Here is a 44,823-nt window from a genome sequence, read left to right on the forward strand (position 1 = left end):
CGAAGATGCCCATGGTGCGGTCGCCCTGCACGTTCGAATGGCCGCGCACCGGGCACACTCCGGCGCCCGGTCGGCCGATGTTCCCGCGCAGCAGCAGGAAGTTGACCACCTCGCGGATGGTCGGCACGGAATGCTTGTGTTGGGTGAGGCCCATCGCCCAGCAGACGATCGTGCGCTTCGAGGCGAGCACCATGTCCAGGGCCCGCTCGATCTCGGAGCGGTCGAGCCCGGTCGCGGTGAGCGTCTCGTCCCAGTCGGCCGCCTTCGCCGCCGCGGCGAATTCCTCGTACCCGTGGGTGTGGTCCCGTACGAAGTCCTCGTCGACCGCCCCGTCCGTCTCCAGGACCAGCTTGTTGAGGAGCCGGAAGAGGGCCTGGTCGCCGCCGATCCGGATCTGGAGGAAGAGGTCGGTGAGCGCCGCTCCCCTCAGCATCCCCTGCGGGGTCTGCGGGTTCTTGAAGCGCTCCAGGCCCGCCTCCGGCAGCGGGTTCACCGAGATGATCCGGGCGCCCGAGGCCTTCGCCTTCTCCAGCGCCGAGAGCATCCGCGGATGGTTCGTCCCCGGGTTCTGCCCGGCCACGATGATCAGGTCCGCCCGGTGCAGGTCCTCCAGGGAGACGCTGCCCTTGCCGACGCCGATCGTCTCCGTCAGCGCCGAACCCGAGGACTCGTGGCACATGTTGGAGCAGTCCGGCAGGTTGTTCGTGCCGAACTCGCGGGCGAAGAGCTGGAGCAGGAACGCCGCTTCGTTGCTGGTCCGCCCCGAGGTGTAGAAGAGGGCCTCGTCGGGCGAGTCCAGGGCCCGCAGCTCCTCCGCCAGGATCGCGAAGGCCCGCTCCCACGTCACCGGCTCGTAGCGCTCGCCGCCCTCGTCGAGGAGGACCGGCTCGGTGATCCGGCCCTGCTGGCCCAGCCAGTAACCGCTGCGGTCCGCCAGGTCCGCCACCGGGTGCGCGGCGAAGAACTCCGGGGTCACCCGGCGCAGCGTCGCCTCCTCGGCGACCGCCTTCGCGCCGTTCTCGCAGAACTCGGCCAGGTGCCTCCGGTCTCCCTCCGGCCAGGCGCAGCCGGGACAGTCGAAGCCGTCCTTCTGGTTGACCTTGAGCAGGGTCCGCGCGGTGCGCCGCAGCCCCATCTGCTCCTGTGCGATCCGCAGGGTGTGCCCGATGGCGGGCAGGCCGGCTGCGGCGTGCTGCGGCGGCGTGACCTGCGGTGCGTCCTGAACCGGGTCACCGGCCGGCGGCTTGCTGACCATCGCGCTCTCCCTTGAGCGGTAATCCTGAGGCGTACGCCTCCGATCCTGTCACGCGACGCCGACGGCCCGGCACCCCGACCGTTGGGGATGGGATTGTCAGCGGGGCGTGGCAGGATCGTCCCGTGGCCGAGACAGCATCGAAGAACACCGTAGACACCCGCCCCCGTCTGCTCCTCATGGACGGACACTCGCTCGCGTACCGCGCGTTCTTCGCGCTGCCCGCGGAGAACTTCACCACCGCGACCGGGCAGCCGACGAACGCGATCTACGGGTTCGCCTCGATGCTGGCGAACACGCTCCGCGACGAGGCCCCCACCCATTTCGCCGTCGCGTTCGACGTGTCCCGCAAGACCTGGCGGTCCGAGGAGTTCCCGGAGTACAAGGCGAACCGCTCGAAGACCCCCGACGAGTTCAAGGGACAGGTGGAGCTGATCGGCGAGCTCCTCGACGCGATGCGCGCACCCCGCTTCGCCGTGGACGGCTTCGAGGCCGACGACGTCATCGCCACCCTCGCCACCCAGGCCGAGGCCGAGGGCTTCGAGGTGCTCATCGTCACGGGAGACCGGGACTCCTTCCAGCTGGTCACCGAGCACACCACGGTGCTCTACCCGACCAAGGGCGTTTCCGAACTCACCCGTTTCACGCCGGAGAAGGTCCAGGAGAAGTACGGCCTGAGCCCCTCGCAGTACCCCGACTTCGCCGCCCTGCGCGGCGACCCGTCCGACAACCTGCCGGGCATCCCCGGGGTCGGCGAGAAGACCGCGGCCAAGTGGATCAACCAGTTCGGCTCCTTCGCCGAACTCGTCGAGCGGGCGGAGGAGGTCAAGGGCAAGGCCGGCCAGAACTTCCGCGACCACCTGGAGGCGGTCAAGCTCAACCGTCGCCTGACCGAGATGGTCAGGGACGTCGAACTGTCGAAGGACGTGACGGACCTCGCCCGCGAGCCCTATGACCGCGCGGCCGTCGCCCTCGTCCTCGACACCCTGGAGATCCGCAACCCCTCGCTGCGCGAGCGGCTCCTCGCCGTTGACCCGGGTGCCGCGGAGGAAGCCGCTCCCGCGCCCGCCGCGGGCGTCGAGCTCGACTTCGCCGTCCTCGGCACCGGTGAGCTCGCCCCTTGGCTCGCCGAGCACGGCACCGAGCCCCTCGGCGTCGCCACCGTCGACAGCTGGTCCCTCGGCACGGGCAACGTGAGCGAGGTCGCCCTCGCCGCTGCCGGAGGCGCCGCCGCCTGGTTCGACCCCAGCGCCCTCGACGAGGCGGACGAGCAGGCATGGGCCGCATGGATCTCCGCCCCCGACCGGCCGAAGGCCATGCACAACGCCAAGGGCGCCATGCGGGTCTTCCCCGAGCACGGCTGGAGCATCGCGGGCGTCACCATGGACACCGCCCTCGCCGCCTACCTGGTCAAGCCCGGTCGGCGCTCCTTCGCGCTGGACGCCCTCACCGTCGAGTACCTGGGCCGTGAGCTCGCCCCGGCCGCCGCGGCCGACGGCCAGCTCGCCTTCGGCGCCGACGACACCGCCGAGGCCGAGGCCCTCATGAGCCAGGCGAGGGCCGTCCTCGACCTGGGCGAGGCCTTTGAGGAGCGGCTCGGCGAGGTGGGCGCCCGCGAACTCCTGCACGAGGTCGAGCTGCCGACCTCAGCCCTCCTCGCCCGCTTGGAACGGCACGGCATCGCCGCCGATCGGGACCACCTGGAGGCCATGGAGCAGCAGTTCGCCGGTGCCGTGCAGCAAGCCGTGAAGGAGGCCCACGCCTCCGTCGGCCACGAGTTCAACCTCGGCTCGCCCAAGCAGCTCCAGGAGGTCTTCTTCGGTGAACTGAACCTGCCGAAGACCAAGAAGACCAAGACCGGGTACACCACCGACGCCGATGCCCTCGCCTGGCTGGCCGGCCAGACCGAGCACGAGCTGCCCGTGATCATGCTTCGCCACCGGGAGCAGGCCCGACTCCGGTCCACCGTCGAGGGCCTGATCAAGACCGTCGCCGCCGACGGTCGCATCCACACCACCTTCAGCCAGACCGTCGCCGCCACCGGCCGGCTGTCCTCCACCGACCCCAACCTGCAGAACGTCCCGGTACGGACGGACGAGGGCCGGGCCATCCGCCACGGCTTCGTCGTCGGCGAGGGCTTCGAAGCCCTCATGACCGCCGACTACAGCCAGATCGAGCTGCGCGTCATGGCCCACCTCTCCGAGGACGAGGGCCTCATCGAGGCCTTCACGTCCGGTGAGGACCTGCACACCACCGTCGCCTCCCAGGTCTTCGGCGTCGAGCGGTCCGCCGTCGACGCCGAGATGCGCCGGAAGACCAAGGCGATGTCCTACGGCCTGGCCTACGGCCTCTCGGCGTTCGGCCTCTCACAGCAGCTGAACATCGACCCGGGCGAGGCCCGCGGACTGATGGACACCTACTTCGAACGCTTCGGTGGGGTGCGGGACTATCTGCACCGGGTCGTCGACGAGGCACGCGCCACCGGGTACACCGAGACGATGCTCGGCCGTCGCCGTTACCTGCCGGACCTCAACAGCGACAACCGGCAGCGCCGGGAGGCCGCCGAGCGGATGGCCCTCAACGCCCCCATCCAGGGCACGGCCGCCGACATCGTCAAGGTCGCCATGCTGGGCGTCGACCGGGCGCTCACGCAGGCGGGCCTCACCTCCCGGATGCTCTTGCAGGTCCACGATGAAATCGTGCTCGAACTCGCCCCCGGCGAGCGCGAGCGGGTCGAGGCCCTGGTCCGCGAGCAGATGTCGGCCGCCGCTGACCTCCGGGCGCCGCTGGACGTCTCGGTCGGCGTGGGCCCCAACTGGGACTCGGCGGCCCACTGATCCGGCCGCTCCGCGCGCCCACCCGTTGCCGTCGGCAGCCCCACGGGGCGGAACGGGTGGGCCCGACGGAGCGGCACCCACGAATCCCGACGCAGGACCGGTGGAGTGCGGCACCCGGTCCCACGGACCCCTCCGGGGAAGGCCGGCGGGGAAGGTCAGCGGGGCCCCTGCCGGGAGCGCTCCGCCAGCCGGTCCGAGGGAGGGGCCGCCGGGGCCCTCTCTCCCGTACTCCCCGTTCCGGAAGGCAAGGGCAGCGGCGGCCCCAGGAGCCGCACCCCCACCCCGTACAGCACGAGCCCGACCAGAAGCCCTGAGCCGGCTCCGAAGCAAGCCGTCGGGATGACGTCGAGGGGCGTTTCGATCCTGTCCCAGCCCCAGTGGGCGGCCCAGCGCAGCACCCGATGGGCGGTGCCCGCGAGGACGCAGCCGCCGATCAACCCGACCGCGAGGAGACGCCCGCGCCGGCCCGGGAGCGGGGGCGGGGACGCCGGGTCGGCCACGGGCTCCGAAGACCGCAGTGCCCGCGCCGCGTAATGACCGAGAAGCCCCAGCGCCAGCGCCGAACCCCCGTACTGGACGTAGAGGTAGACCGGGAAACCGGCCACCACCTCGCCGAGGAACGGGATCGCTCGGGTGCCCCAGCGGTCGGGGTGGGTGAAGGAGTCCCAGACCACATGAGTCGTGGCCCCGAGAATCGCGGAGAGGCAGAACCAGCCCGCGAGGGCGACCGGATTCCGGTCGCGCCAAGGGCGACCACGGACCACCCCGTACACTGGCCCCCGCCACCGGGTGGGGAGCAGGGCGACGAACGGTTCGCGCACGACCAGCCACAACGCCACGAGCGCGACGGTGATCAGCAGGTCGGCGGTGACGATCCCCACGGGGGAGTGGGTGACGTCCCCGAAGAGCATCGCCTCGGGGAACGCGGTCGCGGCGAAGTAGGTCATGTCGGGTGAGAAGGAGCCGGCGACGAGGGCGGACGCAACGAGCGGACCGCGCGCGGTTCCGTTCCGGTGCAGCCCGGGCAGCACCGCGGCGGCATGACTCAGCGTGAACGGCAACGGGAATCCCCCGGCTTGGGCAACGACGGTCGCAGTGCAAGAGGGGAAGAAGCCGCTGGTCGGTTCCCGAATGCAGCCGGTCCGCAGCAGCCAAGAGGTGACGAAACCGTGAAACACGGTGAACGGCCGTTACCCGCAGGTCCAGAGTTGGCATAGGGTCGCCGGGGGTCACACACGGGGAGCGTGGGGCCGCTGTAGTCGGGGAGGGGACGAAGGGTATGACAGCGCAGATCGGCCGGCGGTTGCGCAAGGGGGCCACCAACGGTGCCGTGGTCGCCGCGGCGGTCGCCGCGCTGGCCGCCTCGCAGGCTCCGGAGATGGTTCCGCCACCCGCGGACAACGCCAGCGGGGACCAGGCCATCGGCACCGGTGACGCCACCCAGCCGTCCGGGGAAGGCTCCGCGACCGGTCAGTCCCCCTACTACACGGCCCTCCCGGAGCTGAACACGCCGAACAAGCCCGGGGCGAGCACCCACATGCCGGTGATCGCCGGGCCTGCCGAAGCCGGCATACCCGCGTCCGTCCTCTCCGCCTACAAACGGGCCGAGCAGTCGATCCGCTCGACCCAGCCCAGCTGCAACCTGCCCTGGCAGCTGCTCGCCGGCATCGGCAAGGTCGAGTCCGGTCAGGCCAACGGCGGCAGGGTCGACGACAACGGCACGGCCTCGCCCCCGATCTTCGGCCCGGCCCTGAACGGCGTCGGTTTCGCGAACATCCCCGACACCGACGGCGGCGCCTACGACGGCGACAAGACGTACGACCGGGCCGTCGGCCCGATGCAGTTCATCCCGTCCACGTGGGCCATCTGGGGGCAGGACGCCAACAGCGACGGCAAGAAGGACCCCAACAACATCTACGACGCAGCGCAGGCCGCCGGCCTCTACCTCTGTGCGGGCGGGCGCAACCTCGCGCTCAAGGCCGACCTCGACAGCGCGATCCTCAGCTACAACCGTTCGAGGGAGTACCTGAACACGGTCCTCTCCTGGTTCGAGTACTACCAGCGTGGTACCCACCAGATCCCGGACGGGACGGGAGCGCTCCCGGTCGATCGCAGCGACGGCCGCCCCACGGTGCCGTCCTCGCCCAGCCCGACGACCCCTGCGCCGATCACGCCCACGCCCACACCGACACCCGGCAAGCCGACGCCGAGCAAGCCGACGCCGTCGGAGCCCGGCACGGGAGTGGTCACCCCGCCGCCCGCTCCCACCAAGCCCCCGATCAAGCCCCCGGTCACCCTGCCGGTGAAGCCTCCCACCGTTCCGTCGGCCGCCAAGGTCACCCGGCTCACGGCCGTGGCCAACGTGAAGCTGACCACGACCACCGGCAAGAACTTCACCGGGGTTCCCCGGGTCGCGGCGCTCGACGCATCGGGCGCGCCGGTATCCGGGGTGGCCATTCGCTTCGAGATCGTCGGCACCACCGATACCCGCTTCGCCGGTGGCACGGTGGAGTCCACGGTCACCACCACCGCGGCCGGTCTCGCCTCGGCTCCCGCCCTCCGGGCCGGAGAGAAGACGGGCACCTTCACCGTACGGGCCACCGTCGTGGGCCGCCCCCTGGTCGCCGACTTCACCGCGTCCGTCACGGAGCGCCTCGCGGACGTGCTCACCCGGGTCGGGGAAGCTTCCCTCTCGGCCGCGACCGGTACCGCTTTCGCCCAAGAGCTCCAGGTGAGGGCCACCGACAGAGGCGCGCTTGCTCCCGGTGTGCTCGTCACCGCGGAGATCGTCGCCTCCAAGACGGACCCCGAGGTCAGCACCGAGGGACCGTCCTTCAAGCGCCCGGACGGCCCGCCGGTTCGCACCGTCAGCCTCAAGACCGGGACGAACGGACTGCTGACCTTCGCGCCGGGCGACCTCCTCGCGGGCGACAAGCAAGGGCTGTTCTACCTCCGGCTGACCGCGCCCGGTGGCGGCATCGCCCTCATTGACCTCACCGTCACGGATCCCGCCCCGGCCCCCTCGGAAACGACCCCGGTGCCGGCCCCCTCGGAAACGACCCCGGCGCCCACGCCCACGTCGACATCCACGCCGACGCCCACGCCCACATCTACGTCCACGCCGGCGCCCACCCGTTCCGTTTCCGCCCCGGCGACTTCCTCTTCCGTTCCCCTCACCTGATCGGCCCTCCCGGCGCAGCCCTTCGCGCCGCTGAGCTCAGTGCGCCGTCTCGCCCCCGGACACCGGGTGGTGAGGCGGCGCTCCGCGTTGTCAGGGTGCAACGTGTTCTCATCTTGCGGCCGCATTGCTACGGTGCCCCCGAATTGACGAACCATCAGATCGCACTCCGGGAGGCTGACCATGCGCGCCCTCGTTGCCGCCGCCATCGGACTCGCCCCAGTCCTCCTCTTCGTCCTCCTCGTCTCCGTGGTCGATCTGTCGCCCGACGGCCCCACCTCTCCCAAGCCCCTGCTGACGGCCGACCCCGGCCTCAAGAAGTGAGGCGGTGACCGTGCGCCGTCGAGCCGGTCTCGTCCTGCTCTCCTTCGCCGTCTTCTGTGCCGCGATGGCCCCCACCCTGCGTTGGTACGCCTTCCCCCGCCTGGCGAAGATCCCGGCGAACCAGTACCAGGAGACCGTCCTGGAAGCGCGCCCCGCGACCCTCCTCAACTACTCCACGCTCCGTGCGGAGGAGGTCGACAAGATCACGATCATCCAAACCCTCAAGGGCAACGTGGAGGAGTCCCGGCGCATCGAACGCGATGCGGGGCGTGACGTCGTCGTCTGGGACGCCCTGGCCTACGTCACCGGGCCCGACGGCAAGATGGTCTCCAAGGTCCCGGAGCGCTACATCTTCGACGCCCACACCCAGGAGCCGGTCCACGCCACCGGCGAATCGGTCGATGGAGACCCGGTCCGTCGTGAGGGCATCGAGTTCAAGTTCCCCTTCCTCACCGAGAAGCGCGACTACCAGTACTTCGACGCCCAGACCCGCACGGCCGCACCCATCCACTACAAGGGCACCCGCACCTTCCGCGGGCTGGAGGTCTACTACTTCGAGCAGACCATCCCCTGGACCGAGGTCCCCATGCCCAAGACCATGCCGGTCAAAGGCATCACCCCGAAGATCCTCGCCGACTCGGGCCTCACCCGCTGGTACACCACCAAGCGCATGTTCTGGGTCGAACCCGTCACCGGAGCCCCGGTCAACGGCGAAGAGGTTCACCGGGAGGAGCTCCGCAATGCCAAGGCCCTGATGGGGCAGGACACCCTCACCGTCTTCGCCGGCCACGTGAAGATGCGCGAGGACTACCTCGACAGCATCGGCGAGATGGTTGCCGCCAATCGCCTGGCGGTCCTCATGCTCGTCTCCTACGTCCCGTGGGGCCTCACCATCCTGGCCCTGGCCCTTCTCGCCCTCGCCCTCTGGCTGGAGGCCCGCTCGCGGCGCCCGGCCACGGAGCCGCCCGCCGCCCCGATCAGCGCTCCGCTCTGAACCGTGCACTGGTGTGGCGGGTCGGCGCCGCTGCGGACGGGTCCTCCGGCCAGGGGTGCTTCGGGTATCGCCCCCGCAGTTCCGCCCGCACCGCCCGGTAGCCCTCTCGCCAGAACGACGCCAGGTCAGCGGTGACGGCCGCCGGTCGACCGGCGGGGGAGAGGAGGTGGAAGAGCACCGGAACCCCAGCCACCCGAGGCGTTTCGGACAGGCCGAACACCTCCTGGAGCTTGACCGCGACCACGGGTTGCTCGCCGCCGTACCCCACTCGTATCCGCGAACCGCTCGGAACCTCGATCCGCTCCGGTGCCAGCTCCTCCAGACGCGCCGCTTCTCCCGACTCCCACGGCAACAACCGTCGCAGCGCCTCACCCGCGTCGATCCGTCCCAGATCGGCGCGGCGCGACGCCCTGGACAGCTCCGGCTCCAGCCACTCTCCGGCCCGCTCGACCAGTGCCCCGTCCGAGACGTCGGGCCAGGGATCTCCCAACTGGCGGCGGAGGAAGGCAAGGCGCTCGCGCAGTTCTTCGGCTCCCCGGTGCCACCGCAGCAACCCGAGCCCCTCCTGTCGCAAGCCGTCGACGAGCGCCTCCCGCATGAGCGCGGGGTCGGCCCCTGCCCTCAGCGGACGGACCGTCAGCTCGACCGCTCCCAAACGGTCCACCGACCGCGCGACCACCTCCCCGTCCTCCCAGTGGACCTCCTCACCGGTGCTCCCGAGATGACCGGCTGCCCGGCGAGCCACGGACTCGTCCACCACGACGGCGAGTCGCACCCGAGCCGTGGCGTCCCGCGCCGTACGGTCCGCCACGGCCACGGCCAGCCATGCGCTGGACCGCATACCGGAACCCTCGGCGAGCCTGGCCCCAGTCCCCGACACCATCAGATGGCCGCCCTGCTCCCGGGCCCGCGCGATCCGCTCGGGAAAGGCCAGCGCCGTCACCAAGCCGGCCGCGGCGTCATCCCCCTCCCCGCCCCGGGCCCCATCGGCCCCGGACCAGTTCCGGGCACCGCCCCCTGCCTTGCCCTCCTCCAGGATTCCGGAGGCGGACCGCTCCAGTCGGCGTGCCTCCGCCCGCCACCGTGCGCCGTACGCGTCGAAGCCCTGGCGCGCCGCCCGCCAAGCCGCCACCAGGTCATCGCCGTACTCACGCGGAGGTTCCTCGCTGAGCAGGGCCACCACTTCGGCTGCCCGTCGGACCCCGACCTCGGGCGCACCGTCCAGCAGTGCGCGCCCCAGTCGGGGGTGCAGGCCGAGCCGGGACATCCGTGCGCCCCGCTCCGTCGCTCGGCCGTCCGCATCCACCGCCCCGATCGACTCCAGGACCGTACGGGCCGCCGCCATCGCCCCGGACGGCGGTGCGTCCAGCAGTGCGAGCCCCCGTGCCGTCGGGTCGCCCCAACAGGCGACCCGCAGTGCGAAGCCCGCCAGGTCGGCGATCTTGATCTCTGGTGAGGGGAACCGCGTCCGGCTGCCGTCCTCCGCCTCGGCCCAGCAGCGGTACACCGTGCCGAATTCCTCGCGGCCCGAGCGCCCGGCCCGCTGGGTCGCCGCCGCCGTCGACACCGGCACCGTCGCGAGGGACCCCAGCCCCCTGGCGTGGTCCATCCGGGGCTCCCTGGCCAGCCCCGAGTCCACCACGATCCGCACCCCGGGAACCGTGAGGCTCGACTCCGCCACCGCCGTCGAGAGCACCACCCGCCGTCGTCCGTCAGGGCCGGACCCCCGTAGCACGGCGTCCTGCACCGCGGCGGAAGCCCTCCCGTGCAGCTGGAACACCTCGGCGTCCACCCCGTCCAGCAGCCCGGCCGTGCGTGCGATCTCCCCCGTGCCCGGAAGGAAGCACAGCACGTCACCCTCGTGCCTCTCCAACGCCAGCCGGATCGTCGACGCCACATGACGCAGCAGGGTCGGGTCCACCCATGTGCCGTGTGCCGGCCGGACCCCGGACGGTGGCGCGGCGAACCGCACCACGTATCCGTGTCCCCGGCCCTTGCTCCACACGATCGGCGCGGGACCGCTGCCCTCCAGGACCGTGAGCAGCTCCGCCCAGGCAGTGGCGTCGCTGGTCGCAGAGGCCGCGATGAGCTTCAACTCGGGGCGTAGCGTCGCCCGCACGTCCACCAGGAAGGCCATGGCGGTGTCGGCGTCGAGATGGCGCTCGTGGCACTCGTCGAGCAGCACCACGTCCACCCCTGCGAGCTCGGGATCGCGCTGGAGCCGCTGGAGCAGAAGGCCCGTGGTCACCACCTCGACCCGGGTGGTGGGACCGGTCCGGCGTTCGCCGCGCACCGCGAAGCCGACCCCGTCACCGACGTCCTCGCCGAGCAGCCAGGCCATCCGCCGGGCCGCTGCCCGCACCGCCATCCGCCGTGGCTCAGCCACCAGCACCCGGCGCTCCGGTCCTTCCCCTATGAGTCCTGCGAGCGCCAGCGGCACCAGCGTCGTCTTGCCGGTGCCGGGAGGGGCGGACAGCACCGCCGTGCCGCGCTCCGCGAGCGCGGCAAGCAGCTCGGGGACGGCATGGCGGACGGGGAGGTGGTCGAGTGCGTCGTTTCGGATCACGCACTCAGTCTCGTATGCGCCGCAAGAAGAACGGCATTCCCGTCCACAGGGCCCGTCGATGATCGGATGATCGGTTTGGAAGAGTGTGTGTGTCCACCCCCGGAGGATCAGTCGTTCCGCTCGCAGACGAAGATCGCGGTGCCGGGGATCAGATTGCCCCGGAGCGGGGACCAGCCGCCCCACTCCTGGTTGTTCCAGGCCGGCCACTCCGGCTCGACCAGGTCCAGGAGCCGGAAGCCTCCGGCCACCACGTCCCGCACCCGGTCCCCGAGCGTCCGGTGGTGCTCCACGTACACGGCCCGCCCCTGTTCGTCCTGCTCGACGTACGGGGTGCGGTCGAAGTAGGAGGCGGCGACCGACAGCCCTTCCGGGCCCGGCTCGTCCGGGAAGGCCCAGCGGATCGGGTGCGTCACCGAGAACACCCAACGGCCGCCCGGCCGCAGCACCCGGCGCACTTCGCGGAAGACCCGCACCGGGTCGGCGACGAACGGCACCGCGCCGTACGCCGAGCACGCCAGATCGAAGGAGCCGTCCCGGAAGGGCAGCGCCCCGGCATCCGCCTCCACCAGCGGCACCTCGCCACCGATCCGCAGTGCGTGCTGGAGTTGCCGGTGCGAAAGGTCGAGTGCCACCGGTCGTGCGCCCTGCGCGACCAGCCACCGCGAACACTGCGCCGCGCCCGCGCCGATCTCCAGCACGTCCAGGCCCTTCAGGGAGCCGGCGGGGCCGAGCAGTCCTGCTTCGGCCTCGTCGAGTCCCTCGGGGCCCCACACGAACCGGTCGTCACCCAGGAAGGAGCCGTGATCGCTCTGGTACTCGTCGGCGTTCCGATCCCACCATCCGCGGCTCGCCCGGCTGCTCTCCGCGTCCCCCGCGTCACGTCGGGTCGCTTCCGCCTCGTCGGCGTCCCCGTCGACCGCGTCTTCGTGTCCGTACTCTTGGTTCATCTCGCCCGCCGATGTAGTTTGCGCTCAGTGCAGCTGTGCGGCGGACCTCCGCCGTGACGGCGCAAAGGACGTGTGTGGTGCCGGAATCGAGTGGATCCGTCCCGGGTGCGCGCTTCGCGCATTGACCCTGTCCGGCCGCCCCCGTATGCTAAAGGTTGCGCTGCGGGCTTGCGCGCCTCAGACGGAGCAGGCCGCGCTCGTACCTGTTGTATGTCCCCTCGGTTTTCGAGGCCCTCTGCCGTTCGCGGAAGGGGCGCTTCATTGGCTGTCCGGCTTCTTGGTGCGATACGGGCTCTCGGCGTAGCAGTACCTACGACTTTCTGTCCGTAACCGGAGCCCTTTCCCACATGACGAGCAGCACCGAGACCACCGCCACCACCCCGCAGGTTGCGGTCAACGACATCGGTAACGAGGAAGCCTTCCTCGCCGCGATCGACGAGACGATCAAGTACTTCAACGACGGCGACATCGTCGACGGCGTCATCGTGAAGGTCGACCGGGACGAGGTCCTGCTCGACATCGGTTACAAGACCGAAGGTGTCATCCCGAGCCGCGAGCTCTCCATCAAGCACGACGTCGACCCGAACGAGGTCGTCAAGGTCGGCGACGAGATCGAGGCCCTGGTTCTCCAGAAGGAGGACAAGGAAGGCCGCCTGATCCTCTCGAAGAAGCGCGCTCAGTACGAGCGTGCCTGGGGCACCATCGAGAAGATCAAGGAAGAGGACGGCATCGTCACCGGTACCGTCATCGAGGTCGTCAAGGGTGGTCTCATCCTCGACATCGGCCTCCGCGGCTTCCTCCCGGCCTCCCTGGTCGAGATGCGTCGTGTCCGCGACCTCCAGCCCTACGTGGGCAAGGAGCTCGAGGCGAAGATCATCGAGCTGGACAAGAACCGCAACAACGTGGTCCTGTCCCGCCGTGCCTGGCTGGAGCAGACCCAGTCCGAGGTCCGCCAGACCTTCCTCACGACCCTCCAGAAGGGTCAGGTCCGTTCCGGCGTCGTGTCCTCGATCGTCAACTTCGGTGCCTTCGTGGACCTGGGCGGCGTCGACGGTCTCGTCCACGTCTCCGAGCTGTCCTGGAAGCACATCGACCACCCGTCCGAGGTCGTCGAGGTCGGCCAGGAGGTCACCGTCGAGGTCCTCGACGTGGACATGGACCGCGAGCGCGTCTCCCTGTCGCTGAAGGCGACCCAGGAGGACCCGTGGCAGCAGTTCGCCCGGACCCACCAGATCGGTCAGGTCGTCCCGGGTAAGGTCACCAAGCTGGTTCCGTTCGGTGCGTTCGTCCGCGTGGACGAGGGCATCGAGGGCCTGGTCCACATCTCCGAGCTGGCCGAGCGCCACGTGGAGATCCCGGAGCAGGTCGTCCAGGTCAACGACGAGATCTTCGTCAAGGTCATCGACATCGACCTCGAGCGCCGTCGTATCAGCCTCTCGCTGAAGCAGGCCAACGAGTCCTTCGGTGCCGACCCGGCCTCGGTCGAGTTCGACCCGACCCTGTACGGCATGGCCGCGTCCTACGACGACCAGGGCAACTACATCTACCCCGAGGGCTTCGACCCCGAGACCAACGACTGGCTCGAGGGCTACGAGGCCCAGCGCGAGGCGTGGGAGACCCAGTACGCCGAGGCGCAGGCTCGTTTCGAGCAGCACCAGGCCCAGGTCATCAAGTCCCGCGAGGCCGACGAGGCCGCCGCTGCCGAGGGCGCTGCCGCCCCGGCCGCCGGCAACGCCGGTGCGGGCATCTCGGGCGGTTCGTACTCCTCGGAGTCGGACGACAACTCCGGCGCCCTGGCGTCGGACGAGGCGCTCGCCGCCCTCCGCGAGAAGCTCGCCGGCGGCCAGAGCTGAACAGGCTCTCCGCTGAGCGTTAGCCGCTAGCGAACCGAGGCCCACTCCCCACGCGGGGAGTGGGCCTCGGCCGTTCCCGGTGACCTTTCCCTTCGGGAGCGCTCGGATTCTTCCCCGGAAGATCACGGGGCCGGGAATGGCCGTGCCGTGGACGGCGTTCTCAGAGAGGACACGAGGAGGAGCGGTAATCGTGCTTGATCCGCAGGAGTTGTACGAATGGGACCCGAAGGGCGTGGCCGTCGTCGACCTGGCCCTGGCACAGGAGTCGGCCGGCCTGGTCATGCTGTACCACTTCGACGGCTACATCGATGCGGGCGAGACCGGTGAGCAGATCGTCGACCAGCTGCTCGACACCCTGCCCCACCAACTGGTGGCCCGCTTCGACCACGACCGGCTGGTGGACTACCGGGCCCGTCGTCCCCTGCTGACCTTCCGACGCGACCGATGGGCCGCGTACGAGACGCCGTCCATCGAGGTCCGCCTCGTCCAGGACGCCACCGGCGCACCCTTCCTCGTCCTCTCCGGACCGGAGCCCGACGTGGAGTGGGAGCGCTTCTCCGTCGCGGTCCGACAGATCGTGGAGCGTCTCGGAGTGCGCCTCTCCGTCAACTTCCACGGCATCCCCATGGGCGTCCCGCACACCCGCCCGGTCGGCCTCACCCCCCACGGGAGTCGGGTCGACCTCATGCCGGGCCACCGCAGCCCCTTCGACGAGGCCCAGGTTCCCGGCAGCGCCGAGTCCCTCGTCGAGTACCGGCTCACCGAAGCCGGCCACGACACCCTCGGTGTCGCCGCCCACGTGCCGCACTACGTGGCCCGGTCCCCCTACCCGGACGCGGCCCTGACGGCCCTCGAGGCCGTCACCGCCGCCACCGGACTCGTCCTTCCGGGCATCGCCCACTCGCTGCGGACCGAAGCCCGCCGCACCCAGACCGAGATCGACCGCCAGATCGGCGAGGGCGACGAGGAGCTGGTCGCCCTCGTGCAGGGCCTTGAACACCAGTACGACGCGGCTGCCGGTGCCGAGACGCGGGGCAGCCTGGTCGCCGAGCCCGTCGACCTGCCGTCGGCGGACGAACTGGGCCGCGAGTTCGAGCGCTTCCTCGCGGAGCGGGAGGGCGACGCGTAGTCCCACCGGGGCAGGCCCTAAGCTGCCGCTCATGCTGAAGGTGGGCCTGACCGGCGGGATCGGCGCCGGCAAGAGCGAAGTGTCACGGCTGTTCGTCTCCTACGGTGCCGTGCTGATCGACGCTGACCGGATCGCGCGCGAGGTCGTCGAGCCGGGGACTCCTGGGTTGGCGGCCATCGTGGAGGCCTTCGGGGAGGACGTCCTCACTGCGGAGGGAACGCTCGACCGTCCCAAGCTCGGTTCCGTCGTGTTCGCCGACGCCGACCGCCTGGCGGCCCTCAACGCCATCGTCCACCCGCTGGTCGGGGCCAGGTCGGCGGAGCTGGAGGAGCGTGCCGGTGCCGGGGACGTCGTCGTCCACGACGTGCCGCTGCTCACCGAGAACGGGCTCGCGCCGCTGTACGACCTGGTCGTGGTCGTGGACGCGTCCCCGGAGACCCAGCTCGACCGGCTGGTTCGACTCCGCGGCATGGCGGAGCCCGAGGCCAGGGCACGGATGGGAGCCCAGGCCACCCGCGCGCAACGGCTGGCCGTCGCAGACCTCGTGATCGACAACGACGGACCGCTCGATGCGCTGGAGCCCCAGGTGCGGAAGGTCTGGGAGGAACTGGAGCGCCGCTCCGAGGCTGCCGACGGGCAATAGCCACGGAATGCGACCGTCAGGTCCGGTGTTCAACCGCCGGATCGAGGGGAAGGATGCCATCGTGGCCGACAGGAACCCGGAAACGCACGTCATTGACTTTCGCGCCGCCGAGCACCTGCTGGCCGCGCGGGACCCCCGTGGTGCCGTGAAGCTGTTGGACTCGGTGATCGCCGCCCACCCCGAGAACACGGCCGCGCGCCTGTTGCGAGCCCGGGCGTTCTTCGCCGCTGCGCAGCTTCGCCCCGCACAGCTCGAATTCGAGCTGGTGCTGGAGCGCGAACCAGACAATGCCTTCGCCCACTTCGCGCTGGCCCGGACCTTCGAGCGCGCTGGCAACACCGCCCGGGCCACGCGGCACTTCCGTCTCGCCGCAGCGCTCGACCCGAAGCCGGAATACCTCAGGGCAGCGGGCTTCGACTCCGGGGGCTGATCGGTCTCGAGGGCGGGCCGTCAGCGTCTTCTGCCGCCGCGGTCGGGCTCGTACGGGGGGATGTTCCGGCCCGGCTGCCAGTGCGGCCCTTGGTGGAGGTGGCGCAGCACCATCGTCAGGTCGACCGCGACCACCACGAAGAGCACCCCGCAGGCCGCCGCCCAGCCGGGCCGCCCCACCAGTGAGAACACGGTCGTTCCGAAGGCCGCCCAGAGCAGCCCCCAGAGGCTCAGCCAGAACCGCAGGCGCAGGGCGCTCCGCGCGTTCGCCGGCTCGTTCCCGGTTCGCATGACGGTCGCATCTCCCCTCGGGGCCCGAGGTCACTTCCAGCATGTACCCGGGGCGGGAGAAACGGAACGCGGCCGTGGGGGTGGGGCCCCTCAGTGGATGGTGCTGTAGCTGCGCCAGGGCAGGGCCCCCGGCGCGACCCGGTTGCTGGTGTTGGTGGGCACGTAGATGGACTCCTTCCCCTGGCAGTTGCGGGTGGGGTAGAGCACGATGTCGACCAGGGTGTTGTTCTCGACCTTGGTCACGCCCGAGGGCGCGAGGCGGTGGCAGCCCTTCACGGAGGGACTCGTCACGACCACTGCCACTTCGCGTTCCGTTTCGTACGCGATGGTGCCCACGGCGGTACGGCCGAGCCCCGAGCAGCCGGCGACGGCGAGGGTGAGCAGCACGGCCCCGATGGCGGTCGTGAGACGCCGGCGAGCGGACATGGCGGATCCTCTTCTGTCGTGTTCCACGGAAGCGTGGGGCGGCGGCACCCCCGGTCCAGGCCACCATGCCGGCTCCGCGCCGTCGTGTCATCCGCTGCTGCGCCGTCCGGGGGAAGCCGCACGGCGGCCGTTGTCAGATGCCACCCGTAAGGTCGGATCCAGTCGGTGTTCCGGCCCGACACCCGGAGCGACGCCGTGCGGCGGGAGGAGAGCAGAGTCGTGACGCACACCTGGATGACCAGCGCCGCCGTCTTCCTGCCGGCCGCCCTTCCCCGTGACGGCCGGGTCGCCTTCTGGGCGCCCGACGGCAGGGCACTGCCGGAGCCGGCGGGGAGCGAGCTCACCGTGGTGCGGCGACACGGCAGCGGCGCCCGCAGCCGGTCCGTGCCCGCGCTGATCCTTCCGGTCGAGGCCGCCCTGCCCCATCTCGTTGCGGCCCGTCGCCACCCGGCCGCGCACCCCGCCTCGGCCGGCTGGGGAGCGGCCGCCCTGCACGCCCTGCACCTGACCGCACGCGGCCGGCTGCTGCCGGGGCTCACCGCCGATGACCTGGACGCCTGGCGCGCCGGCCCACTGGGTGCCGAGGACATCGCCCATGTGCGGGCCGTCGCCGCTGCCCTGCCCTACGAGGCCTACGCGGTACCGGTGCCCGGACGCGGTCCGCTGCGGCTGCCCGAGCCCGAGGCACTCGTGCGTGCCTTCCTCGATGCGGTCGCCGACGTCCTGCCGCGCACCCCGGCCGCCGCCCACGCCGTCGGGGCGCCGTTCGCGGCACGGGCCCCACAGCACCTGCCCCGCGCGCGCGTCTGGGCCGCCGAGGCAGCGGCCGGGATGGACGCAGGGGTACGGGTCTCGCTCCGCCTCGACCTGTCGCCCTACGCGCTCTTCGACGCGACCGGTGCCGACGGCGCAACGGAGGGTGCTTCCCGGCATGCCGCCGCTGCGCTCCTCCAGGTCCACAGCCTTGCCGATCCCACCCTGGTGATCGACGCCGCCGACCTGTGGGCGGGAGGCGGTGAGCACCTCGGTCCCCGCGCGAGGGTCGATGCCGTCCTCGCACTGCGTCGGGCCGCCCGTGTCTGGCCACCGCTCTCCCGGCTCCTGGAGCGGGACGTGCCCGACGTCCTCGCCGTCACCGAGGACGAGCTGTACGAATTGCTGGGCCCCGCGGCTGTCTTGCTCGCCGACGCGGGCGTGGCCCTGCACTGGCCGCGCGAACTCGCCCGCTCGCTCAGCGCCTCCGCCGTGGTTCGCCCTGCCCACACCGCCCCCGGCTCCGCCACCGACGGCACCTCCTTCCTCGACGGCGAAGAGCTTCTGCGGTTCGACTGGCAGCTTGCGCTGGACGGCGATCCATTGACCGAACGCGAGATGGACCTGCTCGCGGAGGCCCATCGGCCGATCGTGCGCCTTCGAGACCAGTGGGTGGTCGTCGACCCCGTCCTCGTCCGCAAGGCCCGCAAGAGGGAACTCGGCCTCCTCGAACCGGTCGATGCCCTTGCCGCCGCACTCACCGGTACCGCCCGGGTCGACGGAGAGACCGTCCCCGCCGTGCCCGTCGGGGCGCTCGCCGAGCTCCGGGACCGGCTGTTGGCCGGCCCCGATGACGTACCGGCCCCACCCGGCCTCACCGCCACCCTGCGTGACTACCAGCTCCGGGGCCTCGCCTGGTTGGACCTGATGACCTCGCTCGGCCTCGGCGGCTGTCTCGCCGATGACATGGGGCTCGGCAAGACGGTGACCCTCATCGCCCTCCACCTCCGCCGTGCCCGCAGTGCTCCCACCCTCGTCGTCTGTCCGGCCTCCCTCCTGGGAAACTGGCAGCGCGAGGTGCAGAAGTTCGCCCCGGAGGTGTCCGTCCGACGTTTTCACGGCACCGACCGGGACCTCGAAGGAACCGAGGGCGGCTTCGTCCTCACCACCTACGGCACCCTGCGCACCAGCGCCGCCCGACTTGCCGAGCAGCGATGGGGAATGGTCGTCGCCGACGAGGCCCAGCACGTCAAGAATCCGTTCTCCGCGACGGCCAAGGCGCTGAGGGAGATCCCGGCGCCCGCCAGGGTCGCCTTGACCGGCACGCCCGTGGAGAACAACCTCTCCGAGCTCTGGGCCCTCCTGGACTGGACCACTCCCGGCCTGCTCGGCCCGCTCAAGGCCTTCCGTTCCCGTCACGCCCGTGCCGTGGAGAACCACGAGGAGGTCGAGCACGACGAGGCGGTCGAGCGGCTCGCCCGCTTGGTGCGCCCCTTCCTGCTGCGCCGCCGCAAGACGGACCCGGGCATCGTCCCCGAGCTCCCGCCCAAGACGGAGTCCGACCACCCCGTCGCCCTCACCCGAGAACAGGCCTCCCTCTACGAGGCGCTCGTCCGCGAGACGATGGCCAAGATCGAGGGCGCCGAGGGCATGGCCCGCCGCGGCCTCGTCATGAGCCTCCTCACCTCCCTCAAACAGATCTGCAACCACCCCGCGCAGTACCTCAGGGCGCAAGGGACGCGGGGCGATGGGCCTGTTCGGCTCGCGGGCCGGTCCGGAAAGCTCGCCCTGCTCGACGAACTGCTCGACACGATCCTCGCCGAGGACGGGGCCGTACTCGTCTTCACCCAGTACGTTTCGATGGCGCGGCTCCTCGCCGACCATCTGTCCGGACGCGGCATCCCGGTCCAACTCCTGCACGGCGGAACCCCGGTGGCCGAGCGGGAGCGGATGGTCGACCGGTTCCAGGCCGGCGAGGTCCCCGTCTTCCTACTCTCCTTGAAGGCCGCGGGCACCGGACTCAACCTCACTCGGGCCGGTCATGTCATCCACTACGACCGCTGGTGGAACCCGGCGGTCGAAGAGCAGGCCACCGACCGCGCCTACCGCATCGGGCAGACCCAGCCCGTCCAGGTGCACCGGCTCATCGCCGAGGGAACGGTCGAGGACCGCATCGCCGAGATGCTCCGCAGCAAACGGGCCTTGGCCGACTCCGTCCTCGGCTCCGGAGAGGCCGCCCTCACCGAACTCACCGACCGGGAACTCGCCGATCTCGTGTCCCTGAGGAGGCCCTCGTGAACCGTGCACGGAGCACGCGGGGGGCCGTCCCCCGCCATGACGACCGCCGACGCAGCTTCCCGCAGCTCGTGCCGCGTTCGGCTCCTGACGGGCGGTTCGCCGCGACCTGGTGGGGAAACGCCTGGGTCGCGGCCCTGGAGGGCAGCGCCCTCGACCCCGCCCGCCTCGCGCGCGGCGAGGCGTACGCGGGGCGTGGCCATGTGGACGCGATCACGGTCACCCCCGGCCGGGTCGTCGCCTACGTCCACGGCAGCAGACCCCGCCCGTACCGCACCGAGATCAGGATGCGGACCCTCGGCGACGACGGCTGGGAGCGCTTCCTCGACGAGGCCACCGCCCGTCCCGACCACATGGCAGCCCTCCTCGACAAGGACGTGCCGCACGCCCTGGAGGCGGTTGCGGGGCTCTTGCCGGCGCCGGGCGATCTCGTCCCCGACTGCTCGTGCCCGGACGACGGCTACCCCTGCAAGCACGCCGCTGCCCTTTGTTACCAGGCGGCGCGCCTTCTCGACGAGGACCCGTTCGTCCTCTTCCTGATGCGTGGCAGGGGGGAGCAGGAGCTACTTGCCGAGCTGGCCCGGCGCAACACCGTACGGTCCGCGGCCGAGTCGGGTGCCGTCGTCCCGCCGATGCCCACGGTGACCGCCCGCACCGTGCTTGCCGCGGCCACCGGGTCCCTGCTTCCGTCGCTGCCGCCCGAGCTGCCGGTACCCGATCGGCCCGGTCGTCCGGCCGTCTTCCCACCGGACCCGGAAGCCCCCGACCCGCTCGCCCTCGACCTGCTCGCCACCGAGGCCGCCGCCCGCGCCCATGCCTTCCTCGCCACCGGTCACGATCCGGTCGCCGTGCTCACTCCCTGGCAGGACGCGGTCCGGCTTGCCGCCGCGTACCCGGGCTCGGGGCTCACCGCCTCGTCCCGCGCGCTCTACCGCGACCTGGCACGTGCCCTCGGCCGCACCCCGACGGACCTCGCCCGGGCCGTTGCGGCCTGGCGGCAGGGCGGTCCCGACGGCCTCGCCGTGCTCGAAGAGCCCTGGGACCCGCCTGCGGGTCCCTTCGACCGGGCCAGACCCGCACTGCTCGCTGCAGACTTTCCCGCGTTCCGTCCCTGGCGCAACCGGCTCTCCGGAGAGTCGCTCCAGCTCCGTCTCGGACGTGACGGCCTCTGGTACGGCTATGAGTCGGATGCCGGCCGTGAAGACTGGTGGCCGCGCGGTGCTCCCGATCGGGACCCGGTCGGTGCCCTCGCCGGTCTCCTGAGGCGTTGATCGGACGGTCATCCGACACCCGAGCGGCTCCCCACTCGATGGAGTGAAACCCGCCAGCGGTCGGATCCGGTGCGCACGTTTGTCGCGTTGATTCCGGTACGGGCACTTGCCCGTGCACACCTCCGGAAGGCAGGAAGCCATGAGGCAGATTCGCCGAAGCGGTCTGGCCGCACTGTTGGTCACGGGTGGAACGCTCGCCCTCTCGGCGGGCGCCGCGCACGCCGACGCGGGTGCCCAGGGTGCCGCGGTCGGATCGCCGGGAGTCGGTTCCGGCAACACGATCCAGTTGCCGGTGCACGTGCCGGTCAACGCCTGCGGCAACACGGTCAACGTCGTCGGACTGCTCAACCCGGCTGCCGGCAACAGCTGCGCCAACCGATCCGCGGAGCCCGAAGGTTACGGGTCGGACGACAGCGGTGCCGGCTCCCACAAGGACGAGCCCGGCACTCCGCGCGGTGGGGAACAAGCCGGTGGCTCCCACGGGGGCGGCTCCGCGACGGGCGGCTCCTCCAACGGCGGTGGTTCCAGCGCCGAAGGTCGTACCGAGGGTTCCCCCGGTGTGCTCTCCGGGAACGGGATCCAGCTGCCCGTCGATCTCCCCGTGAACATCAGCGGGAACTCGGTCAACGTCGTCGGCATCGCCAACCCGGTCTTCGGCAACACCTCGGTCAACGGCCCCGCCGAGACCGAGCAGCCGGTCGAGACGCCGACGCCGCGCCCGCAGACCCCCGTGCGGAACGTGCCGATGCCCCGCGCGGAGACCGTGCCCCCCGCCCCTGCCCCCGTTCCGCAGGGCGAGACGAGCACGGTCTCGCTGGCTTCGACGGGTTCGGACTCCATGGGCTACGCCGCTTCCGCAAGCGCCGCACTGCTCCTCGGTGGCGCCCTGCTGTACCGCCGGGGGCGCCGCACCGGCGACCAGGCCTGAGACCCGCCTCTTCGGGCCGGGGCCTGAGGCCGTGTCCTCGGCGGAGGGCGCGAGGGGTGCTCCGCGCACGGCCCGGTCGAAGAGGGCTGACGCCCGAGCCGTCAGCCCTGTTCCCGGCCGTCCGCGGAACCGCCGTTCAGGCGCCAGGCCCGGAGCACCGCCTCGATGGCGGGTGCGACCCTCGTCCGGGCCTGGTGCCGTGGCACCCCGAGCATCAGCAGGGAGTCGTACGGGGTGTCGACGTGTCGTACGGAAGCCCGCACCGCGGCGGTGACCGCACCGCGGTCGAGCGAGCGGCCCGCGGCCGTGCGCCCCACTCGCCCGCTGCCCTTCGCCGAGGCGTGTACGGCGATCTCCGTGGCCCGGTCCACCGGGCAGGACGGGAAGAGCCGCAGGATCTCCCGCTGCAAGGTTGCGGTGACCCCGGCATCCAGGGCCGCGCGCCGCTCGGCGTCGCGGGCACGTCGTGCAGCCCGTGCTTCGGCGTCCGCGAGGCAGGCCCGCTCCGCCTCGGCGAGGGCCGCCTCCTCGACGAGGAGGCCCTGCCGTTCGTACCGGGTGCGACGCCTGTTGTGTCGTACGACCACGGCCCAGAGCGTGCTGGCCTCGCGGGCCCGGCGGGTGAGCGCCGTGTCGCCCCGGCGCAGGAAGACCAGATGGCCGAGGTCCGCGCAGTCCAGGCAGAGCGGTGCGTTGAACTCGACGATCATGCGCTCCAGCGGCCCTCGGTGGCACTCGGAGCAGCGTCGGCGCCGGAGCGGCTCCACGACGACGGGGGCGACGAGGTCCACGACTGCTCCCCCCCGCTCAGCGGACGTCGGGTGCGGCAGCGGTGGCGCACCGGGCGGTCCGCTCCTGCCGGAGCCGTCCGGCGCGTGCGGGACCGGCCGTGCGCCGGGTGGTGCGAGCCGGGGAGCGGTGCGCGGGGGCGACGCCCAACGGGACTTCCGCCACTGCCGTCAGCCTCGCGTCCATGGGGCCGCCCCTCTGCTTCCGTCGACTCCCGACCTGTAGATCATGGCAGCCGGGAGGGCCGGACGTCACTGCCGGTACCCGCTCAGGAACCGGCCGATGCGGCTGATCGCGGCATCGAGGTCGTCGGCGTACGGCAGGGTCAGGATGCGGAAGTGGTCCGGGCGCGGCCAGTTGAAACCGGTTCCCTGCACGACCTGGATCTTCTCGCGCAGGAGCAGGTCGAGGACGAACTTCTCGTCGTCGTGGATCTTGTGCACGGCGGGGTCGATGCGGGGGAAGGCGTAGAGGGCCCCCTTGGGCTTCACGCAGGAGACGCCCGGGATCTCGTTGAGCCTCTCCCAGGCCCGATCACGCTGTTCGCGGAGCCGACCGCCGGGGGCGCACAGTTCGTGGATCGACTGTCGGCCGCCGAGAGCGGCCTGGATGGCGTACTGGGCGGGGGCGTTGGGGCAGAGCCGCATGGAGGCCAGCATGGTGAGGCCCTCCAGATAGTTCTTGGCGTGCTGCTTGGGTCCGGTGACGACCAGCCAGCCGGACCGGAAGCCCGCGACGCGGTAGGTCTTGGAGAGCCCGCCGAAGGTGAGCACCACCAGGTCGGTGGCGAGGGAGGCGGCGGGATAGTGGACGGCCTCGTCGTACACGATCTGGTCGTAGATCTCGTCGGCGAAGACCATGAGGTGGTGGCGGCGGGCGAGGTCGAGGATGCCCTCGACGATCTCCTTCGGGTAGACCGCGCCGGTGGGGTTGTTGGGGTTGATGATGACGACGGCGCGGGTCCGATCGGTGATCTTCGACGCCATGTCGTCGAGGTCCGGGTACCAGTCGGCCGCTTCGTCGCAGAGGTAGTGCACGGCCTTCCCGCCCGCGAGGGTGGTGGTGGCCGTCCACAGCGGGAAGTCCGGCGCCGGGATCAGGATTTCGTCGCCGTCCTCCAGGAGGGCCTGGACGGCCATCGACACGAGTTCGGAGACGCCGTTGCCGAGGAAGACGTCGTCGACGTCCACTTCGGGCAGCCCCATGGACTGGTAGCGCTGGGCCACGGCGCGGCGGGCGGAGAGGATGCCGCGCGAATCGGTGTACCCGTGGGCCTTGGGGAGCATCCGGATCATGTCCTGGACGATCTCCTCGGGCGCTTCGAAGCCGAAGAGGGCGGGATTGCCGGTGTTCAGGCGCAGGACGCTGTGCCCTGCTTCCTCCAGTGCATTGGCGTGCTCGATGACCGGGCCGCGGATCTCGTAACAGACTTCACTCAGTTTGCTCGACTGCCGGAACTCCATGCCCGACCTCCCCAGGTCCCCGGAATCAGTGTTGCTTGGTTTTACCAAGTTCCAGCTTGGAAAGTCCAACAACCTGTCTAGACTGCGTCGCATGCCACGTCAGCCACGCCGCCGCAGTTACGACCAGCACTGCGCCGCCGCGCGCGCCCTCGACCTCGTCGGTGACCGCTGGACCCTGCTCGTCGTCCGCGAACTGCTCGCCGGGCCGCGCCGCTACACCGACCTCCACGCCGATCTGCCCGGCGTCAGCACCGACGTGCTCGCCGGCCGCCTCAAGGACATGGAGGGCGCCGAGCTCGTCACTCGTCGCCGATTGCCCCCGCCCGCCTCGGCGTACGTGTACGACCTCACCCCCCGCGGCAGGGGCCTGCTGCCCGTCCTGCGTGCCCTCGCCGCCTGGGGTGCGCCCGACCTCGGGGAGCCGCGGCCCACCGACGCGGTCCGCGCCCACTGGTACGCGATTCCGCTCCTCGGGGCACTGGCCGAACTGGGTGCAGGCCTCTACCAAGTGACCCTCGACGAGGGCGAGTTCCACGTCCGGCTTGAAGAGGACGGAAGCGTGTCCTACGGGGACGGTGGGACGGATGCCCCCGATGCGCGCCTGCGGACCGACGCAGTGGTGTGCCGGGCCCTGGCCGGCGGGGAGCTGACGCTCGCCGAGGCACTCGCATCGGGCCGTGCCGTGCTCGAACGGTCGGTGCGCACCGGGGCCGAGGACGCTGCCCCGGCCCTCGCGCGTGACTGAGCGGGTGCGCATCCGCTGCGGGAGCACCTGGCCGGCGCCCGTCGGCGCCGGCCAGGTCCGTGCCGGTGGCAGCAGCCCCGGTGCACGTGGTGGTGCTCGGGCGGGCGACGGGGCGAACCGCGACCGGTGGTGACGGGGCGGTCCCCGTCACCGCTCGTCACTTCTCGGGGCAGAGGAACTCAAGCCGGTTCTCATGGCAGTCGGCGGCGTAGAAGCGCCGGTGCCCCGGGAAGTCGTCGTCCCACGCCACCTCGACGCCCAGAGCGGTCAGTCGCTCGGCCAGGCCGTCGATGTCGGCGACCAGGATGCCGGGATGCCCCTTGCGGGAGGGGCGGAAGTCCTCCTCGACGCCCAGGTGGACCTCCAGGGAGTCCGCGCGCACCCACAGGCCGCCGCGGGCGGCGAGCACCGGAGGCTTCTGGATCTCGGTCATGCCCAGGACGTCCACGTAGAACCGGCGGCACACCTCTTCCTCGCCGGGAGGCAGAGCGAGCTGCACATGGTGCAGTCCGAGACCGAAGGGCGAGACGGCCCCGGTCGCCCCGTACGGCAGGGCTTCCCGGCGTCGAGTCATCTGAACGGCCCCCTTCTGAGTGCTGACCGGATGTCGGTCAGGCTCGGTCACCGTAGTGTCGGCGCTCCGCCCGGTGCACACCGGGGACGGGAGCGGGGGCAGGATGAGGGGCATGCGATACCAGGCGATCACGTGGGACCGGTTGGCGGAGGAACTCGCCCGCCACCTCGACGCGCCCGCAGCACCGGTGGGCGACGGGTGGCTCAAGGTGGGCATCGACGGGCCGCCCGCCGCGCTCGGAGGCGAGCTCGCCGAGCTCCTCGCCAAGGAACTGCGCACGCGCGGGCGCTCCGTCCACCTGGCGGGGACGGACGGGTTCCTACGCCCCGCGTCCCTCCGGTTCGAGTACGGGAAGCAAGACCCCGACGCGTACTACAGCGGGTGGACCGACGTCGGAGCCCTGTGGCGGGAGGTCTTCGGCCCCCTGGAGGCCGGGGGCAACGGTCGGGTGCTGTCCGACCTGTGGGACCCGGTCACCGACCGGGCGACCCGCAGCCCGTACGTCACGCTGCCGCCCCGCGGGGTCCTGGTGCTGCACGGACCTTTCCTGCTCGGCCACTGGTTTCCCTTCGACCTCACGGTGCACCTGCGGCTTTCTCCCGCCGCCCTCGCCCGGCGCACCGAGGAGTCCTGGACCCTGCCGGCCTTCGCCCGGTACGAGAAGGAGGTCGGCCCGGGCGAGGCGGCGGACGTCGTGGTCCGTGCCGACGACCCTCGGCATCCGGCCTGGACGGGAATCCGGCGCTAGCAACCACGGCCCGGCCCGTCATGCCCGGCCCGTCATGCCCGGGCTCCTGCACCGGGCCGATCGCCGGTGACGCCACTGCCGCGGCGTTCAGGTCTCCCGCTCCTTGGCCGGCTCGCCCGTCCGGCTCCCGCACCCGCCCGTCGGTCCTCCTCGCGCGTGGTCGGACGGGGCCGGGGGCCTGCCGCCCATGCGGGTGACCGCCTCCGCGCCCGCGCGACAGCCCGCCTCGGCGGACCGCACCGGATCCGCGCCCGAGAGCCGCGCTGCCAGGAACGCCCCGGTGAAGGCGTCGCCCGCACCCGTCGAGTCCACCGGCGTCACCGGAGGCGCCGCCACCCTCGCGGCGATCGCACCCCCCTCGGCGACCAGCGCGCCCGCCGCCCCGAGGGTGACCACGACCAGGGGAAAGAGCCGGCTCAACGCCCTCGCCGCCGACTCCGGCTCTCCGCACCCGGTGAGAGCCTTCGCTTCGTCGGCGTTGGGCAGCAGCGTCTCGGCGCCTTCCACCGCCGCGAGGAACCGGTCCACGCCCAGCCCCGCCAGAAATCCCGCCGAGGCGGGATCCACGCTCACCGGGACCCCCGCGTTCCGGGCGTCCCGCAGTGCGCAGCTGGCTGCTTCCCGGCTCGGCGTGGCGAAGAACGAGTACCCCGAGAGGTGCAGCCGGGCCACTCCGCCGAGCAGTTCCGCGGACCAGTCGGCGGGGGAGAGGCGCAGTGCTGCGCCGCTGTCGGTCAGGAAGGTGCGCTCCGCGGAGGAGTCCACGAGCGCGATCACGGTGGCCGTCGCCGCCTCCGCATCCGGGACGAGCAGGGGGCGTACGCCCGCCCTCCGCAGCAACCGCTCGTGCCAATCGACCGCGTCCGTCCCCACCCGGCCGAGCAACCGCACCTCGTCACGGCCGGAACGCGCCGCCCAACAAGCCGCGTTCGCCCCGGCCCCGCCCGGGAGGATCCGGATCTCCGCCGCGGTGTCCGTGGCGGGAGCGAGCGGTGTGCCGTGTCGGGCGACGACGTCGGTGACCACGTCCCCGACGACGAGCAGTGCCCGCCCGGGCGGCTTGGGCGCGCGACTCATCGTGCGCCCGCACCCGGCTTCCCCGCTGCGTAGGCGCCCGCGATGTGCGCCGCCAGGCGCACGTTGCCCCGCACCGCCGCGAGGTTGGCCTCCAGGGACGCCCCTTCCGTGTGGACCATCAGGTATTCGAGGAGGAACGGGGTCACGGCCTGACCGACGATCCCCTTCTCCTTCGCCGCCGAGAGGCCCCGTGCCAGCACGCGGTCGTGCAGCGCGGGGTCCAACTGCTCGTCCGAGGGAACCGGGTTGGCGACGACAAGCGCTGCCCTGGGCCCGTCCAGCCGGTCCTGAGCCCGCATCACTGCTGCCACCTCCTCGACGCTCCGCAAGGTCCAGTCGACGGGTTCGCCCGAGGAGGAGAGGTAGAAACCGGGGAAGTGTGCCGTGCCGTACCCGACGACCGTCACCCCCAGGGTCTCCAGTCGCTGGAGCGTCGCGGGAACGTCGAGGATCGACTTCACCCCGGCACACACCACGGCGATCCCGACCCGGCCGAGCAACCGCAGATCGGCGGACTCGTCCTGCGTCTCGCTCCATTCGCGGTGCACGCCGCCGAGTCCACCGGTCGCGAACACCCGTATGCCCGCCGCGTCCGCGAGTGCGGCCGTGGCCGAGACCGTCGTCGCCCCTGTTGCGCCGGTCGCCAGGGCGGGCGCCAGATCGCGCTGGCCCAGTTTCCGTACCGACGGGTCCTCGGCGATCCGGTTCAGGGCCGTGCCGTCCAGGCCGATCCGGGCCGTCCCGTCGATCACCGCGATCGTGGCCGGGACAGCGCCCCCGGCCCGTACCGCCTCCTCCAGTTCCGAGGCCACGGCGAGGTTGCGCGGGCGTGGCAAGCCGTGGGCAATGAGCGTCGATTCCAGCGCGACGACGGGCCGGCTCTCGTGGAGAGCCTCCCGCACCTCTTCGGACACCTGTGTGGACATGTTCCATTCCTTGGCGCGCTCGCCGGGTCCGCAAACCTCGTTGGCGGTCTCCTGCCACGGCAGCAGGCGCCTGCGGAATCCGTGACGGGAGGGGACGCAGGGGCAAGAAGCGGTCGCGACACCCCCGGGATGCCGCGCCGAAGGGCCCGTGCGGATTTCGTCGGTTCCCCTGATCTGGATGTCATTGCTGGTGAGGGGCAAAGTGGAAGGAGGTATTCCATCCGGTCCCGGTAGTGGGGCGCCCATCGGCCCCCGCTACAGTCACCGCCCATGACGACTCATGAGCCGCCCTCCTTCGCCGTGCACATCCCCGACGCGGAGCTCGAAGCCGAGCCCCTCGACCCCGCCCAGATCGTCTCCGGGACGCCCGAAGTGACGGGCAAGGTGCTGTGGGAGTCGGTCGATGGCAAGCAGGTGCGCGGCATCTGGCAGATCACTCCCGGAGTGGTCACCGACACCGAGGCCAACGAGCTCTTCGTGGTGGTGTCCGGACGGGCGACCGTCGTCGTCGAGGGCGGTGACACGCTGGAGATCGGCCCCGGTGACGCCTGTGTGCTGCGGGAGGGCGACCGAACCACCTGGACCGTGCACGAGACCCTGCGCAAGGCGTACCACATCAGCCTCTGAAGCCCGGCGGAGGCGCGACGGAGCCGCGACCGAAGGCCACGGGGCGTCACGAAGGCCCTCTGTCCGTGCGGGGAGTCGCTCCGCACGGGCTCCGGCCGAGGCGGAGCGCCCGCCCCGGAGCCCGGTAGGTGGCGCGCTCGGGGCGGCGGGCCGGAACGGCGGGGCTTCGGGCGAGCCGGCGCCACGGCCTCCGTCGGGGGCGGGGCGTTCGGAAGGTCACGCCTTCCGGAGGGCCCCCCGCAGGGTGAGCGCGGCCATCGGTAGCAACAGGCACGCGGCGATCGCGTTCAGGGGGCCGTAGCCCGCCTGCGAGACGATCAGGCCCGCCGCCAGGCCGCCGACCCCGGCGGCGGTGTTCATCACGAAGTCGGAGAGTCCCTGCACGGCGGCCCGCGCGGCCTGCGGCACCGAGTCGGTGAGCAGCGCCGAGCCGGACACCAGTCCCGCCGACCAGCCGAGGCCGAGCAGGAAGAGCCCCAGGGCGGTCCGCCCGTGGCTCGGTCCCGCCGTGCCCGCGACGAACGCCGCGGCGCCGATGAGTCCGACCGCGAGCCCGATGACCGACAGCCGGCCCAGTCGGTCGGAGAGCCAGCCCATCAGCGGTGAGAAGGCGTACATCCCGGCGATGTGCCCGCTGAGCACGAATCCGATCAGCTGGATGTCCGCGCCGTGGTGGGTGAGTGCCACCGGCGTCATCGACATGATCGACACCATGGCCGTGTGCGAGCCCGCGATGGTGACCAGGGCGAGCCGGGCCTTCGACGACGCGCGGACCGCCTGCATCCCGGCCCGTAGGGAACGTCCCTCCGGCACTCCGTCCGACCCGGTGTCGTGCAATGCCCTGGCGGTCAGCAACGGGTCGGGGCGCAGCAGCAGGGCCACCACGATCGCCGCGACCACGAAGACGCCGGCGGCCCAGGCGAACGGTCCTGCTGCGGCCGGTATGCCGAGGCCCGAGACGCTCTTTCCGGCGGGTGCGGCGACGTTAGGGCCGAGCACCGCGCCGATGGTGGTCGCCCACACGACCGTGGAGATGGCCCGGGCCCGGTGGTCCGGCTCGGCGAGGTCGGCGGCGGCGAAGCGGGCCGCCAGGTTGGCCGAGGACCCGGCGCCGAAGCCGACGAGTCCGATGAGCAGCAGCGGGAAGTTCTCCATGACCGCCCCGAGTACCACCACGGAGGCGCCGAATGCCCCTATGGCATATGCCAGGACGAGTCCCGCGCGGCGCCCCCGCGACGCCATCAAGGAGGCGAGGGGCATGGCGAGCAGGGCGGTGCCGGTCACCGATGCCGTCGACGCCAGGCCGGACAGCGCCTCGGTGCCGCTCACGTCCCGCGCCAGGACGGCGGCGAGGGCGAAGCCGATCGCGGTGCCGAGTCCCCCCAGGATCTGGGTGACGATCAGTACGGCCCGTACGCGCCGACGAAGCGACGGCAGCGCGGAAGGGCTGATGGGCGGAGTGGGTGCGGGCGGCGCATCGGACGCGGCTGCGTCAGGGGTGCTAGGGGTCTGGGTCACTTACCTGAGTGTGCCATTGGCCCTCCTCGATGGGAACGCCCCTCCCCCCGCCGACCTCCTCGTCCGTACCGCCGGCGGCTCCCGCGAGGGGGCGTCCGCCCCACGGCCGTCGGCGCCCGGAAGGAGTCCTCGCCACGGTGTGCTGCACTCAGAACAGCGGTGCGGGAAGCACCCCTTCGAGCGCCAGGAGCTGCCGCTTCGTCTCCAGCCCGCCCCCGAAACCCCCAAGACCGCCGCCGCTCTCCACCACCCGATGGCACGGCACCACCAGCGGCAGCGGATTGGCTCCCATGGCCGCCCCGACCGCCTGCGCCGCCCCGGGCTGCCCGACGCGCCCCGCCAACTCGCCGTACCCGACGACCGTGCCGTACGGAACCGTCCTTGCCAGTTCCCGCAACACCTGCCGGTTGAATCCGGTCGTCAGGCTCCAGTCCAGCGGCAGGTCGAAAGTCCGAAGTCCGCCCGCGAAGTACCGGTCGAGCTGACGCACCGGCTCCGCGAGCCGCCCCGCGGCGCACTCCACCGCCCCGACGCCGAACTGCCCCGCCAACCGGTCGAGCATCCGCTCCCGGCGTGCCGCGGCGGCGTGGAACTCGACCCGCACGAGGCCCCGCTCGGTCGCCGCGAGGAAGAGCGGCCCGATGGGGCTCTCCACGACCGCCCACTCCGTCGGGGCCGCTCGCTCCGGGCAGACCGGTCCCGTCTCCACCTCGATGTCCATGTCTCCACGTTACGGTCCGCCACCGACGGGCCCGAACCCCGCCCGCCGCCTCCGAACCGGTCCAGGGCTTCCGGCGCCGAACCGCTCCGGCGCCCCCAGCGAGATCACGGAGCGGTATCGCTCCGATCTCACGCACGGAAATTCCCCGGTCACATGGGCGGGGGACCCCTGCCGCGCCATACCCTCGGCCCGGTAGTACTACCCAGCGGTACCGACTGTTTTCGGACAATGCTGCACCAGGGGTGGAGGACAAGGGCTCATGCAGGGCACGGTCAACGGATTCAGCTACGGGCTCGTCACGCCGGTGGCCGCCTTTCTCATGGCCTGTCTCGGCAGCGCCCTCGGCCTGCGGTGCACCACCAGATCGCTCCGCCACCACGACACCTTCAAGGCGGGCTGGCTGGTCCTCGGTGCGACCTCGATCGGCACCGGCATCTGGACGATGCACTTCATCGCCATGATGGGCTTCTCCGTCCAGCAGGCGCCCGTCAGCTACGACCGCCCCATCACCTTCGCCAGTCTGGGCGTCGCCGTGCTCATGGTGGGCGTCGGCATCTTCATCGTCGGATACCGCGGGGCGACCGCCCTCACGCTGGTCACCGGTGGCACCATCACGGGCCTCGGCGTCGCCACGATGCACTACCTCGGCATGGCCGGCGTGCGCCTCCAGGGCCGCATCGAGTACGACACGCTCACCGTCGCCCTCTCCGTGGTCATCGCCGTCGTGGCCGCCACCGCCGCCCTCTGGGCGGCCGTCTCGGTGCACGGATTCCTCGCCAGCCTCGGCGCGAGCCTGGTGATGGGCGTCGCCGTGAGCGGCATGCACTACACCGCGATGGCCGCCGTCAGCGTCCACCTGCACGGTGCCGGGGCCCGTGCGGGAACCGGCGACAACCCCACCTCGCTCCTCCTGCCCATGCTGATCGGGCCGGCGGTCTTCCTGATCCTGGCTGCCGTCGTCGTCATGTTCGACCCGCTGCTCGTGATGGGCGACCCCGACTGGCAGCGGCCCACCGCCCGGAGCGTGCACCGCCCCGGTGTGCCCGCCCCCGGCCACGTGCCGTCCTACGGGGAGCCCGCCAACTGGACGGCCCGCCCGACCCGTCGCGCCGCCCGCCGGAGCGGCCCCCGGGGCGGACACCGTTCGCAGGACTGGTGACGGGAGTCCGGGCCGGAGCAGGCGCGGATCACCACCCGAGTGTCAGTGTCGGGTCGTACGGTGGTTGCATGCGGCCCGTTTCCAAGATCGAACGTTCGGTGGCGCCCTTCGAGGTCGTCAGCGAGTACCAGCCCAGCGGCGACCAGCCGACCGCCATCGCCGACCTGGAGCGGCGCATCCGCGCCGGCGAGAAGGACGTCGTGCTGCTCGGTGCCACCGGCACCGGCAAGTCCGCGACCACCGCGTGGATGATCGAGAAGCTCCAGCGCCCCACTCTGGTGATGGCGCCGAACAAGACGCTGGCCGCCCAGTTGGCGAACGAGTTCCGCGAGCTCCTGCCCCACAACGCCGTCGAGTACTTCGTCTCGTACTACGACTACTACCAACCCGAGGCGTACGTTCCGCAGTCCGACACCTACATCGAGAAGGACTCCTCCATCAACGAGGAGGTGGAGCGGCTCCGACACTCCGCGACGAACTCGCTGCTCACCCGTAGGGACGTTGTCGTCGTCGCCTCCGTCTCCTGCATCTACGGCCTCGGCACGCCCCAGGAGTACGTCGACCGGATGGTCCCGCTCAAGGTCGGCGAGGAGATCGACCGCGACCAGCTGCTGCGCCGTTTCGTCGACATCCAGTACACCCGGAACGACCTGGCCTTCACCCGCGGCACCTTCCGGGTGCGCGGCGACACCATCGAGATCTTCCCGGTCTACGAGGAGCTCGCCGTCCGCATCGAGATGTTCGGCGACGAGATCGAGGCCCTCTCCACCCTCCACCCGCTCACCGGCGAGGTCATCAGTGAGGACCGCGAGCTGTACGTCTTCCCCGCCAGCCACTACGTCGCCGGCCCCGAGCGCATGGAGCGCGCGATCAACGACATCGAGCGCGAGCTGGAGGGCCGCCTCGCCGAGCTCGACAAGCAGGGCAAGCACCTGGAGTCCCAGCGCCTGCGCATGCGCACCACCTACGACATCGAGATGATGCGGCAGATCGGTTCCTGCTCCGGCATCGAGAACTACTCGATGCACTTCGACGGGCGGGAGCCCGGTTCCGCACCCAACACCCTCCTCGACTACTTCCCCGAGGACTTCCTCCTCGTCATCGACGAGTCGCACGTCACCGTGCCGCAGATCGGCGCCATGTACGAGGGCGACGCCTCCCGCAAGCGGACGCTGGTCGACCACGGCTTCCGGCTCCCGTCCGCCCTCGACAACCGCCCGTTGAAGTGGGAGGAGTTCCAGGAGCGCATCGGCCAGACCGTCTACCTCTCCGCGACCCCCGGGACGTACGAGCTCTCGCGTGGCGACGGCTTCGTCGAACAGATCATCCGCCCCACCGGTCTCGTCGACCCCGAAGTCGTCGTCAAGCCCACCGAAGGCCAGATCGACGACCTGGTGCACGAGATCCGGCTGCGCACCGAGCGCGACGAGCGGGTCCTCGTCACCACCCTCACCAAGAAGATGGCGGAGGACCTCACCGACTACTTCCTGGAGCTCGGCATCCAGGTGCGTTACCTGCACAGCGACGTCGACACGCTGCGGCGCATCGAGTTGCTGCGCGAACTGCGCGCCGGCGAGTACGACGTCCTCGTCGGCATCAACCTCCTCCGGGAGGGCCTCGACCTGCCCGAAGTGTCCCTTGTCGCCATCCTCGACGCCGACAAGCAGGGCTTCCTCCGCTCCGGGACCTCCCTCATCCAGACGATCGGTCGTGCCGCCCGGAACGTCTCGGGCCAGGTCCACATGTACGCGGACCGGATCACCCCGGCCATGGAGCAGGCCATCGACGAGACCAACCGGCGCCGCGAGAAGCAGATCGCCTACAACACCGAGCACGGCATCGACCCACAGCCGCTCCGCAAGAAGATCAACGACATCGTGGCCACCCTTGCGCGCGAGGAGATCGACACCGAGGAACTCCTCGGCACCGGTTACCGGCAGGCGAAGGAGGGCAAGGCCGCAAAGGCCCCCGTGCCCTCGCTCGCCACGCACGGACCCGGGGCCAAGGGCGGCAAGGCCGGTTCCACGGTCGAGCTCGGTGACCGCCCGGCCGCCGAACTCGCCTCGATCATCGAGGAGATGACCGACCGGATGCGTGCGGCTGCAGCCGAGCTGCAGTTCGAGGTAGCGGCCCGGCTCCGTGACGAAGTGGGAGAGCTGAAGAAGGAGTTGCGGCAGATGAAGGAGGCGGGGCTCGCCTGACCGGGCGAGAGCGGACGGACGGTCCGGTGTGTTGCAAGAACGACACAAATCCGGACTGCCCCTCCGCGTCGTCAGTGCCCCTGCGTAGGGTGCTTGACAAGCGTACGCACCGGACGGCGGGCGCGGGGAACGCTAACGAGAGGGGCAAACGCGTGTCGGTCAACATGACCAAGGGTCAGGCCATCAGCCTGGAGAAGAAGGACGGGGGCAGCCTCAGCCAGGTGCGGATGGGCCTCGGCTGGCAGGCGGCGCCGCGCCGCGGTCTCTTCGGCTCGCGCACGCGGGAGATCGACCTGGACGCCTCGGCCGTCCTCTTCGCGGAGAAGCAGCCGGTCGACGTCGTCTTCTTCCGCCACCTCGTCAGCGACGACGGCTCGGTCAAGCACACCGGGGACAACCTCGTCGGTGGCGCCGGCCAGGGCGGCGACGACGAAGCGATCCTGGTGGACCTGGAGCGGATTCCGGTCCACATCGACCAGATCGTCTTCACGGTGAACTCCTTCACCGGCCAGACCTTCCAGGAGGTGCAGAACGCCTTCTGCCGTCTCGTCGACGAGACGAACGGGCAGGAGCTCGCGCGCTACACCCTCAACGGCGGCGGAAACTTCACCGCGCAGATCATGGCGAAGGTCCACCGGGCCGGCTCGGGCTGGCAGATGACCGCCCTGGGCACCCCGGCCAACGGCCGCACCTTCCAGGACCTGATGCCCGCGATCCTCCCGCACCTGTAGACGCACGCCGACACCGCACACCCGCAGCTCCCGGAGGCACCGGCCCTCCGGGAGCTGTCCGCATGATCCGCGCCAAGAAGCACCGAGGGGACAGAGTCGATGACGGCCGAGCTGGTCCGGGGGCAGAACCACCCCCTGCCCGACACCCGACTGGAGATCAAGACGTCGGTCGCTCTCCCGGTCCTCGCCGGGGTCACCCTCGGCGACGAGCGGGGCACGGTCCGGGGCGCCGAGTGGGTCGCCCACCCCGGATCGCCGTCCCTCCCCGGTGTCGACGTCCCCGGAGCCGCCTCGGCCGAGCACCGTCTCGCCGTCGACCTGGACGCGGTTCCCGGGACCGTCCACCGCGTCTCGATCCTCCTGGCCCTGCTCGGTGACGTCACGGGCTTCGGGGCCCTCTCCGCTCCGTTCGTCGCCGTCACCGGCCGGGAAGGCACCGAGATCGCCCGCTACACCATCACCGGCCTGGGCAGCGAGTCCGCCGTCATCGCCCTGGAGCTGTATCGCCGGCAGGGAACTTGGAAGGTCCGCGCCATGGGGCAGGGGTACGAGGGCGGGCTCGCCGCGCTCCTCGGGGACCAGGGCCTGGAGAGCCCCGTGGACCTGGCCGCGTCGATCCTGGCGACGGCGGCCCCGGTGTCCTCCGCACAGGACCGGGCGACCGTGGCCCCGGTGCCCCCGCCCGCCTCGGGGCCGGCGCCGGCGTCCGGAGGCCGGATCGACTATGCGCACCCCCTCCGGACGGCCCCGGGCCCGGCCTCCCCCTCCGCTCCCCCTTCCGCTCCTCCCGCCCCGGAGCCACGACGGACCCCGCCGGTGCCGGTCGCGGGGGACGCCTCGGGCTGGTCCATGGACGAGCGCCTCTACAACCAGGTGTGGGGGATGTTCGAGGACCTGGCCCGTGCCGTGGCCGCCTATCGCAGCGCCTGTGACTTCGCGGATTCCCGGCTCGACCGGGAGCTCGACGAGACGCTCACCGACTACCGCGCCCGTGGCGGGGGCTCGAACGACGCAGCACGGGCCACCGCGCGTGCCCGGCGCGACGAACTGGTGGAGCGGGCCAGGGAGGTCCTCGATCGGGACCTGGACCAGCTTGCGGCCGAGGTCGAGGTCGTCGAACCGGCGCTGCCCGTCGCGTACGCCCGCTGGGACAACCCCGTTTGGCACGCCCATCAACCACCCGTCGGGGAGCCGATGGCCATCCGCCTCGGCGACCTGCACCTTCCCGAACGCACCGGCCTCCGGATCCCCCTGCTCGTCCGGTTGCCGCTGGAGCGGGGGCTCTGGGTGGACTCCGGCCGGGGCCGGTCCACGGCCGCCGGTTTCCTCGACGAAGCCGAGTTGCGGCGGCTCGCCCTGGAGAGCGCGGTCGCACATGCCGCCAGGCTCCTCGCAGCCCACCCGGCGGGTGGATTCGCGCTCCACGTCGTGGATCCGGCGGGGGCGGGCGCTGAGGCCCTGGCACCCCTTGTGGAGACCGGGGCCGCAGCTCCTCCAGCCCGGGGGGCGGCAGGTGTCTCGGCGGTCCTGGAACAGCTCACCGAGCGCGTCGACCTGCTCCAGATGGCTCTGCGCGGAGGGGCCGTCGACGCCCTGCCGCCCGGTCTGGACAGGGCTCGGCAACTGCTGATCGTCCATGACTTCCCGCACGGTTTCGACGAGCGGGCGGTCACCCGTCTGCGGTACCTCGCGGACGAGGGGCCCGCGGTCGGCGTACATCTGCTGGTGGTCGCCGACCGGGAGGACGCCGCCGCGTACGGGCCGCTGCTCGATCCCCTGTGGCGTTCGCTGCTGCGCCTGACTCCCGTTCCCGACGACCACCTGGCCGATCCATGGGTCGGCCACTCCTGGTCCTACGAGCCGCTGCTGCCTCCGCCCGGCAGCGGGATCCTCCGCCAGTCCCTCGCGCGGGCGGTCGCCGCCCGTCAAGCAAAACTGCTCTGACCAGGCATTTTGATGATTCTTTGCCTTTCTCTTTACCTTCTCTTGGCCTTTCGGGTACTCTTCTCGGTGCGGAGGGGAGTACTCCCCATGCGCGACGTACCCGTCAATACGGACGGATCGGCATCGATCTGATCCCGGGGCGTCGGCCCGGCGGCACGCCCGCCGCTCGGGTGGAAGAGACCTCCGGCAGCGACGACGCTGATCAGTAGCCGTACGACGCCGGAGGCGCAGTGGACGTATCAATGACCCTGTGGGTCCTGACCATTCTCGGTCTGGGGGCCCTGATCGGTGCCGACTTCTTCATCGGGCGCAAACCCCATGAGGTATCGGTCAAGGAAGCCGGCATCTGGACGGTCGTCTGGATCGTGCTGGCGGCGCTCTTCGGGCTCGGCCTGTTGCTGTTCGGGAACGGTCAGGCGGCCGGCGAGTTCTTCGCGGGATACATCACCGAGAAGTCGCTCAGCGTCGACAACCTCTTCGTCTTCGTGCTGATCATGGCGAAGTTCTCGGTCCCCTCCCACCTCCAGCAGCGGGTCCTGCTCGTGGGCGTGCTCATCGCCCTGGTGCTCCGTGCGATCTTCATCGCCGCCGGTGCTGCGATCATCACGAACTTCTCCTGGGTCTTCTACCTGTTCGGCGCGTTCCTGATCTACACCGCTTGGAAGCTCATCCAGGAGGCGCGTTCCGGCGAGGAAGAGGGCGAGTTCGAGGAGAACCGCCTCCTCAAGACCGCCGAGAAGAAGTTCGGCGTCGCCGACCGCTACCACGGCACCAAGCTCTTCATCCGTGCCAACGGCAAGCGGGTGATGACCCCGCTGATGGTCGTCATGCTCGCCATCGGCACCACCGACATCCTGTTCGCCCTCGACTCCATCCCGGCGATCTTCGGCCTCACCCAGGATCCGTACATCGTCTTCACCGCCAACGCCTTCGCCCTGATGGGCCTGCGACAGCTGTACTTCCTGATCGGGGGCCTCCTCCAGAAGCTGGTCCACCTCAGCTACGGCCTGTCGGTGATCCTCGGCTTCATCGGAGTGAAGCTCGTGCTGCACGCCCTGCACGAGTCCGGGGTGCACGTTCCGGAGATCTCGATCCCGTTCTCGCTCGCGGTCATCTGCGGCGTTCTGGTGGTCACCACCATCACCAGTCTGATCGCCTCCAGGAAGCAGGAGGAGCGCGCCGCGGTCGAGGCCCCGGCCGCCCCCGAGGGCATCGAGAAGGACAGCGTCGAGGCCTAAGGCCCGACTCCGCGCGAAGGCGGCCGACCAGTTCCCCGACCGGTCGGCCGTCCCCGTGCTCCGCCGCCCGTGCGGCCCGGCCGGAGCCGCTCGGGCGGCGGCCGTCACCGTCCCGCTCGCCGGGAGGGAGCCGACCGCCCGACGGGGGCGCGCAGTTCGGGGGCGGTGTGCCGGGTGTCACCAACCGCGCTCGCGCCATTCCGCGAGGTGGGGACGCTCATCGCCGAGGGTGGTGTCCTTGCCGTGGCCGGGGTAGATCCACGACTCGTCGGGCAGCACCGCGAAGAGCTTCGTCTCGACGTCGTGGAGCAGGCTCGCGAAAGCCTCCGGGTCCTGCCAGGTGTTGCCCACCCCGCCGGGGAAGAGGCAGTCCCCGGTGAAGACGTGGGGGTGGCCGTGCGGGTCGTCGTAGACGAGGGCGATCGAGCCGGGGGTGTGCCCGACCAGACGGCGCGCGGTCAGTTCGACCCGGCCCACCCGGATGGTGTCGCCGTCCTCGACCAGCTCGTCGGTCCCGACGGGGATGCCTTCCGCGTCGTACGCGCCCGCGTAGGTCCGGGCGCCGGTCGCGGCGACCACCTCGGCGAGTGCCTGCCAGTGGTCGCCGTGCCGGTGGGTGGTGACGACGGCCGCGATGCCGTCGTCACCGATCAGCGTGAGCAGCGTCCCCGCCTCGTTGGCCGCATCGATCAGCAGCTGCTCGCCGGTCGCCCGGCAGCGCAACAGATACGCGTTGTTGTCCATCGGGCCGACCGCGACCTTCGAGATCATCAGGTCCGTCAGCTCGTGCACGTCCGCCGGACCGCCGACCTTCACCACTCCGCTGTACGTCATGGCCTCAGACTAGCCCCGGGAAGTGGCGCCGGCTCCGGCCCTCGGTTAAAGCGCCGGGAGTTCCGGCAGGGGACCGCCCTCGGTCTTCAGCGCGGAGCCCTCCCGGCGGCCGGCGAGCCAGCCGAGGAGCTCGGGGGCGGTGCCGCTCACGGTCACCTCGGCGCCCTCCGCGGATCCGGTGGTCCAGCTGCCCGAGCCGTCCGTGGCGACGACCCGGGTGGGCGGCACGGACGGGTTGCCCGTGAACCGCTCGGTGAGGAAGTCGACCTCCCGCCGGACGAATTCCTCCGGCAGGTCCTCCAGCTCGTAGCCGGCTCCCAGGTCCACGTGGTGCAGGGCCACCTCCACCCAGCGGCGGAAGGGGAGCCGGGAGGCGCTGTCGGTGATCCCGTTGCGGAGCTCGATCGTGCGGCTCCAGTCCGCGGGCTCGGCGCAGACGGCCTGGAAGCGCTCGGCGGTCTCGCGCACGTCGGCGAGCTGCACGTCCAGCGGGCGGGCGGAGCCGTCCTCGATGTCCGCGTCGCGGGCCGCGGCGTCGGTGTACATGGGGCGTCCCTGGAGGGCGTTCACCAGGGCGTCGGCGTTGCGTGCCAGGTGGGCGAGGACATGACCGCGGGTCCAGCCGGGAAGCCGTGACGGCTCGGCCACTGCCGCGTTGTCCCAGGAGGCGGCTGCGGTCAGCAGACGCTCGGTCGCCTCGCGCACGGAAACAAGGTCCTGTTCGTGATCGATCATGGCGCCGACCCTAGCGCCGCCACTCGTTCGGGTGAAGCGGGCTACGAGCGGCCGGAAATCGAATGTGCGTGCTATAGGCTCGACGGAAGCATCCGGCATCCTTGGTTGTTGGGTGTCTCAGGCACATCCGCTCTCTCAAGAAAGGTGCGGACCGGCGTGGCCGACCGTCTCATCGTCCGTGGCGCTCGCGAGCACAACCTCAAGAACGTCTCGCTCGACCTCCCGCGTGACTCCCTCATCGTCTTCACCGGGCTCTCGGGGTCGGGCAAGTCTTCCCTCGCGTTCGACACGATCTTCGCCGAGGGGCAGCGCCGGTACGTCGAGTCGCTCTCCTCGTACGCCCGGCAGTTCCTCGGCCAGATGGACAAGCCGGACGTCGACTTCATCGAGGGTCTCTCGCCCGCCGTCTCCATCGACCAGAAGTCGACCTCGCGCAACCCGCGCTCCACGGTCGGCACCATCACGGAGGTCTACGACTACCTCCGTCTGCTCTTCGCGCGGATCGGGAAGCCGCACTGTCCCGAGTGCCGTCGCCCGATCTCCCGCCAGTCGCCGCAGGCCATCGTCGACAAGGTCCTGGAGCTCCCCGAGGGCAGCCGCTTCCAGGTGCTCTCCCCGCTGGTGCGCGAGCGGAAGGGCGAGTTCGTCGACCTCTTCGCCGACCTCCAGACCAAGGGCTACAGCCGTGCCCGGGTGGACGGCGTGACCGTGCAGCTGAGCGAGCCCCCGACGCTCAAGAAGCAGGAGAAGCACACGATCGAGGTGGTCGTCGACCGCCTCACCGTCAAGGACAGTGCCAAGCGCCGGCTCACCGACTCCGTCGAGACCGCGCTCGGACTCTCCGGAGGCATGGTCGTCCTCGACTTCGTCGACCTCCCCGAGGACGACCCCGAGCGCGAGCGCATGTACTCGGAGCACCTCTACTGCCCGTACGACGACCTGTCCTTCGAGGAGTTGGAGCCGCGCTCCTTCTCCTTCAACTCGCCCTTCGGTGCCTGTCCCGACTGCACCGGCATCGGCACCCGGATGGAGGTCGACCCGGAGCTGGTCGTCCCCGACGAGGAGAAGTCCCTCGACGAGGGGGCCATCCACCCCTGGTCGCACGGACACACCAAGGAGTACTTCGGCCGGCTCATCGGAGGACTCTCCCAGGCGCTCGGCTTCCGCACGGACATTCCTTACGCGGGCCTGCCGCAGCGGGCCAAGAAGGCCCTGATGCACGGCCACAAGACCCAGGTCGAGGTCCGCTACCGCAACCGGTACGGGCGCGAGCGGGCCTACACCACCCCGGCCTTCGAGGGGGCCGTCTCCTTCGTCAAGCGGCGTCACTCCGAAGCCGAGAGCGACTCCAGCCGCGAGCGCTTCGAGGGGTACATGCGGGAGGTGCCCTGCCCCACCTGCGAGGGCACCCGACTCAAGCCCATCGTCCTCGCGGTCACGGTCATGGACCGGTCCATCGCCGAGGTCTCCGCGATGTCGATCAGCGACTGCGCCGAGTTCCTTTCCCGCCTCACGCTCAACGCCCGTGACAAGAAGATCGCCGAGCGGGTCCTCAAGGAGGTCAACGAGCGGCTGCGCTTCCTCGTCGACGTCGGCCTCGACTACCTCTCGCTCAACCGGGCGGCGGGCACGCTCTCCGGCGGTGAGGCCCAGCGCATCCGGCTGGCCACCCAGATCGGCTCCGGCCTAGTCGGCGTGCTCTACGTCCTGGACGAGCCGTCCATCGGTCTCCACCAGCGCGACAACCACCGGCTCATCGAGACCCTGGTGCGGCTCCGGGACATGGGCAACACGCTGATCGTCGTCGAGCACGACGAGGACACCATCAAGGTCGCCGACTGGGTCGTCGACATCGGCCCCGGTGCGGGCGAGCACGGGGGCAAGGTCGTCCACTCCGGCTCCTTGAAGGAGCTCCTCGCCAACGAGGAGTCGATGACCGGGCAGTACCTGTCCGGCCGCCGGTCGATCGACGCCCCGGACGTCCGCCGCCCGATGGACCCCGAGCGTCGACTCACCGTCCACGGTGCCCGCGAGAACAACCTGCGGGACATCAACGTCTCCTTCCCGCTGGGCGTCCTCACCGCCGTCACCGGCGTTTCCGGGTCGGGCAAGTCGACCCTGGTCAACGACATCCTCTACACCCACCTGGCACGCGAGCTGAACGGCGCCAAGTCGGTGCCCGGACGGCACACCCGCGTCGACGGAGACGAGCTCGTCGACAAGGTCGTGCACGTGGACCAGTCGCCGATCGGTCGCACGCCCCGGTCGAACCCGGCGACCTACACCGGAGTCTTCGACCACGTCCGCCGGCTCTTCGCCGAGACGATGGAGGCCAAGGTCCGGGGCTACCTGCCCGGTCGCTTCTCCTTCAACGTCAAGGGCGGTCGCTGCGAGAACTGCTCCGGTGACGGCACGATCAAGATCGAGATGAACTTCCTCCCGGACGTCTACGTGCCGTGCGAGGTCTGCCACGGGGACCGCTACAACCGGGAGACCCTGGAGGTCCACTACAAGGGCAAGTCCATCGCCGAGGTCCTCAACATGCCGATCGAGGAGGCCCTCGACTTCTTCGAGGCCGTCCCGACCATCGCCCGGCACCTGCGCACGCTCCACGAGGTCGGACTCGGTTACGTCCGCCTCGGTCAGTCGGCGCCGACCCTCTCAGGCGGCGAGGCCCAGCGGGTGAAGCTCGCCTCCGAGCTCCAGAAGCGCTCCACGGGGCGCACGGTCTACGTGCTGGATGAGCCGACCACCGGTCTCCACTTCGAGGACATCTCGAAGCTGATCAAGGTTCTGTCCAACTTGGTCGACAAGGGCAACTCGGTGATCGTCATCGAGCACAACCTTGATGTCATCAAGACCGCGGACTGGGTCATCGACATGGGGCCGGAGGGCGGCAGCGGCGGTGGCCTGGTGGTCGCCGAGGGCACGCCGGAGCAGGTCGCCTCGGTCCCGGCGAGCCACACCGGCAAGTTCCTCCGCGAGGTCCTCGGTGCCGACCGGATCAGCGACGCCGGGGGCACGATCCCGGCGGCCCGCGGCACGAAGAAGGCGGCGGCCAAGAAGGCCACGGCGAACACCACGGCGACGAAGAGGGCGAGCAGCAAGAGCAAGGCCGCGGAGCAGACGACAGGAAGGAAGACGGCAGCCACGGCCACCACGGCCACCGCGAAGAAGACCTCCGCCAAGAAGGCGACGAGCGCCCGGACCCGCAAGGCCTGACGGCCGACGGGACGGAGCGGCAGACGGAGCCGGAGCACCGGCAGGACGACGCCGTCGGCAGGGCCCCGCCCCGGAGCCCGGGTCCTCCCTTGCGGCCCCGTCCCCGCACCCAGGGCCCGGGCGATGTCCCGGACGACCCCGCCGGTATCGTCGGTTCGGTCACCCCTGAGGGGTCTTGTCCCCCTACACCTCACCGTGGAGCGCACATGTCCGGCCAGTCCAGCCGTCGCACCGTACTGAAAGGCGCCGCTCTCGCCGGAGCCGCCGGGCTGGGCGTGGCCGCCTGCTCCACCGACTCCAAGCTCGGCCACGCCGAGGCCCCCACCCCGACCGCACCGGTCCCCCTCGGAGCCCCGGACGAGGTGCCGGTCGGTGGTTCCAAGCTCTACCGCGAGCAGCGGCTGGTGGTGAGCTGCCCGGCCCAGGGGCAGTACAAGGCCTTCAGCGCCCAGTGCACCCACGCCGGCTGTGTCCTCGACAAGGTCGAGGAGAACGAGGGCAACTGCCCTTGCCACGGCAGCCGCTTCGACGTGACCACCGGCAAGGCGCTCCGGGGGCCGGCCACCGTCCCGCTGCCCGAGGTCCCGATCCGGGTCGAGAACGGCACGCTGGTCGCCGGCCCGGAATCCCCCCGGTCCTGAGCCGGAGGCTCACGCCCAGTCCCAGTCGATCCCCAGGATCCCCGGACGCATCCCCTGCTCCACCAGGTGCACCGTGCGGTGCCGACCGCTCAGGGTCAGCTCCGCACGGCCGCCGCGCGGGGCGCCCGCGGAAGGCTGGACGAACCTCCGGCAGCGCACCGGAAGCGCCGCTTCGTCGAAGCGGACCTGGAGCACGTACTGCCCGCCCGCGAAGCTGAACCCGCGGAGGTACTCCCCGCTCGGCCCGGCGGTTCCGTCCTCGAAGCCGTACGAGAACAGGTACGTGTCCCCGGCCCGCAGCCGGGCGTCGAAGAGCAGCTCGGCGACCAACACTCCCGTACCGACGTGCCAGCGGACCCGTCCGGCGCGACAGTTCTCCACCGCCCGCACCACCACCCGCGAGGGGTCGCAGCCCGGATCCCCGTGGTGGATGGCGAGGTAGCGGTCGACACCGTCCCGGTGGGCCCGCACCACGTGCTGGGACTCGCGCCCCAACAACTCCCGTCCCGCCCCGATCCGCACCCGCTCGTGGTGCCCCACCGTGTGCAGCCCGCCGTCCGTCGGCGTCTCCAGCTCCGCGAGCAGCTCCTCGACCGAACCCGAGGCCTCCACCAGCGAGCGGTACGAACGGGCTGCCGGGCGTTCCGCTCCGGGGCGGGGGGTCGTGTCCTCCGTCAGGAGCCGCAGCAGCGAGTTCGCCGGTAGCCGGAGTACCTCCTCTAGTAGTGCTTGGTCAGGTTGGTGTGGTGCTTGGTATGTCGCGGTGGCAGGTGGGGCAGGCGCCGGTCCAGGTGGCGAGGAGGGTCTGCAGCTC

At 71.1% G+C, this 44,823-nt stretch carries 37 protein-coding genes and 1 pseudogene (1 of these 38 only partly in view); 21 read left to right on the forward strand and 17 right to left on the reverse strand.

Annotated features, from left to right (window positions below; genetic code table 11):
• Positions 1 to 1,255: the 5' portion of an FdhF/YdeP family oxidoreductase gene (locus ACFW2Y_RS01565; RefSeq protein ID WP_384871870.1), read on the reverse strand. It extends 1,028 nt beyond the left edge of the window; 1,255 of the gene's 2,283 nt are visible here — the first part of the coding sequence; the start codon lies at positions 1,253 to 1,255; its stop codon lies off the left edge, out of view.
• A gap of 122 nt (positions 1,256 to 1,377) precedes the next feature.
• Here ACFW2Y_RS01565 and polA point away from each other — a divergent pair, with 122 nt between their 5' ends.
• Positions 1,378 to 4,089 carry a DNA polymerase I gene (gene polA, locus ACFW2Y_RS01570; protein ID WP_384871873.1) on the forward strand — a complete coding sequence of 904 codons (2,712 nt, stop codon included), beginning with the start codon at positions 1,378 to 1,380 and terminating at the stop codon, positions 4,087 to 4,089.
• Positions 4,090 to 4,244: 155 nt separating this feature from the next.
• On the opposite strand, the gene ACFW2Y_RS01575 is transcribed toward polA, so the two are convergent.
• Positions 4,245 to 5,150 (reverse strand): DUF4184 family protein, encoded by a 906-nt coding sequence (locus tag ACFW2Y_RS01575; protein WP_384871876.1) that lies wholly within the window; start codon positions 5,148 to 5,150, stop codon positions 4,245 to 4,247.
• 218 nt (positions 5,151 to 5,368) lie between these two features.
• Here ACFW2Y_RS01575 and ACFW2Y_RS01580 point away from each other — a divergent pair, with 218 nt between their 5' ends.
• The 3 genes from ACFW2Y_RS01580 to ACFW2Y_RS01590 all read left to right on the forward strand — a co-directional run bounded on the left by ACFW2Y_RS01580 (position 5,369) and on the right by ACFW2Y_RS01590 (position 8,585).
• Positions 5,369 to 7,270, forward strand: coding sequence for a lytic transglycosylase domain-containing protein (locus tag ACFW2Y_RS01580; protein ID WP_384871880.1), 1,902 nt, complete (start codon positions 5,369 to 5,371; stop codon positions 7,268 to 7,270).
• 180 nt (positions 7,271 to 7,450) lie between these two features.
• Positions 7,451 to 7,591 (forward strand): SPW_0924 family protein, encoded by a 141-nt coding sequence (locus ACFW2Y_RS01585; RefSeq protein ID WP_384871883.1) that lies wholly within the window; start codon positions 7,451 to 7,453, stop codon positions 7,589 to 7,591.
• 10 nt (positions 7,592 to 7,601) lie between these two features.
• A complete protein-coding gene (locus tag ACFW2Y_RS01590; RefSeq protein ID WP_384871971.1) occupies positions 7,602 to 8,585 on the forward strand; it encodes a DUF3068 domain-containing protein in 984 nt (327 codons plus the stop codon).
• On the opposite strand, the gene hrpB is transcribed toward ACFW2Y_RS01590, so the two are convergent.
• Together hrpB and ACFW2Y_RS01600 are read right to left on the reverse strand one after the other, a co-directional pair.
• Positions 8,569 to 11,151 (reverse strand): ATP-dependent helicase HrpB, encoded by a 2,583-nt coding sequence (hrpB, locus tag ACFW2Y_RS01595; RefSeq protein WP_384871886.1) that lies wholly within the window; start codon positions 11,149 to 11,151, stop codon positions 8,569 to 8,571. The genes ACFW2Y_RS01590 and hrpB overlap by 17 nt on opposite strands.
• A 107-nt stretch (positions 11,152 to 11,258) precedes the next feature.
• Positions 11,259 to 12,098 carry a class I SAM-dependent methyltransferase gene (locus tag ACFW2Y_RS01600; protein WP_384871889.1) on the reverse strand — a complete coding sequence of 280 codons (840 nt, stop codon included), beginning with the start codon at positions 12,096 to 12,098 and terminating at the stop codon, positions 11,259 to 11,261.
• A gap of 347 nt (positions 12,099 to 12,445) precedes the next feature.
• Between ACFW2Y_RS01600 and rpsA the strand changes: the two genes are divergently transcribed.
• The 4 genes from rpsA to ACFW2Y_RS01620 all read left to right on the forward strand — a co-directional run bounded on the left by rpsA (position 12,446) and on the right by ACFW2Y_RS01620 (position 16,153).
• Positions 12,446 to 13,951, forward strand: coding sequence for a 30S ribosomal protein S1 (gene rpsA / locus ACFW2Y_RS01605; RefSeq protein ID WP_030692649.1), 1,506 nt, complete (start codon positions 12,446 to 12,448; stop codon positions 13,949 to 13,951).
• 190 nt (positions 13,952 to 14,141) lie between these two features.
• Positions 14,142 to 15,080, forward strand: a complete 939-nt coding sequence (locus tag ACFW2Y_RS01610; RefSeq protein WP_384871893.1) for a PAC2 family protein — start codon at positions 14,142 to 14,144, stop codon at positions 15,078 to 15,080.
• A gap of 31 nt (positions 15,081 to 15,111) precedes the next feature.
• Positions 15,112 to 15,723: a dephospho-CoA kinase gene (gene coaE, locus ACFW2Y_RS01615; protein WP_384871896.1), complete on the forward strand. Its 612-nt coding sequence runs from the start codon at positions 15,112 to 15,114 to the stop codon at positions 15,721 to 15,723.
• 61 nt (positions 15,724 to 15,784) lie between these two features.
• Entirely contained in the window at positions 15,785 to 16,153 is a 369-nt protein-coding gene (locus ACFW2Y_RS01620; protein WP_384871973.1) for a tetratricopeptide repeat protein, read from the forward strand.
• A 20-nt stretch (positions 16,154 to 16,173) separates the two neighbouring features.
• Here the strand turns inward: ACFW2Y_RS01620 and ACFW2Y_RS01625 are convergent, their stop codons facing one another.
• Positions 16,174 to 16,443 (reverse strand): DUF6343 family protein, encoded by a 270-nt coding sequence (locus tag ACFW2Y_RS01625; protein ID WP_384871899.1) that lies wholly within the window; start codon positions 16,441 to 16,443, stop codon positions 16,174 to 16,176.
• Between the two features lie 90 nt (positions 16,444 to 16,533).
• Positions 16,534 to 16,869 carry a hypothetical protein gene (locus ACFW2Y_RS01630; RefSeq protein WP_384871902.1) on the reverse strand — a complete coding sequence of 112 codons (336 nt, stop codon included), beginning with the start codon at positions 16,867 to 16,869 and terminating at the stop codon, positions 16,534 to 16,536.
• Positions 16,870 to 17,103: 234 nt separating this feature from the next.
• On the opposite strand from ACFW2Y_RS01630, the gene ACFW2Y_RS01635 reads away from it, so the two are divergent.
• The 3 genes from ACFW2Y_RS01635 (at position 17,104) to ACFW2Y_RS01645 (ending at position 22,116) form a co-directional block, all read left to right on the forward strand.
• Positions 17,104 to 19,920 (forward strand): SNF2-related protein, encoded by a 2,817-nt coding sequence (locus ACFW2Y_RS01635; RefSeq protein WP_384871976.1) that lies wholly within the window; start codon positions 17,104 to 17,106, stop codon positions 19,918 to 19,920.
• Positions 19,917 to 21,188 carry an SWIM zinc finger family protein gene (locus ACFW2Y_RS01640; RefSeq protein WP_384871905.1) on the forward strand — a complete coding sequence of 424 codons (1,272 nt, stop codon included), beginning with the start codon at positions 19,917 to 19,919 and terminating at the stop codon, positions 21,186 to 21,188. Before ACFW2Y_RS01635 ends, ACFW2Y_RS01640 begins: the two co-directional genes overlap by 4 nt.
• A 139-nt stretch (positions 21,189 to 21,327) precedes the next feature.
• Positions 21,328 to 22,116: a chaplin gene (locus ACFW2Y_RS01645; protein ID WP_384871908.1), complete on the forward strand. Its 789-nt coding sequence runs from the start codon at positions 21,328 to 21,330 to the stop codon at positions 22,114 to 22,116.
• 101 nt (positions 22,117 to 22,217) lie between these two features.
• Here the strand turns inward: ACFW2Y_RS01645 and ACFW2Y_RS01650 are convergent, their stop codons facing one another.
• The 3 genes from ACFW2Y_RS01650 to ACFW2Y_RS01660 all read right to left on the reverse strand — a co-directional run bounded on the left by ACFW2Y_RS01650 (position 22,218) and on the right by ACFW2Y_RS01660 (position 24,368).
• Positions 22,218 to 22,907: a DUF2293 domain-containing protein gene (locus ACFW2Y_RS01650; protein WP_384871911.1), complete on the reverse strand. Its 690-nt coding sequence runs from the start codon at positions 22,905 to 22,907 to the stop codon at positions 22,218 to 22,220.
• 16 nt (positions 22,908 to 22,923) lie between these two features.
• Positions 22,924 to 23,091, reverse strand: coding sequence for a hypothetical protein (locus tag ACFW2Y_RS01655; protein ID WP_384871914.1), 168 nt, complete (start codon positions 23,089 to 23,091; stop codon positions 22,924 to 22,926).
• Between the two features lie 65 nt (positions 23,092 to 23,156).
• A complete protein-coding gene (locus ACFW2Y_RS01660) occupies positions 23,157 to 24,368 on the reverse strand; it encodes a pyridoxal phosphate-dependent aminotransferase (RefSeq protein WP_384871917.1) in 1,212 nt (403 codons plus the stop codon).
• A 91-nt stretch (positions 24,369 to 24,459) separates the two neighbouring features.
• Between ACFW2Y_RS01660 and ACFW2Y_RS01665 the strand changes: the two genes are divergently transcribed.
• Positions 24,460 to 25,113, forward strand: coding sequence for a winged helix-turn-helix transcriptional regulator (locus tag ACFW2Y_RS01665; protein ID WP_384871920.1), 654 nt, complete (start codon positions 24,460 to 24,462; stop codon positions 25,111 to 25,113).
• Positions 25,114 to 25,270: 157 nt separating this feature from the next.
• Here the strand turns inward: ACFW2Y_RS01665 and ACFW2Y_RS01670 are convergent, their stop codons facing one another.
• The gene (locus ACFW2Y_RS01670) at positions 25,271 to 25,687 is read right to left on the reverse strand and encodes a VOC family protein (protein WP_384871922.1); all 417 of its coding nucleotides are present in this window, start codon (positions 25,685 to 25,687) and stop codon (positions 25,271 to 25,273) included.
• Between the two features lie 112 nt (positions 25,688 to 25,799).
• Between ACFW2Y_RS01670 and ACFW2Y_RS01675 the strand changes: the two genes are divergently transcribed.
• Complete coding sequence (locus ACFW2Y_RS01675) at positions 25,800 to 26,435, forward strand: uridine kinase (protein WP_384871924.1); 636 nt, start codon at positions 25,800 to 25,802, stop codon at positions 26,433 to 26,435.
• Positions 26,436 to 26,522: 87 nt separating this feature from the next.
• On the opposite strand, the gene ACFW2Y_RS01680 is transcribed toward ACFW2Y_RS01675, so the two are convergent.
• Complete coding sequence (locus tag ACFW2Y_RS01680; protein WP_384871927.1) at positions 26,523 to 27,512, reverse strand: carbohydrate kinase family protein; 990 nt, start codon at positions 27,510 to 27,512, stop codon at positions 26,523 to 26,525.
• Positions 27,509 to 28,438, reverse strand: a complete 930-nt coding sequence (locus ACFW2Y_RS01685) for a pseudouridine-5'-phosphate glycosidase (RefSeq protein WP_384871930.1) — start codon at positions 28,436 to 28,438, stop codon at positions 27,509 to 27,511. Before ACFW2Y_RS01685 ends, ACFW2Y_RS01680 begins: the two co-directional genes overlap by 4 nt.
• 270 nt (positions 28,439 to 28,708) lie before the next feature.
• On the opposite strand from ACFW2Y_RS01685, the gene ACFW2Y_RS01690 reads away from it, so the two are divergent.
• Positions 28,709 to 29,065, forward strand: coding sequence for a cupin domain-containing protein (locus tag ACFW2Y_RS01690; protein WP_384871933.1), 357 nt, complete (start codon positions 28,709 to 28,711; stop codon positions 29,063 to 29,065).
• A gap of 216 nt (positions 29,066 to 29,281) precedes the next feature.
• Here ACFW2Y_RS01690 and ACFW2Y_RS01695 read toward each other — a convergent pair whose 3' ends face one another.
• Entirely contained in the window at positions 29,282 to 30,583 is a 1,302-nt protein-coding gene (locus ACFW2Y_RS01695; RefSeq protein WP_384871936.1) for an MFS transporter, read from the reverse strand.
• Between the two features lie 148 nt (positions 30,584 to 30,731).
• Positions 30,732 to 31,304, reverse strand: a complete 573-nt coding sequence (locus tag ACFW2Y_RS01700; protein WP_384871939.1) for a methylated-DNA--[protein]-cysteine S-methyltransferase — start codon at positions 31,302 to 31,304, stop codon at positions 30,732 to 30,734.
• A gap of 259 nt (positions 31,305 to 31,563) precedes the next feature.
• Between ACFW2Y_RS01700 and ACFW2Y_RS01705 the strand changes: the two genes are divergently transcribed.
• The 5 genes from ACFW2Y_RS01705 (at position 31,564) to ACFW2Y_RS01725 (ending at position 38,577) form a co-directional block, all read left to right on the forward strand.
• Positions 31,564 to 32,463 (forward strand): MHYT domain-containing protein, encoded by a 900-nt coding sequence (locus ACFW2Y_RS01705; RefSeq protein WP_384871942.1) that lies wholly within the window; start codon positions 31,564 to 31,566, stop codon positions 32,461 to 32,463.
• A gap of 68 nt (positions 32,464 to 32,531) precedes the next feature.
• Positions 32,532 to 34,664, forward strand: a complete 2,133-nt coding sequence (uvrB, locus tag ACFW2Y_RS01710; RefSeq protein ID WP_384871945.1) for an excinuclease ABC subunit UvrB — start codon at positions 32,532 to 32,534, stop codon at positions 34,662 to 34,664.
• 152 nt (positions 34,665 to 34,816) lie between these two features.
• Positions 34,817 to 35,395 (forward strand): TerD family protein, encoded by a 579-nt coding sequence (locus ACFW2Y_RS01715; RefSeq protein WP_384871947.1) that lies wholly within the window; start codon positions 34,817 to 34,819, stop codon positions 35,393 to 35,395.
• 99 nt (positions 35,396 to 35,494) lie between these two features.
• Positions 35,495 to 37,339, forward strand: a complete 1,845-nt coding sequence (locus ACFW2Y_RS01720; protein ID WP_384871950.1) for a TerD family protein — start codon at positions 35,495 to 35,497, stop codon at positions 37,337 to 37,339.
• A gap of 230 nt (positions 37,340 to 37,569) precedes the next feature.
• Positions 37,570 to 38,577, forward strand: coding sequence for a TerC/Alx family metal homeostasis membrane protein (locus ACFW2Y_RS01725; RefSeq protein WP_384871953.1), 1,008 nt, complete (start codon positions 37,570 to 37,572; stop codon positions 38,575 to 38,577).
• A 177-nt stretch (positions 38,578 to 38,754) separates the two neighbouring features.
• On the opposite strand, the gene ACFW2Y_RS01730 is transcribed toward ACFW2Y_RS01725, so the two are convergent.
• Complete coding sequence (locus tag ACFW2Y_RS01730; protein ID WP_384871956.1) at positions 38,755 to 39,411, reverse strand: MBL fold metallo-hydrolase; 657 nt, start codon at positions 39,409 to 39,411, stop codon at positions 38,755 to 38,757.
• 45 nt (positions 39,412 to 39,456) lie between these two features.
• Positions 39,457 to 40,146, reverse strand: a complete 690-nt coding sequence (locus ACFW2Y_RS01735; RefSeq protein ID WP_384871959.1) for a maleylpyruvate isomerase family mycothiol-dependent enzyme — start codon at positions 40,144 to 40,146, stop codon at positions 39,457 to 39,459.
• 156 nt (positions 40,147 to 40,302) lie between these two features.
• On the opposite strand from ACFW2Y_RS01735, the gene uvrA reads away from it, so the two are divergent.
• Positions 40,303 to 43,368 carry an excinuclease ABC subunit UvrA gene (gene uvrA, locus ACFW2Y_RS01740; RefSeq protein WP_384871962.1) on the forward strand — a complete coding sequence of 1,022 codons (3,066 nt, stop codon included), beginning with the start codon at positions 40,303 to 40,305 and terminating at the stop codon, positions 43,366 to 43,368.
• A 206-nt stretch (positions 43,369 to 43,574) separates the two neighbouring features.
• Positions 43,575 to 44,009, forward strand: a complete 435-nt coding sequence (locus tag ACFW2Y_RS01745) for a Rieske (2Fe-2S) protein (protein WP_384871965.1) — start codon at positions 43,575 to 43,577, stop codon at positions 44,007 to 44,009.
• 9 nt (positions 44,010 to 44,018) lie between these two features.
• On the opposite strand, the pseudogene ACFW2Y_RS01750 reads toward ACFW2Y_RS01745, so the two are convergent.
• A pseudogene (locus ACFW2Y_RS01750) lies at positions 44,019 to 44,732 on the reverse strand (hypothetical protein); the annotation flags it as partial.
• Between the last annotated feature and the right edge of the window lie 91 nt (positions 44,733 to 44,823).

Source organism: Streptomyces sp. NPDC058877 (assembly GCF_042742855.1).
Lineage (GTDB): Bacteria > Actinomycetota > Actinomycetes > Streptomycetales > Streptomycetaceae > Streptomyces.

Coding starts and splice junctions, on each gene's coding strand:
- ACFW2Y_RS01660 (WP_384871917.1), bottom strand. CDS start 24,368: ATGGAGTTCCGGCAGTCGAGCAAACTGAGTGAAGTCTGTTACGAGATC.
- ACFW2Y_RS01600 (WP_384871889.1), bottom strand. CDS start 12,098: ATGAACCAAGAGTACGGACACGAAGACGCGGTCGACGGGGACGCCGAC.
- ACFW2Y_RS01735 (WP_384871959.1), bottom strand. CDS start 40,146: ATGATCGATCACGAACAGGACCTTGTTTCCGTGCGCGAGGCGACCGAG.
- ACFW2Y_RS01665 (WP_384871920.1), top strand. CDS start 24,460: ATGCCACGTCAGCCACGCCGCCGCAGTTACGACCAGCACTGCGCCGCC.
- uvrB (WP_384871945.1), top strand. CDS start 32,532: ATGCGGCCCGTTTCCAAGATCGAACGTTCGGTGGCGCCCTTCGAGGTC.
- ACFW2Y_RS01580 (WP_384871880.1), top strand. CDS start 5,369: ATGACAGCGCAGATCGGCCGGCGGTTGCGCAAGGGGGCCACCAACGGT.
- ACFW2Y_RS01730 (WP_384871956.1), bottom strand. CDS start 39,411: ATGACGTACAGCGGAGTGGTGAAGGTCGGCGGTCCGGCGGACGTGCAC.
- ACFW2Y_RS01635 (WP_384871976.1), top strand. CDS start 17,104: ATGACCAGCGCCGCCGTCTTCCTGCCGGCCGCCCTTCCCCGTGACGGC.
- ACFW2Y_RS01700 (WP_384871939.1), bottom strand. CDS start 31,304: ATGGACATCGAGGTGGAGACGGGACCGGTCTGCCCGGAGCGAGCGGCC.
- ACFW2Y_RS01630 (WP_384871902.1), bottom strand. CDS start 16,869: ATGTCCGCTCGCCGGCGTCTCACGACCGCCATCGGGGCCGTGCTGCTC.
- ACFW2Y_RS01685 (WP_384871930.1), bottom strand. CDS start 28,438: ATGTCCACACAGGTGTCCGAAGAGGTGCGGGAGGCTCTCCACGAGAGC.
- ACFW2Y_RS01720 (WP_384871950.1), top strand. CDS start 35,495: ATGACGGCCGAGCTGGTCCGGGGGCAGAACCACCCCCTGCCCGACACC.
- ACFW2Y_RS01670 (WP_384871922.1), bottom strand. CDS start 25,687: ATGACTCGACGCCGGGAAGCCCTGCCGTACGGGGCGACCGGGGCCGTC.
- ACFW2Y_RS01680 (WP_384871927.1), bottom strand. CDS start 27,512: ATGAGTCGCGCGCCCAAGCCGCCCGGGCGGGCACTGCTCGTCGTCGGG.
- ACFW2Y_RS01705 (WP_384871942.1), top strand. CDS start 31,564: ATGCAGGGCACGGTCAACGGATTCAGCTACGGGCTCGTCACGCCGGTG.
- coaE (WP_384871896.1), top strand. CDS start 15,112: ATGCTGAAGGTGGGCCTGACCGGCGGGATCGGCGCCGGCAAGAGCGAA.
- ACFW2Y_RS01690 (WP_384871933.1), top strand. CDS start 28,709: ATGACGACTCATGAGCCGCCCTCCTTCGCCGTGCACATCCCCGACGCG.
- ACFW2Y_RS01745 (WP_384871965.1), top strand. CDS start 43,575: ATGTCCGGCCAGTCCAGCCGTCGCACCGTACTGAAAGGCGCCGCTCTC.
- ACFW2Y_RS01655 (WP_384871914.1), bottom strand. CDS start 23,091: ATGGACGCGAGGCTGACGGCAGTGGCGGAAGTCCCGTTGGGCGTCGCC.
- rpsA (WP_030692649.1), top strand. CDS start 12,446: ATGACGAGCAGCACCGAGACCACCGCCACCACCCCGCAGGTTGCGGTC.
- ACFW2Y_RS01585 (WP_384871883.1), top strand. CDS start 7,451: ATGCGCGCCCTCGTTGCCGCCGCCATCGGACTCGCCCCAGTCCTCCTC.
- ACFW2Y_RS01625 (WP_384871899.1), bottom strand. CDS start 16,443: ATGCGAACCGGGAACGAGCCGGCGAACGCGCGGAGCGCCCTGCGCCTG.
- ACFW2Y_RS01675 (WP_384871924.1), top strand. CDS start 25,800: ATGCGATACCAGGCGATCACGTGGGACCGGTTGGCGGAGGAACTCGCC.
- ACFW2Y_RS01645 (WP_384871908.1), top strand. CDS start 21,328: ATGAGGCAGATTCGCCGAAGCGGTCTGGCCGCACTGTTGGTCACGGGT.